General features: G+C 39.0%; 57 protein-coding genes and 4 pseudogenes. 46 read left to right on the forward strand and 15 right to left on the reverse strand.

Annotated elements, in window-relative coordinates; translation table 11 throughout:
- A partial coding sequence (wecB, locus tag B7E06_RS04665; RefSeq protein WP_082235901.1) for a non-hydrolyzing UDP-N-acetylglucosamine 2-epimerase occupies positions 1–557 on the reverse strand: 557 nt, incomplete at its 3' end.
- An 839-nt stretch (positions 558–1,396) separates the two neighbouring features.
- On the opposite strand from wecB, the gene B7E06_RS04670 reads away from it, so the two are divergent.
- The 4 genes and pseudogenes from B7E06_RS04670 to B7E06_RS22405 all read left to right on the forward strand — a co-directional run bounded on the left by B7E06_RS04670 (position 1,397) and on the right by B7E06_RS22405 (position 4,266).
- Complete coding sequence (locus B7E06_RS04670) at positions 1,397–2,644, forward strand: O-antigen ligase family protein (RefSeq protein ID WP_179133953.1); 1,248 nt, start codon at positions 1,397–1,399, stop codon at positions 2,642–2,644.
- A 509-nt stretch (positions 2,645–3,153) separates the two neighbouring features.
- Positions 3,154–3,285, forward strand: coding sequence for a hypothetical protein (locus B7E06_RS22210; RefSeq protein WP_281249033.1), 132 nt, complete (start codon positions 3,154–3,156; stop codon positions 3,283–3,285).
- A gap of 155 nt (positions 3,286–3,440) precedes the next feature.
- On the forward strand, positions 3,441–3,644 hold the full coding sequence (locus B7E06_RS22400; RefSeq protein ID WP_082232902.1) for a hypothetical protein: 204 nt from the start codon (positions 3,441–3,443) through the stop codon (positions 3,642–3,644).
- A pseudogene (locus B7E06_RS22405) lies at positions 3,610–4,266 on the forward strand (DUF6904 family protein). Before B7E06_RS22400 ends, B7E06_RS22405 begins: the two are co-directional and overlap by 35 nt.
- Positions 4,267–4,843: 577 nt before the next feature.
- Here B7E06_RS22405 and B7E06_RS04690 read toward each other — a convergent pair.
- A complete protein-coding gene (locus tag B7E06_RS04690) occupies positions 4,844–5,110 on the reverse strand; it encodes a helix-turn-helix domain-containing protein (RefSeq protein WP_179133955.1) in 267 nt (88 codons plus the stop codon).
- Between the two features lie 275 nt (positions 5,111–5,385).
- On the opposite strand from B7E06_RS04690, the gene B7E06_RS04695 reads away from it, so the two are divergent.
- From B7E06_RS04695 to B7E06_RS04705, 3 genes are all read left to right on the forward strand, one after another.
- A complete protein-coding gene (locus B7E06_RS04695; protein WP_082232906.1) occupies positions 5,386–6,012 on the forward strand; it encodes a cell wall hydrolase in 627 nt (208 codons plus the stop codon).
- Positions 6,013–6,085: 73 nt separating this feature from the next.
- A complete protein-coding gene (locus B7E06_RS04700) occupies positions 6,086–7,063 on the forward strand; it encodes a 2-hydroxyacid dehydrogenase (RefSeq protein WP_082232907.1) in 978 nt (325 codons plus the stop codon).
- A 189-nt stretch (positions 7,064–7,252) separates the two neighbouring features.
- A complete protein-coding gene (locus tag B7E06_RS04705) occupies positions 7,253–7,504 on the forward strand; it encodes a hypothetical protein (protein WP_082232908.1) in 252 nt (83 codons plus the stop codon).
- A gap of 217 nt (positions 7,505–7,721) precedes the next feature.
- Here B7E06_RS04705 and B7E06_RS04710 read toward each other — a convergent pair whose 3' ends face one another.
- Positions 7,722–8,180: a hypothetical protein gene (locus tag B7E06_RS04710; protein WP_179133956.1), complete on the reverse strand. Its 459-nt coding sequence runs from the start codon at positions 8,178–8,180 to the stop codon at positions 7,722–7,724.
- Between the two features lie 295 nt (positions 8,181–8,475).
- Here B7E06_RS04710 and B7E06_RS04720 point away from each other — a divergent pair, with 295 nt between their 5' ends.
- The 13 genes from B7E06_RS04720 to B7E06_RS04780 all read left to right on the forward strand — a co-directional run bounded on the left by B7E06_RS04720 (position 8,476) and on the right by B7E06_RS04780 (position 24,926).
- Complete coding sequence (locus B7E06_RS04720; RefSeq protein WP_082232911.1) at positions 8,476–9,198, forward strand: DnaD domain protein; 723 nt, start codon at positions 8,476–8,478, stop codon at positions 9,196–9,198.
- Positions 9,195–9,521, forward strand: a complete 327-nt coding sequence (locus B7E06_RS04725; protein WP_082232912.1) for a hypothetical protein — start codon at positions 9,195–9,197, stop codon at positions 9,519–9,521. The genes B7E06_RS04720 and B7E06_RS04725 overlap by 4 nt, the downstream gene beginning before the upstream one ends.
- Positions 9,518–10,786: a replicative DNA helicase gene (dnaB, locus tag B7E06_RS04730; protein WP_082232913.1), complete on the forward strand. Its 1,269-nt coding sequence runs from the start codon at positions 9,518–9,520 to the stop codon at positions 10,784–10,786. The genes B7E06_RS04725 and dnaB overlap by 4 nt, the downstream gene beginning before the upstream one ends.
- Positions 10,787–10,901: 115 nt before the next feature.
- Positions 10,902–12,152 (forward strand): GTPase, encoded by a 1,251-nt coding sequence (locus B7E06_RS04735; RefSeq protein WP_082232914.1) that lies wholly within the window; start codon positions 10,902–10,904, stop codon positions 12,150–12,152.
- A gap of 148 nt (positions 12,153–12,300) precedes the next feature.
- Entirely contained in the window at positions 12,301–12,996 is a 696-nt protein-coding gene (locus B7E06_RS04740; RefSeq protein ID WP_082232915.1) for a hypothetical protein, read from the forward strand.
- A 142-nt stretch (positions 12,997–13,138) separates the two neighbouring features.
- The gene (locus B7E06_RS04745; RefSeq protein ID WP_082232916.1) at positions 13,139–13,552 is read left to right on the forward strand and encodes a DUF4181 domain-containing protein; all 414 of its coding nucleotides are present in this window, start codon (positions 13,139–13,141) and stop codon (positions 13,550–13,552) included.
- A gap of 146 nt (positions 13,553–13,698) precedes the next feature.
- Positions 13,699–14,610 (forward strand): LCP family glycopolymer transferase, encoded by a 912-nt coding sequence (locus tag B7E06_RS04750; protein WP_245807671.1) that lies wholly within the window; start codon positions 13,699–13,701, stop codon positions 14,608–14,610.
- 112 nt (positions 14,611–14,722) lie between these two features.
- Entirely contained in the window at positions 14,723–16,081 is a 1,359-nt protein-coding gene (mgtE, locus tag B7E06_RS04755; RefSeq protein WP_082232917.1) for a magnesium transporter, read from the forward strand.
- A gap of 339 nt (positions 16,082–16,420) precedes the next feature.
- Entirely contained in the window at positions 16,421–16,792 is a 372-nt protein-coding gene (locus B7E06_RS04760) for an ArsR/SmtB family transcription factor (protein ID WP_082232918.1), read from the forward strand.
- A 24-nt stretch (positions 16,793–16,816) separates the two neighbouring features.
- Entirely contained in the window at positions 16,817–19,420 is a 2,604-nt protein-coding gene (locus tag B7E06_RS04765; protein ID WP_082232919.1) for a heavy metal translocating P-type ATPase, read from the forward strand.
- Between the two features lie 743 nt (positions 19,421–20,163).
- Positions 20,164–20,541 (forward strand): sporulation protein, encoded by a 378-nt coding sequence (locus B7E06_RS04770; RefSeq protein WP_082232920.1) that lies wholly within the window; start codon positions 20,164–20,166, stop codon positions 20,539–20,541.
- A gap of 811 nt (positions 20,542–21,352) precedes the next feature.
- Entirely contained in the window at positions 21,353–22,939 is a 1,587-nt protein-coding gene (locus B7E06_RS04775) for a solute:sodium symporter family transporter (RefSeq protein ID WP_082232921.1), read from the forward strand.
- Between the two features lie 31 nt (positions 22,940–22,970).
- A complete protein-coding gene (locus B7E06_RS04780; protein WP_082232922.1) occupies positions 22,971–24,926 on the forward strand; it encodes a beta-galactosidase in 1,956 nt (651 codons plus the stop codon).
- 450 nt (positions 24,927–25,376) lie between these two features.
- On the opposite strand, the gene B7E06_RS04785 is transcribed toward B7E06_RS04780, so the two are convergent.
- Positions 25,377–25,838: a CarD family transcriptional regulator gene (locus B7E06_RS04785; protein WP_082235903.1), complete on the reverse strand. Its 462-nt coding sequence runs from the start codon at positions 25,836–25,838 to the stop codon at positions 25,377–25,379.
- Positions 25,839–26,509: 671 nt separating this feature from the next.
- On the opposite strand from B7E06_RS04785, the gene B7E06_RS04790 reads away from it, so the two are divergent.
- The 4 genes from B7E06_RS04790 (at position 26,510) to B7E06_RS04805 (ending at position 29,965) form a co-directional block, all read left to right on the forward strand.
- Positions 26,510–28,078 (forward strand): GAF domain-containing sensor histidine kinase, encoded by a 1,569-nt coding sequence (locus tag B7E06_RS04790; protein WP_082232923.1) that lies wholly within the window; start codon positions 26,510–26,512, stop codon positions 28,076–28,078.
- Positions 28,079–28,096: 18 nt separating this feature from the next.
- On the forward strand, positions 28,097–28,738 hold the full coding sequence (locus B7E06_RS04795) for a response regulator (protein WP_082232924.1): 642 nt from the start codon (positions 28,097–28,099) through the stop codon (positions 28,736–28,738).
- Positions 28,739–28,971: 233 nt separating this feature from the next.
- Positions 28,972–29,214 carry a hypothetical protein gene (locus B7E06_RS04800; RefSeq protein WP_143414455.1) on the forward strand — a complete coding sequence of 81 codons (243 nt, stop codon included), beginning with the start codon at positions 28,972–28,974 and terminating at the stop codon, positions 29,212–29,214.
- 253 nt (positions 29,215–29,467) lie between these two features.
- Positions 29,468–29,965 (forward strand): linear amide C-N hydrolase, encoded by a 498-nt coding sequence (locus B7E06_RS04805; RefSeq protein WP_082232926.1) that lies wholly within the window; start codon positions 29,468–29,470, stop codon positions 29,963–29,965.
- Positions 29,966–30,095: 130 nt separating this feature from the next.
- Here the strand turns inward: B7E06_RS04805 and B7E06_RS22215 are convergent, their stop codons facing one another.
- Entirely contained in the window at positions 30,096–31,232 is a 1,137-nt protein-coding gene (locus tag B7E06_RS22215; RefSeq protein WP_082232927.1) for an NTTRR-F1 domain, read from the reverse strand.
- A 562-nt stretch (positions 31,233–31,794) separates the two neighbouring features.
- Between B7E06_RS22215 and B7E06_RS04815 the strand changes: the two genes are divergently transcribed.
- A complete protein-coding gene (locus B7E06_RS04815) occupies positions 31,795–32,112 on the forward strand; it encodes a hypothetical protein (protein ID WP_082232854.1) in 318 nt (105 codons plus the stop codon).
- 195 nt (positions 32,113–32,307) lie between these two features.
- Here B7E06_RS04815 and B7E06_RS04820 read toward each other — a convergent pair.
- Positions 32,308–32,880, reverse strand: a pseudogene (locus tag B7E06_RS04820) (homocysteine S-methyltransferase family protein); the annotation flags it as partial.
- A gap of 19 nt (positions 32,881–32,899) precedes the next feature.
- Here B7E06_RS04820 and B7E06_RS04825 point away from each other — a divergent pair.
- From B7E06_RS04825 to B7E06_RS04840, 4 genes and pseudogenes are all read left to right on the forward strand, one after another.
- Positions 32,900–33,187 (forward strand): annotated as a pseudogene (locus B7E06_RS04825) (GNAT family N-acetyltransferase); the annotation flags it as partial.
- A gap of 523 nt (positions 33,188–33,710) precedes the next feature.
- The gene (locus B7E06_RS04830) at positions 33,711–34,010 is read left to right on the forward strand and encodes a hypothetical protein (RefSeq protein ID WP_082232852.1); all 300 of its coding nucleotides are present in this window, start codon (positions 33,711–33,713) and stop codon (positions 34,008–34,010) included.
- A gap of 223 nt (positions 34,011–34,233) precedes the next feature.
- The gene (locus tag B7E06_RS04835) at positions 34,234–34,584 is read left to right on the forward strand and encodes a VOC family protein (RefSeq protein WP_082232853.1); all 351 of its coding nucleotides are present in this window, start codon (positions 34,234–34,236) and stop codon (positions 34,582–34,584) included.
- A 296-nt stretch (positions 34,585–34,880) separates the two neighbouring features.
- Positions 34,881–35,198 carry a hypothetical protein gene (locus tag B7E06_RS04840; RefSeq protein WP_082232854.1) on the forward strand — a complete coding sequence of 106 codons (318 nt, stop codon included), beginning with the start codon at positions 34,881–34,883 and terminating at the stop codon, positions 35,196–35,198.
- Between the two features lie 141 nt (positions 35,199–35,339).
- On the opposite strand, the gene B7E06_RS04845 is transcribed toward B7E06_RS04840, so the two are convergent.
- Together B7E06_RS04845 and B7E06_RS04850 are read right to left on the reverse strand one after the other, a co-directional pair.
- Positions 35,340–35,939: a hypothetical protein gene (locus tag B7E06_RS04845; protein ID WP_245807672.1), complete on the reverse strand. Its 600-nt coding sequence runs from the start codon at positions 35,937–35,939 to the stop codon at positions 35,340–35,342.
- Between the two features lies 1 nt (position 35,940).
- The gene (locus tag B7E06_RS04850; RefSeq protein ID WP_179133957.1) at positions 35,941–36,546 is read right to left on the reverse strand and encodes a TetR/AcrR family transcriptional regulator; all 606 of its coding nucleotides are present in this window, start codon (positions 36,544–36,546) and stop codon (positions 35,941–35,943) included.
- A gap of 181 nt (positions 36,547–36,727) precedes the next feature.
- On the opposite strand from B7E06_RS04850, the gene B7E06_RS04855 reads away from it, so the two are divergent.
- The 4 genes and pseudogenes from B7E06_RS04855 to B7E06_RS04870 all read left to right on the forward strand — a co-directional run bounded on the left by B7E06_RS04855 (position 36,728) and on the right by B7E06_RS04870 (position 38,955).
- A complete protein-coding gene (locus tag B7E06_RS04855) occupies positions 36,728–37,189 on the forward strand; it encodes a hypothetical protein (protein WP_082232929.1) in 462 nt (153 codons plus the stop codon).
- A 148-nt stretch (positions 37,190–37,337) separates the two neighbouring features.
- Positions 37,338–37,811: a hypothetical protein gene (locus B7E06_RS04860; protein WP_082232930.1), complete on the forward strand. Its 474-nt coding sequence runs from the start codon at positions 37,338–37,340 to the stop codon at positions 37,809–37,811.
- Between the two features lie 193 nt (positions 37,812–38,004).
- A pseudogene (locus B7E06_RS04865) lies at positions 38,005–38,679 on the forward strand (HAD family hydrolase); the annotation flags it as partial.
- A 72-nt stretch (positions 38,680–38,751) separates the two neighbouring features.
- Positions 38,752–38,955: a hypothetical protein gene (locus B7E06_RS04870; protein WP_082232932.1), complete on the forward strand. Its 204-nt coding sequence runs from the start codon at positions 38,752–38,754 to the stop codon at positions 38,953–38,955.
- Positions 38,956–39,339: 384 nt separating this feature from the next.
- Here the strand turns inward: B7E06_RS04870 and B7E06_RS04875 are convergent, their stop codons facing one another.
- From B7E06_RS04875 to B7E06_RS04890, 4 genes are all read right to left on the reverse strand, one after another.
- Positions 39,340–40,089, reverse strand: coding sequence for an ABC transporter permease (locus tag B7E06_RS04875; RefSeq protein WP_082232933.1), 750 nt, complete (start codon positions 40,087–40,089; stop codon positions 39,340–39,342).
- Positions 40,090–40,851, reverse strand: a complete 762-nt coding sequence (locus tag B7E06_RS04880) for an ABC transporter ATP-binding protein (RefSeq protein WP_082232934.1) — start codon at positions 40,849–40,851, stop codon at positions 40,090–40,092.
- A 346-nt stretch (positions 40,852–41,197) separates the two neighbouring features.
- Entirely contained in the window at positions 41,198–41,536 is a 339-nt protein-coding gene (locus B7E06_RS04885) for a DUF1048 domain-containing protein (protein ID WP_082232935.1), read from the reverse strand.
- A gap of 19 nt (positions 41,537–41,555) precedes the next feature.
- Positions 41,556–41,873, reverse strand: coding sequence for a PadR family transcriptional regulator (locus B7E06_RS04890; RefSeq protein WP_082232936.1), 318 nt, complete (start codon positions 41,871–41,873; stop codon positions 41,556–41,558).
- Between the two features lie 707 nt (positions 41,874–42,580).
- On the opposite strand from B7E06_RS04890, the gene B7E06_RS04895 reads away from it, so the two are divergent.
- Entirely contained in the window at positions 42,581–43,036 is a 456-nt protein-coding gene (locus tag B7E06_RS04895) for a GNAT family N-acetyltransferase (RefSeq protein WP_082232937.1), read from the forward strand.
- 224 nt (positions 43,037–43,260) lie between these two features.
- On the forward strand, positions 43,261–43,779 hold the full coding sequence (locus B7E06_RS04900) for a DinB family protein (RefSeq protein ID WP_082232938.1): 519 nt from the start codon (positions 43,261–43,263) through the stop codon (positions 43,777–43,779).
- 314 nt (positions 43,780–44,093) lie between these two features.
- Here the strand turns inward: B7E06_RS04900 and B7E06_RS04905 are convergent, their stop codons facing one another.
- Positions 44,094–45,017 carry an ArsR/SmtB family transcription factor gene (locus tag B7E06_RS04905; protein ID WP_179133959.1) on the reverse strand — a complete coding sequence of 308 codons (924 nt, stop codon included), beginning with the start codon at positions 45,015–45,017 and terminating at the stop codon, positions 44,094–44,096.
- Positions 45,018–45,326: 309 nt separating this feature from the next.
- Here B7E06_RS04905 and B7E06_RS04910 point away from each other — a divergent pair, with 309 nt between their 5' ends.
- The 5 genes from B7E06_RS04910 to B7E06_RS04930 all read left to right on the forward strand — a co-directional run bounded on the left by B7E06_RS04910 (position 45,327) and on the right by B7E06_RS04930 (position 50,818).
- A complete protein-coding gene (locus B7E06_RS04910; protein WP_179133960.1) occupies positions 45,327–46,286 on the forward strand; it encodes an ABC transporter substrate-binding protein in 960 nt (319 codons plus the stop codon).
- Positions 46,287–46,337: 51 nt separating this feature from the next.
- The gene (locus B7E06_RS04915) at positions 46,338–47,888 is read left to right on the forward strand and encodes a sugar ABC transporter ATP-binding protein (RefSeq protein ID WP_082232941.1); all 1,551 of its coding nucleotides are present in this window, start codon (positions 46,338–46,340) and stop codon (positions 47,886–47,888) included.
- The gene (locus B7E06_RS04920) at positions 47,881–48,840 is read left to right on the forward strand and encodes an ABC transporter permease (RefSeq protein ID WP_082232942.1); all 960 of its coding nucleotides are present in this window, start codon (positions 47,881–47,883) and stop codon (positions 48,838–48,840) included. Before B7E06_RS04915 ends, B7E06_RS04920 begins: the two co-directional genes overlap by 8 nt.
- A gap of 16 nt (positions 48,841–48,856) precedes the next feature.
- Entirely contained in the window at positions 48,857–49,852 is a 996-nt protein-coding gene (locus tag B7E06_RS04925; RefSeq protein ID WP_082232943.1) for an ABC transporter permease, read from the forward strand.
- Between the two features lie 129 nt (positions 49,853–49,981).
- The gene (locus tag B7E06_RS04930) at positions 49,982–50,818 is read left to right on the forward strand and encodes a phytanoyl-CoA dioxygenase family protein (RefSeq protein WP_218672914.1); all 837 of its coding nucleotides are present in this window, start codon (positions 49,982–49,984) and stop codon (positions 50,816–50,818) included.
- 194 nt (positions 50,819–51,012) lie between these two features.
- On the opposite strand, the gene B7E06_RS21745 is transcribed toward B7E06_RS04930, so the two are convergent.
- The gene (locus B7E06_RS21745; RefSeq protein WP_179133962.1) at positions 51,013–51,153 is read right to left on the reverse strand and encodes a hypothetical protein; all 141 of its coding nucleotides are present in this window, start codon (positions 51,151–51,153) and stop codon (positions 51,013–51,015) included.
- 866 nt (positions 51,154–52,019) lie between these two features.
- Between B7E06_RS21745 and B7E06_RS04935 the strand changes: the two genes are divergently transcribed.
- The 4 genes from B7E06_RS04935 to B7E06_RS04950 all read left to right on the forward strand — a co-directional run bounded on the left by B7E06_RS04935 (position 52,020) and on the right by B7E06_RS04950 (position 55,150).
- Entirely contained in the window at positions 52,020–52,604 is a 585-nt protein-coding gene (locus B7E06_RS04935; RefSeq protein ID WP_082232944.1) for a kinase, read from the forward strand.
- A 451-nt stretch (positions 52,605–53,055) separates the two neighbouring features.
- Positions 53,056–53,478 (forward strand): YciI family protein, encoded by a 423-nt coding sequence (locus tag B7E06_RS04940; protein ID WP_082232945.1) that lies wholly within the window; start codon positions 53,056–53,058, stop codon positions 53,476–53,478.
- Between the two features lie 6 nt (positions 53,479–53,484).
- Positions 53,485–54,738: an RNA polymerase sigma factor gene (locus B7E06_RS04945; RefSeq protein ID WP_082232946.1), complete on the forward strand. Its 1,254-nt coding sequence runs from the start codon at positions 53,485–53,487 to the stop codon at positions 54,736–54,738.
- Positions 54,739–54,769: 31 nt separating this feature from the next.
- Positions 54,770–55,150, forward strand: a complete 381-nt coding sequence (locus tag B7E06_RS04950) for a VOC family protein (RefSeq protein ID WP_082232947.1) — start codon at positions 54,770–54,772, stop codon at positions 55,148–55,150.
- 119 nt (positions 55,151–55,269) lie between these two features.
- On the opposite strand, the gene B7E06_RS04955 is transcribed toward B7E06_RS04950, so the two are convergent.
- Complete coding sequence (locus B7E06_RS04955; protein WP_082235906.1) at positions 55,270–55,944, reverse strand: Type 1 glutamine amidotransferase-like domain-containing protein; 675 nt, start codon at positions 55,942–55,944, stop codon at positions 55,270–55,272.
- Between the two features lie 440 nt (positions 55,945–56,384).
- Here B7E06_RS04955 and B7E06_RS04960 point away from each other — a divergent pair, with 440 nt between their 5' ends.
- Together B7E06_RS04960 and B7E06_RS04965 are read left to right on the forward strand one after the other, a co-directional pair.
- Positions 56,385–56,855, forward strand: a complete 471-nt coding sequence (locus tag B7E06_RS04960; protein ID WP_082232948.1) for a peptide-methionine (S)-S-oxide reductase — start codon at positions 56,385–56,387, stop codon at positions 56,853–56,855.
- 194 nt (positions 56,856–57,049) lie between these two features.
- Positions 57,050–57,352 (forward strand): hypothetical protein, encoded by a 303-nt coding sequence (locus tag B7E06_RS04965; protein WP_082232949.1) that lies wholly within the window; start codon positions 57,050–57,052, stop codon positions 57,350–57,352.
- The last annotated feature ends 319 nt before the right edge of the window (positions 57,353–57,671 follow it).

Here is a 57,671-nt window from a genome sequence, read left to right on the forward strand (position 1 = left end):
ACCGTTGTGTTTAAAGCATCAATCGCTGTATTACCCGTAACAAAAATATGGTCAGCCGGCTTATTTTCTTCAAGCAGATTATCGCGCGACTTATTCGTTGGAGCAAAATGAAGATCAGCCATAATTCCTGTGAGCTGGCGGTTCATTTCCTCAGGGTAAGGGGAATACTTATCCCATGTTCGCAGTCCTGCTTCAACGTGGCCAACTGGAATTTGATTATAGTAAGCAGCAAGCGATGCAGCAAAAGTCGTCGTAGTGTCTCCGTGAACTAAAACGATATCCGGCTTCGCTTCCTTCAAGACATCATCCAGCCCTTCAAGCGCACGGGTTGTTACCTGTGCGAGCGTCTGACGGTCTTTCATAATATTCAAATCAAAATCAGGTTTTATTTTAAAAATATCAAGCACCTGATCAAGCATCTCCCTATGCTGAGCGGTTACCGTTACGATAGGCTCAAACTGTTCCGTTCTCTTCTTTAATTCTAAAACGAGAGGAGCCATTTTAATCGCTTCCGGACGAGTGCCGAAAATAATCATAACCTTAAGCTTTTTTGACAATTAAATTCCTCCTATAATATGTAAGAATATAGTTTCCTTAAAATTAATATCTTTTATGTTAAGGATCTATACCTAATTTAATCATATATAGAATTCTAATAATACCTCTAGAAGTAATTGTTTGAAAAAATTTGAAAATCTTTTTAGTATAAAATGTAAAAAGATACTAATTATAATTGAAAATTTAAATGTTTGAATAGCTTACAAGATATGATGTATAAAAATTATATTTACGTAAATTAGAGTGTTTCATGATTGTATCTCATTTAAATTATCTGTTACAGTCATAAATTCAACGCCTCCTTTTTATTTGTCCTTTAATACATTCCTTTCTCAATACCTATACTATACCTTCTTAAGTGACTTAGGTGATACTTTGGGGGAAATTAAAATGCCTGCAAAAGTAAGCTTTTCCAAACATAATGTAACCTACTTTATGTCTTACCAGTCCCTGGTATAATATATAATGAAAACTATTCAGCCTTAAAAAGATGAAGTATTCCCAAATGTTAGAGGAGAATCATGAGAGGAATGACGTACTGATTTTTTCCAATGTCATTCTAAACATATGATGAAAACAATTATTATATAGAAGTATCCAGGTGATGCTTGAATTACATGGCATACAGTTTATGGGATATCGTTAATTTAAATATTCAATAGTATGGTTTAATAATGATTTAGTTGGAGTAGATTAAGATGGTCATTTTATGCTTACATTAAATCAATTGGATCAACTATATTTAGAAAGTTCAAAGGTTAAAAATAAAAAAATCTCCTATTGTTGGGAATGAATTGTTATAATGACATTCATAAACAAACACATGGGAGATTTTAAAATGAAGTTTATGAGAATGTTTTTGAGTGGTGAATTTCTATTCGCTGTTTATCTTTTTTCAAGCACGATCAAACTGGCTTTTAATGATATATTGCCTGCATTTGTGGATTTAACAGCGATCTTTTTATTATTGTCATTACTAGCAGGATTAAAGAAAAGTATATATGAAGGCATTCCTAAAAGAGTTATATTTCCTTCAGGATTATATGCTGCGATATGTTTAATTATGTTAGTTAGCATATTTTACTCAACGAGCGAAAACTATGCAATAACAAAAGTAATTGAATTTATTGTATTAACAGGATGGTCTTTTATAGGTGGTTTCTTTTTAGTAAGGGATCACCAATCTCTAAGACAATTCCTAAAGTATTTGTTATTTATCGCAGTTGGCGTATCTTTGTATGTTTTGTGGAGCTATTTCAACTCACCGAATTTAGACGTAGGTAGAGTTGGTGTTGCCGGGGGAAGTGTATTAGGGTTAGCAAAAATAACAGGTATGGGATCAATCATAATTTTACTTCTTTATTATTACGGTCGATCTTCTAAGAAAGAAAAGGTGTTCTCGGCCTTTGCTCTTGGAATAATGGGATTTGTACTACTATTAACAGGTTCACGTATGGCCCTGATTGCTTTAGGGTTTACGGTATTACTCGTGTTTATCCTATCGTTAGACTTCACACAAAAAGACATTAAGATTAAAAAAAGAGTATTAAAACTATTACCTTTAATTCCTCTAGCAGGAATTGCTGGATTTGTTTTGTACCGAAATGGAACAATTGATACTCTCCTTATTCGAATTGGTTATTTATTCAATCAGCAAAGCAACTCAAATTCAGTATCAGGTAGGTTGGAACGTTATCAAGTAGCTTGGGATATGTTTTCTAATTCCCCTCTTATGGGTAATGGAATCGGAAGTTTCGCCATAGAATATACAGGAATAGATCAGAGGAATTATCCGCATAACATATTTTTAGAATTTATGAGTGAAATGGGCACAGTTGGGTTTATTTTATTCTTAGTTTTGCTATTAAGCTCTTTTTTAGCAATATTTAGGATGGTATGGATTAGAAAAATAACCCCTGAAAAACTATGTGTGATATTATTGCTTGTCTTTCAACTTATCAACGTAAACACAACTGGTGATTTTAACGACAATCGTATTTTCTTTGCTCTTCTAGGTCTGACATTAACTATCAGCAGTATAAAAGTTCAAGGAAGCAACTTAGTTAAACAAGTTAAGGTAGCTTAGTAGGAAAGAAAATGCTTATGATTCGAGACTTTTAGGGAAATTAATACTTAGTATTGAAATACAATTTTGGAGTTTTTGAAGACTTCATGACTAAGAGAATGAACCTAAAGGAAGTGGATTTAACAAAACTATTAATCCCTAAAAAATTCCTGAATTTTGGGGTCAGACACTCATTACGTTAGAAGAATAAAGGATGACGTAGCGCCATTGACCGGTTGGTGTTATGTTCTTCTTATCAGTTATATATGTGTATATCAGCATATAGGCATTTATGGAATTCGTGATCTGCCCCTGTACGTTAAATTTGCTAAGGAACCATGTTTTGATAAGTATTAGAGCAAAGACCTCCGGTTTCAGATCTGTTGTCGTGAATAAAGTAAATTTGTATCGGGCAAATTAGCAGTTTAATGGACTACAGACAGGGGAAAATCAAAATTCCGTTTTTGAGGGCGGTGCTATCATTGCTTACACTAAATACACCGAAGGACAGCTTTTGAGGAGGTAAGGGGATGGCGAGAAAACCAAGGATTTGGTATCCGGGAGCTATGTACCACGTGATGGCACGCGGGAATCGAAGGGGAGATCTATTTTACTATCATGCAGATTTTGAGGAATATAAAAAACTGCTGGTTTGGTGCTAGAAAGAATTTCCTTTCCATCTTCATGCGTATTGTTTAATGACCAATCATGTCCACCTTTTATAAGAAACTCGGCATCTTTCCCCTGGAGAAAGTATGAAAGCTTTGCACACAAATATGCCATTTACTTTAATAAACGGCATAAGGTGAGTGGTCACTTGTTTCAAGGCAGGTACCATGCAACGTTAATTGACACGAACCAGTATTTCTTAGAAGCAAGCAAATATATTCATTTAAATCCTCTGGAAGCGAACATGGTAGCTTTAGCTGCTGCTTATCCCTACAGTAGTTATGCTGTCTACTTGGATCCTCACCCAGAGGGGGAGTGTGTATCTACAGAGAGGGGAGTTACTTGCTTATGATGGGGCAAGGCTTCGCGTACTGGGGATATGCTATGATCTCCGTCATGTTATGATGGGAAATCGTTCGATTAAGCGTGTGGGAAATGGGTTGGATCGAGAGAAAATGCGACACTTATCTATCGTTGCAAGTGAAGAAAATCTCTAATTATCAATTCAAGTTCTATGGCCGGAGCTATTATTTGTAACGATAGCTCTCAAAGACTTTATTAAGGAATATGCAGGCCAAAACGCCCGACAGACAAGCAGTTACTTAGAGCATCTTAAGAATATTTGGAGGGAGGAAATAGCTCACATTCGAATGTTTCAATCTCAAATAGCTAAAGCAATAGCTTCTATGGTTCCTGCTTCCTCCTATACACGTATGATGAACCTGCTGAATAAGAATGATTACTGGACAAAGGGCTACACCACTCAATATGTGGATGTGTTAAACAGCAAGTTTATAGATATGGATGCAGAAGAACGCGAAAAACAACTAACAATTATAGCGAAGCGGTTAACAGAAACTGGGGAGGAGTATAAGGAAGTAGAGGAAGTGGTGTTAGAAGCTGCACACAAATATCAATGCTCTCCAGAGGATATTCAGCTCAATGTGCATTACCCAGAAGAAATTGATTGGTAACCCATAGAGTTCTAACCCCAATATCAATTCAAATAATATTCTTTAAAGCACTCAATCATTTCTATATTTAAATCCATATCATAGGTTCCTTTTATTATATTCACCCAATCCCTTATGAGTAGCTGTTGCATCTCTCTATCAGGAATGGACATGATTTCATTTGTGTAATAAAGAAAGGTGAACTTACTCTCCTTATCATAAATATGTATGCTCCTCATACCTTTTTCGTCTAATTGAGTATGTAAGATCGTATATCGCATTAAATGATTCCTCCATTTGCTATTAAATTTTTTATCTGGGATTAAATTTGTACTTTTTGAAAGGATTATTTAAGGTGGGGTTTTTAAAACAAGGGATTTTGAATTTTTAGAAATGTAGGATTATGGTGATTAAGAGGATCATCAGTGTGTATAATCCTCTGCTAGGGTTTTTGGTAATTTTATAAAGTGGATAGAGGCGATCCTCTAGCTATTGGGGGATTTAAAAATGAATGGAATGGAGAGAAAGCGGCTTTTTATAGTTGCTTTTTTATTCAGCTCCTTTCATTTGGTATAAATTCTTAAGAGCCATTCTCTTCCTATTCCTTCTCATCTTTCGTTAGGTGTTCTTTTGAGGTTTGAAACTTCACACCTAATATTATACATTCCCCTCCTAGTGCGTCATTGAGGTTAAACATGTTGTCCATAGAAGGGAATTTATCCCCCGTTTCAATATTGCTTATGAAAGTAGGGGAGACCCTAATTGCTTCTGCGAGTTCTTCCTGAGTGAGGTTCATTTCTATCCGTCTGTTTCGAACGGCAGTCCCAAATAACTGTCTTCTTTTCTTCATCATATTTTTACTCATACCAGAATTTTCTTCTTCAACGGCAGAAAGTTCCATAAACTCAGGGTGAAGTTTTTACACTAGTTGGATATTTCCGCTGTTTTTTAAAAGAAACTTCAACAAGTGAGCTTTTTTTCGGTCTAGGGCTTAGGAAATAAACAAATGAATGATTGGATAACAGTTTCTCTTGTTATGACAATACTTTTAGACTTTTCCTCCTGTTTATCCATTAATCCGTTTTATGGCTGATCGACAGGGTACGTGGCCTATAGGCTTTTACATAAGGAGGAAGGTTTATGAAAAGATATTTGATCGTATTTACTATGCTATTATTTACTGCTTCATTTTCCCCAAAAGAAACATCGGCTCAATCTATTTTATCGAACGGAAGTCAGGGACAAGCGGTGACAGCTGCACAGGAACAGTTGACGAAACTGGGCTATTTGGATGTTGCACCGACTGGGTATTTTGGAACATTAACTGAAACAGCAGTCCAGCAGTTTCAACAAGACTTTAACTTATCTGCAGATGGAGTGCTGGGACCTCAAACATCCTATCGCCTTGTTGAAATGGAGAAAGTGGCACGTATTGTGAATGGAGAAGCACGTGGAGAGTCGTATGAAGGAAAAGTGGCTGTGGCAGCTGTTATTAAAAACCGTGTGAATTCTTCCGAGTTTCCTTCAACGATTGAGGGTGTGATTTATCAGACGAACGGGTTCACTCCTGTAGCAAACGGCCAGTATGGGTTGAGCCCAAACAGGGATGCTTACCAGGCAGTGAAGGATGCGTGGCGTGGCTGGGATCCAAGTAATGGATCCACATACTTTTACAATCCTCACACCTCGACTTCCCAATGGATATTTGACAATACCATCTCTCATAAAAGAATCGGCAGTCATCTCTTTGCACACTATGCGGAGTAGGGGGTTAATCTCTTGACCGATCGGTGAAGTGGAGTACAATAAAGCGTATACACTCGTGGAGGGAGAGGGCAAAATGAAGCCAAAAGTTTACATAGCAAAACCCGTCTCACAGGAAGTAGAGAACTATATCGCCGAACACTGTGATTACAAAATGTGGAGGGAAGAAAACAACATTCCAACAGATGTCCTGATGAAAGAAATTCAGGATGTTGATGGATTGATGATTCCTAAAGCGAAGGTCGATGAAAACTTTATAGAAAAGGCGTCTCACCTGAAGGTCATCAGCCATATTGCCGTCGGATATGAAACGTTAGACACAGATCTTATGGCTGAGCACAACATTATCGGCACGCATACGCCTTATGTACTTGATGACACTGTAGCGGATTTAATCTTTGGCTTAATGTTGAGTAGTGCTCGAAGAATCAGTCATCTCGATCGATATGTGAAAGATGGAAAATGGATCAAATTAGATGATCCTTACTTTTTATCAAAAGATGTTCATCATGCGACATTAGGGATTATCGGTATGGGACGAATCGGTGAACAGGTAGCCAAGCGGGCTGCCCTTGGATTTGATATGAACGTCCTGTATCATAACCGCAGCGCCCGTCCAGAGGCCGAAGAGAAATACGGCTTACAGAGAGAATCGATGGAAGGGCTTCTTGAGAAATCAGACTTTGTATTAGCGATGGTGCCGCTCACAGACGAGACTCGTCAGCTGATTGGAGAGAAGGAATTTAACTTAATGAAGCAAGACGCCATTTTCATTAATGCCGCCCGTGGACAGGTCGTCGATGAGCAGGCGCTTATCAAAGCCTTGCAGGAAGGATCCATCGGGGGAGCAGGCTTAGATGTGTTTGAAGAAGAACCGATGCCTTTAGATAACCCGCTGCTTCAATTGGACAATGTCGTCACAACGCCACATATCGGGTCCGCAACCGCCAAGGTGCGTGAAGCGATGGCAATGAAAGCGGCGGAGAACCTGGTAGCCGGGGTTACGGGTCGAAAGCCGGAGAATGTAGTGAAAGAGCTGCAGCATTTAGTTTAATAGAATAATGGAGAAGACAGCCTTTTTATAAGTGCTGTCTTTTTTCTGCTCACTAAAATTTACAATGAGGAAAAAATGATAAACGTTAAATTTACGTTTCTCCAATAGTTTCATAATCTCCTGCTGATACACTACGTAATAAGGAGAAAGAATCTCCTGAATCTATAGGGGTTAGAAGGAGGAAGGATTATGAAGAGTATAGGGAAACTATTTCTGATGTTTGCCGTATCCGTATTTTCCGAAAGACTCATTTGCTCGATCTGGCGTTTAAATGCACAGGAGTCCAAGACCATCCCTCCCCTCGACGCTGGCATAGTAGACGAAATTGCGCTGTCTGGCTGCTGGGACGAGAGGGAATTGCTTTACAGTGACAATGAAACGATAGCAGCCGGCAGATGGCATGATGGGGACACGAATGTTTTGACGCTACGCAAAATGTGAGGCAGCACTCCCTGTGGTTAATGATCAGTAAATGCTCGCTCGAAAATAGAGGCCTGCCAGGCAGTAAAAGTTGCCTGGCACGGCAGGGATCCGAGGATGTGGATTTGTTATGATAGCCTTTGACAGAGGGCTTTTTTTGTTGGAAAAGAATTTGGATTTGATGATAATTTACGAGTGAGGATTAATATCCTGTTTAGGAGACTCCCAGCCCTCGTTCTTATGGAAAAATCCCCAGCTTCACCAGTTTCCGAGAGATCCAGTCAATCGTTATAAAACCCCATAAATATAGTAATAAGGTATAAAAAAAGTTCCATTGATCCCCATACTCTAGCAGCTTCATTAAAGTTGTGACATATTCAACACCTGTCATACCGGCGGGAAAACATAGATACAGCAAAGCGGCATTTCTTTTCTGGTAGATCATTAAATAGGAAAACCACACGGCAGCAACCGTAATAATGCCTAAATCGACAAATAAGGAATGCAGAAGATATACTTCTGTTTTAGTATGGATAATCCATACACCAGCATGGATCCCAAGCTGATTAATGGTGAGAGCTATTAAAGCAGCAATGGGAGCGATCGTAAAGAAGATCTTCGGTGCGCATCGGTAAATATATATAGCGGTAATCCATGGAATAAGAAAACCTAGTACAATCATCTCCAGCAATGTCATCACCTCATTTTTAAACAGTATTTCTATTAAAAATGAGTAAATATACCTGGAAATAAACTGGTAATTGATAGAGTAGCTGTCGAATGCTTGGTATATATGGCTTTATAGCGATAAAAAAGTTCATTATAGTGTCCGTTTTTCTTGAAAATCAGTCAATTGGAAGCCCGAGAAAGTTCCACAGAAAAAAATTTTATAAAAAATTAAAATTTATGACACCTGAATGCTCCGATCTTTCGATTATAGATATGACGGAGTATTTTTTCATGCTCCAAAACAATTTAGGAGGCGTTACTGTATGAATTATATTAAGGAAATGAATGCATTTCATGATGAACTGGAGTTGAATGGTGTATCGTCATCAGCCCAGGTGCTTTGGTATTTGCTGATGCAGTTTAACAACAAGACAGGATGGAAGCAGGAATTTTCCGTGCCGACAGCTGCAATACTAGTAAAATCTGGATTGCCGGAGAGTACGTTTCTTCGTGCGCGACGAGAGCTGGAAGAGAAGGGGTATATCCATTTTCAAGGAGGCAGCCGTACGAAAACACCTGCATATGAAATGATTTCTCAGGTAAAGGAAAGTCAGGCGGCGGAAGAGCCGAAGGACAGGGTGAAGGAAGAAGCGATGGATGAAAATAAGGATAGCGCGGAGGATCTATTTAAAAGAAAAGAAAGGAAACGAAAAGAGAATGTAGGAGGGAGCCGTCAGCCGCATACCTTTTATGAACAAAACCTCGGAATGATCACTCCGTTTATGGCGGAGAAGATTACCGACTGGTGTGAACGGCTTAGTGATGAAGTGGTAATCGAATCGATGAGGATTGCAGTGGAGCACAACAAGCTGTTTTTCAGCTACTGTGAAGGGATCTTAAAACGCTGGGAGAACCAGCAGGTGAAGACACTCGCTGATGTGAAGCGGGTAGAAGCGAAACCTGAGCGTAAAAGCCGCAAAAAGGATGACCGGGCGATCAAGCTAAAAGCGATGGTTGATGAGTTTAGAAAGGAGCGCCGCATATGAAATATGAACAAGCTGTACAAGTGCTGGAGACGATTGAAGAGCTGTATGAAGGGAAGTTTATGATTACGAAACGAAAGCTGGCCGTTTTTGTACCAGAGCTTGAAAATATGGAGTTCGAACGTGTAATGGACAAGGTGTATCATTACGCCTCTAAGTTTCCCCTGCCGCCCACACTGTCTGATATTGCTGCATATCCTCCGAAGAAGGATGACTACCTGGAAAAGATGCGGCGCTGGGATGAGGAAGCGGCCAGAGTACCGAAAGAGACGAAGCGGCTTTTTCAAGAAAAGTTTGAAGAGCTGTTAAGGAAGGTGAGCCCATGATTTATAACGAGGAAGCTGAACAGTCCGTTATTGGAAGTCTGCTGCTTGAAGGAGATCTCGCAAAGGACATTACGTTACGAAGCGAGCACTTCTGTGACCATCGCCACCGCCTGATTTACGAAGCAATTCGCAAGATTGAAAGAGCCGGTGAGCCCGTAAATATCGTCACCGTCACGACCGAGCTTTATGAAAAAATTAACGGTGCCGGAGGTGTCAGCTACTTAACAGAGCTCGCCGCGTCCATCCCCACTACCTCAACCCTCAAGCACCATCAGCGCCTCGTCCTCGATGCCTACAGAAACCGCAAAACGAAAGAAGAAGCCACACACTATATCCAGAACCCAAGCGAAGAATCGCTGAATCAGCTGATGGCCCGGTTTGAAGAATACCTTGGTGAAGGGATGGTTTGTGAAGATGTATCCAACTACGAAGCCCTCCTTACCATCAGCCAGCAGATTTGCAATCCCCCAGAAGACCACATGACCGGCTTTCCGACAGGCTACCACGACATCGACCAGCTCACAGGCGGTACCCAAAAAAGCGACCTCATCATTGTCGCCGCCCGCCCCTCGATGGGCAAAACCGCCTTCGCTTTAAACCTCGCTTCTCACCACTGCAAAAACGGAGGCAGCACCCACCTCTTCAGCCTCGAGATGCACAGAGAAGCCCTGCTGAAGCGCCTCCTTTCCTGTGAAGGAGAAATCGATGCCCAGAAATGGCGCAGCCTCAATTTTTCCAATCGTGACTTCGAAAACTGCATGACCGCCGTCGGCGAAATTGCCGAATGGAACCTCCACATCCACGAAAGAACCCGTACCGTCTCGGATATTCGCGCAACGATTAGACAATCCATCCGCATGCATGGCGATAAACCTCTCATTATTATCGACTACCTGCAGCTGTTATCCGCAAGCGGCCGCTTCGAACGCCGCGACCTCGAAGTCGGCGCCATCACCCGCGAACTAAAACTGCTGGCGCTTGAGCTCGATATCCCCATCGTTTTACTCTCCCAGCTTTCCCGTGGCGTAGAGCAGCGTAAAGACAAACGTCCGCTGATGTCCGACTTGCGCGAGTCCGGCAATATTGAGCAGGACGCGGACGTGATCAGTTTTTTGTACCGCGACGATTACTATAAGCGGGATGGGGGAGAGAATTATGAAGTGGAATTGATTATTGGAAAGCAGCGAAATGGTCCGGTGGGGACGGTGAAGCTTGGGTTTGAGAAGGAGTATGGAAGGTTTGTTAGTCTAGGAAGTGTTAGATAAGGGTAATTAAAAAGAAGATTAAAAATTCCCAGCAAGGGACTTATTTTCTTTGAAAGGATGGCTAAAAATTTTGAGGAGAGAAAAAATATAAAGCATTACCCACAGGAGGTCTATTATGACGAAGGAAAATATAGAAAGTTATTCTCAAATGAATGATTTATTGGATTTTATTTTAAAAGAATTAGAAAAATCTAAGATTCCTAAAGGAACGAAAGCGAAAATAAAAGCAGAAATCATGGAATTGAAAAGCTTTTTACTAGATGCCCGGCCGGCAAGGATCGCTATTGTAGGTAGGAGAGGGGCAGGAAAATCAAGCTTAATTAATGCCATCTTTGGAGAAGAAAGAGCTGCCGTTGGCGACGTTAAACCGGAAACGGCCAAAGGGAAGTGGCATTCTTACACCTCAGATTCAGGAACATTAGAAATTTTAGATACCAGAGGATTAGGGGAAGGAGAAGCGTCCAGTCAGGATCACAGTGAACATACACCACTTGAAGAGCTGCAAAACTCCATTAAAGATAAATGTCCTGATGCTATTCTTTTCTTAACAAAAGCGAAAGAAGTGAGTTCGAGAATCGATGAAGATACACAAGAACTCTTAGCATTAAAAAATAGTATTAAGGATATTCATGAATACAACATTCCTATTATTGGAGTCGTGACTCAAGTTGATGAGTTATCACCCAAGTCTGTAGACCAACCTCCATTTAATAATGACGTGAAACAAAATAATATAAACGAAGCGATCACCGTACTTTCCACTAAATTAGAAGAAGCGGTTTCTACTCCTGTCAATGTCATACCCGTTTGCAGTTATTTTGAGATGGAAGAAAATCAAATCGTCTATGATATTCGCTGGAATATTGATGAGTTACTGAACTACCTCATCGAACAACTGCCAAACGAAGCCCAGGTGGTACTTGCCAAGTTAGCGAAGGTAAAAGCCGTCCAAAAAAAGTTATCAAGGAAAATAGGTAAACTAGTATCCAGCATGACGAGCGCGGTCGGTGCAAATCCAATCCCTATCGCAGATTTGCCGATCATTACAGGCTTACAGATGGCCATGATTAGTTCAATCGCCATTATCAGCGGAAGAAAACTAAAGAAGAAACAACTGATGGAGTTTCTAGGCGCATTAGGAGTTAATCTAGCTTCAGGCTTTGCCTTAAGGCAAGCAGCCCGAAAATTGGTGAAATTAATCCCTGGGGGAGGGAGCGTGATTTCTGGCGGGATTGCTTTTGCCGGAACTTACGCTTTAAGTGAAGCGGCTATTGCCTACTTTATTGATGAGAGTCCCCTAGAGAGTGTGAAAAGTATTTATAATGATACGTTTAAACGGAAGAGGAAGGAAACGGATGAAGAATAATTGTAGACTTAGTCTAGTTTCCTGAACCAGAGCTGAGGGGCGAAATTTTAACTTTTCGTCCTAGTCTTTTCCTCCTACATGCTGCATAACTTTTTTTATGGCATTACGAAAAAAGCGCATGTGTTCAAGCATAAAGGGGGCCCGGTGGATGAAATTCCTGAAGACAAAAAGAACGTATTACATCTTAGGGGGAATTGCAGGAAGTATTGCCGTTTTCTTTCTCTTTTTCTGGATAGGACATTCCAGTGCAACGGTCGTATTAAATGAAGAAAAAGCCGGTTATGAAGACCTTATCCAAAAGCTTGAACAGAAAAGCGGCGAGCTTAAAGACACAGAAGCCCACTTAAAGGAAGAAAAGCTGAACCTTTCTTATGTTATGGAAGAGTTAGATGAAGAAAAAGACAAACTGCAAGATAAGCGGGAAGAAGTGAAAGAAGCTCTTGCAGTTGTAGATGCGAAAGAGGACACACAGAAAGAACTGGACGCTCTCAAAAAGAAAGTAAAAGGAGCGAAGGAAGAAAAAGAAGCGCTGGATAAGGAAATTAAGGGGAAACAGGGTGAAATTGAATCACTGGAAGCTGCCATTAAGGAGAAAAAGGAAGAGCCTTTGGAATTCCCGGCTGGTCAGTTTTTTGTCGGTCATGATTTGCAAGGCGGCCGCTACAAAGCTGTTCCCATTGGAGAAGGCAGCAATTTTTTCGTGTATAACAGCGATGGCTATGCGGACGTAAATACGATTCTTAGCAATAGAAGCGACTTTGGAGTACCTGAGTATGTATTTGTGTGCGGGGAAGGGGATATCATTCAGTCGGAGGCTCCTTTTCGGTTAATTCCGGTGGAGTGAATTTTTTTGGAGAGCAAAGAAAACCTTGCTCTCTCTTTTTTATGTTGAAATATCTACATTATTGAAAATATGGCAAAAAACAGTAGACGAATTAAGTTTGGTATGAGAGAGTCGGGGCAAAGTCAATTTAAGGAGGAAGCCTATGAATCATAGTGTAATAGAGCCGGAGAACTGGATGTCTTTTCTTTTGGTACTTGTCATTAGCTTCTTTATTATCATAGGGAGTACCTACTTATTAAGGCGGAAGCTCGGAGCAGATGCGGGTCGCTTTTTTGCAAAACCTGTGAATGAAGTGCATAAGAAATGGGACTGGGCTCTTCGTATTTTATATATCATTATGATCATCGTCACAGGTTTTATAGGTTATCCTGACCCTATCTATTTTTTATGGGTGGTTATTGTTTATCTCATCAGTGAAAGCCTGCTTCAAGCTCTAATGGAGTGGAAATATGCGGAAAATCGAATGAATTACAAAATGACGCTAATAGAATTGGTGCTTTATCTTATTCTTTTATTAGGAGTAGTTATTTATTTGAGTTTCCAAGGTCTATTGTGATTGGTATTCCTACGGCCATGGATTTTTACAATTGAATACAGGAGATATGAATGATAGAAGGCATAAAGACTAGTATTTTTTCCTTACATATAGTAATTAAATGGAGAGAAATGTATAATGAAAAATTAGAGGAAGGAGGGAAAAATTTGAAAAAGAAATGGTGGATCATTCCATCCATTATCATTGGCGTACTTATGATAGGTGTGGGGATTTTTGCACTTAATCATTACAACCATGCCAAAACGACGGTCAATGACGAGATGAGTGAAGATATCACTTCAATAGACACCGTAATCGGTGAGAAAAAATTAAAGAACCAGGAATCTTTATCAATTCTACTTATGGGTGATGATGCCCGTGCTGATGAAGCCGGAAGATCTGATGCCTTAATGGTATTAACGCTTGATCCTGCCAATGATCGCAGTCAGCTGATCAGTATTCCGCGTGATACTCGTACCGAGATGGTGGGAGACAGTCCGCAGGCGGGAAAGATGGATAAGATTAACCATGCGTACGCCTTTGGAGGAACAGATATGGCGGTACAGACGGTACAAAATCTGCTTGATATCAACCTTGATTATTATGTGCGTATGAATATGGAAGGCATGCAGGATATGGTGGATGCGTTAGATGGGATTACGGTTCAGAATGACCTTGATTGGAAGGATAAAGGCTTCCATTACCACCAAGGCGAGCTCGCACTGGATGGCGCTCAGACGATGGGATTTGTCCGTATGAGGTATGAAGATCCAAATGGAGACTTCGGACGTACAGAAAGACAGCGAAAAGTGATCAAAGGAATTGTTGATAAAGGAGCTTCTGCTGGTTCTGTAACGAGAATTGGAGACATCCTTGATGTGCTCGGCAGCAATGTGAAAACGAATATGGATTTTAACACAATGCAAAAAATGTTCACGGACTACAGAGATACGAGAAAGTCGATGGATTCCTACCAATTACAAGGAACAGGGACGAAAATCGACGGCATTTATTACATGGAAGTCAGCGATGAAGAAGTCAATAAAGTGAATGATATGATTCAGGAATATCATTCTTAACTAGACGGAGGTCACCTCCCTGCTGTGGAGGTCATTATTTAATACTCGATGTTGACGATTCGTCAACAATAGAGGGTGGATAAAAAATAAAAGTGTATTGAGGGATAAGTATATGTCGAATACAATGACAGAGCATGAAACTACTTTGACAATGATACGTTTACTTTCCAAAAGGGAGAAACAGCACTTCCAGAACCTGGTTGATGAACTGCAGCCGTATGATCTGGCTTATCACTATGTATCGCTTCCTGAAGATTTGCAGGACCCATTCCGCCTATATTTACGGGAAGATCAAGCAGCGGCACTGATGAGAGAATTGGATCAAGACGAACAGCTGCATTTTATCCAAAACCTCGGGCTGGAGAAATCGTCGGCTGTCCTTAACTTAATGGAAAATGATGATGTTGCTTCCTTATTGGATAATCTTGAAGTAGATGAGCTCGAAAACATTTTATCTAAAATGAATAATGAGGAATCCGAAGCTGTTCAGCATTTGATGAATTATCCTCCTGAAACCGCTGGAAGAATTATGAACAACCGCTATGTTTGGATTCCTGAAACCTATACCGTTCGTGAGGCGGTGGATAAGCTTAAAGATTTTGCCAATCTGGCCGAATACTTAAATTATTTATACGTTATAGATGAAGAGAAGAGGCTCGCGGGTGTCGTATCCTACCGTGATCTTCTTTTAAGGGAAATGTCTGACAAGATCGAAGACATCATGAACAAACGAGTCATCACAACCGATGTCCTCACAGACCAGGAAGAAGTCGCTCAAATGATCAGAAAGTATGACTTCGTTTCCCTGCCTGTTGTTGAAAATAACCAGAAGCTCGTCGGAATCATTACGGTAGATGACATCCTTGAAGTCATGCACAGGGAAGCGAACGAAGATATTGAAAAACTGTCCGCTTCCGGTAAGGCGATCGATTTTAAAACGAAGCCGCACATTGCAGCAGCTCGACGGCTTCCCTGGCTTGTGCTGCTGTTGTTTATCGGACTGATTTCCGGAAGCATCATCAGCCGATTTGAAGAAACACTAGAATCCGTCGTAGCTCTCGCCTTTTTCATGCCAATGATCGCAGGTATGACAGGAAATACCGGCACACAATCACTCGCCGTCGTTGTGCGTGGCCTGATTAATGAAGAAGTCGATCTCAAACAGGCGCTCCAGCTGATTCTCCGTGAGCTATGGGTAGGAATCATGATTGGAGTCATCTGCGGCATCCTTATCTCTCTCATTGCTTATATATGGAGAGACAATATCATGCTAGGATTTGTCGTAGGCACCTCCCTTTGTATAACACTCATCATCGGAACAATTGCTGGGACAGTCATTCCTCTAATTCTGGATAAATTAAAAGTGGACCCGGCCGTGGCTTCAGGGCCGCTTATTACGACATTAAATGATATTATTTCTTTGTTTATTTATTTTGGACTGGCAAGTGTGTTTATTTCTAGATTAATGTGATGAATTTTAACCCGGATAACTCGGCGCTGAGGAGGTGTCAATGTTATCCGGGTTTATGTTGGTTTATAAGCAAAACGCTACTTTTAGATAGCCGCTTTAAAAATTATTCAATTATAGGACAGAATAATGGAAAACACGTTTTCAAAATATAATAGCCAGTTTTGTGTTCTAGAAGAGAACGAGGAGGAAGATTGTTATCTTATTATGGAGAAGAGACTTTAGAATGAAGTCTCTTTTATTGTACCTGTTCTCAATTAAAAAAATTAAGTTGACTTGGAAGTATATAGAGAATACACTATAAACACATATTCAAACAATCGTTAGAATGAAGGTGGAAAAATGAGTGAAAAGGTAATGAAGAAAGCACCTAAAGAGACTTGTGATAGCTTTTGTTACGATGAAGCACTTGTTCAACGAGTACAGCCGAAAATCGAGAAAGTGGAAGGTGTGGAGCTGATTTTTAAAGCATTATCCGATGCAACACGCATGAAAATTGCGTATGCTTTAACACTAGAGAAGGAACTATGTGTTTGTGATGTAGCTAATATTATTGGTTCAACCACGGCAACGGCTTCTCATCATTTAAGGTTATTACGCAATATGAAGTTAGCAAAATATCGCAAAGAAGGAAAACTCGTGTTTTATTCCTTGGCTGACGATCATGTTCATCAGTTAGTTTCCATTGCTTTATTACACTCTAAAGAAGGATGACTGCAATAGATAGGGGGCCTACCGATGAGTCGTATAGAAAAGGAAGTACAATCAAGTTGTTGCTCTAGTCATACGGAACAGAAATCCAATGAAACCCAAGAAAATAGTTCCTGCTGCTCTGAAAAAGGAAGGCAAGAAGTTTCTAATTCTTCTACATGTTGCGGAAATGATACAAACGAGAAAGAGGATTCAGCTATTTCCACATGCAGTGGAAATGATACAAACACCAAACAAGTACCTACAGAAAGCCCTTCCTCTTGTTGCAGTACGGGAGAAAGTAAAAATAAACCAATGGAAGCAGTGACTAGTCAGCCAGAAGGGCAAAAAACCGTCGAGTATAAGATTTATGGAATGGATTGTCCTTCATGTGCAGCAACTATTGAGAAGGGGTTACAAAAGACCAAAGGAATCCAATCGGTACGAGTTAATTATGGCACTGGGAAAATGACTGTGGGTGCAGACGACCGATCTGTACACGATGAAATACCTAAGCAGGTTCGCAAATTAGGCTTTGAAGCTGAGCCTTTGGACCAAAACAGTAATATACAAACGTATAAAATCGAGGGTATGGATTGTGGTTCCTGTGCAATGACGATTGAAAAGCATTTAAGTAAAAATCCGCATGTGCAAGAGGTTCAGGTTAATTTTTCGACAGGAAAAATGCAAATTGACCATACGACAAATCAAAATGAAATTATTAAAGAGGTCCAAAGAGCTGGATTTGATGCTTCCTTAGATTCAATCAGTAACCAGAGGAAAGGGACTTCTGATAAAAAGAAAAATGGAATCTCAACCACCACTATATCCGGTATATTCCTGGCTCTTGGTTTTATGGGCTCTTTTACCAGCGTAACGCCTGGGTTAATTACGATATTATATGCTGTATCTATCCTGGTTGGAGGATATAAGCCTGCGAAAAGCGCCTTTTACGCCATTAAAAGTGGTTCCTTAGATATGAATGTTCTCATGGCCTCTGCAGCTATTGGGGCCGCCCTCATTGGAGAATGGTTTGAAGGGGCAACCGTCGTATGGCTATTCGCCTTAGGGAATACTTTACAAAACAGCTCGATTGAGCGTACGAGAGAATCGATTCGAAGTCTCATTAATCTGACTCCATCAGAAGCCACGGTTAAGTCTGGGGATCAACTTGTTCGAAAACCAGTAGAAGAGGTAGGAGGCCATGATATTATGGTCATCAAACCTGGAGAGAAAATTCCTCTGGATGGAGAAGTTCTAACAGGTTCATCCAGTATCAACCAGGCTCCCATCACCGGAGAATCCTTACCCGTAGATAAACAGCAAGGCGATACGGTATATGCAGGTACAGTCAATGAAAGTGGATCTTTAGAAGTTAAGGTAACAAAATCAGTAGAAGATACAACGATTGCGAAAATCATTCACCTTGTGGAAGAAGCTCAGGAGAAAAAAGCCCCGACCCAAGCATTTGTGGATCGTTTTGCAAATGTCTACACTCCTATTGTCTTTACTCTTGCTCTACTGATCATGGTAGTTCCGCCTTTATTTGGGTTCGGTTCGTGGGGAGAATGGGTGTATAAGGGCCTTGCGCTATTGGTAGTGGCTTGTCCGTGTGCACTGGTTATTTCTACACCAGTGGCCATTGTATCTGCGATTGGAAATGCAGCTAGAAATGGGGTCCTTATCAAAGGGGGAACATTCTTAGAAAAGGCTGGAGCTATTCAAGCGATTGCTTTTGATAAGACAGGGACACTTACAGAAGGTAAACCAAAAGTAACAGAAGTCATTTCCCTTCAAAACAATCGAGAAGAGTTGGTTGGAATCACCCGAACCATTGAAGAACATTCCACTCACCCCATCGCTCAAGCCATCACCAGTTATGCTGTAGAGCGAAATATTGGTATGAAACAAGGGGAAGACTTCAAAGCCATTGCCGGTAAAGGAGCGCAGGCTACAATTAACGGTGTGGAATACTTTGCGGGAAATCCTAAGCTCTTCAAGGATATGGAAGTTCCTCTTCAAGATATAGAAGAACGCATCGAATCATTGCAAAGCCACGGAAACACGCTTGTAGTGGTAGGTACTCGGACTGAGATTCTGGGTCTCATTGCCGTGGCGGACACCATTCGTGACATTACGGTCCAATCCATTCAAAAGCTCAAGCAAGTTGGGATGGGTGAAATGATCATGTTGACAGGTGACAACGAAGGGACAGCGAAAAAAATTGCGGGCGAGACAGGTGTCGATCGCTACTTTGCTGAGTTATTGCCTGAAGATAAAGTGACCGCCGTTAAGAAATTACAGGATGAAGGAAAGAGCGTTGCCATGGTAGGGGATGGAATTAATGATGCTCCAGCCCTTGCGACTGCTGACCTTGGTATTGCCATGGGTGGTGCGGGAACAGATACAGCCATGGAAACTGCCGACATTGTTCTAATGGCCGATAACTTGGAAAAACTCCCGCATACGATTAGTTTGAGTCGTAGAGCCATGAAAATTATTAAACAGAACGTTTGGTTTTCGTTACTAACGAAACTGGCAGCGCTGCTCTTAATATTCCCAGGCTTTCTAACCTTATGGATGGCCGTGTTAAGTGACACCGGGGCTGCTCTAATAGTTATTCTTAACAGTATGAGATTGTTAAGGAAGTAATCAGCAAAGAAAGATACCCCTCTTTGAAGAGGTGGTATCTTTCTTTATCATTAATCAAAATAATTTAGTTAGAGGTGTGTAATGTTTCAGACAATAGTTACAAAAGAGGATCTTAAGAATTTAATGGGTGTGTACTTATGAGTGTTTCAAGCCAAGGAAGGTAAAAGCTTACGATTATATTGAAGACAACTTAAATGGTCGGAGAGGATCTTAGAGGGACACTTATGATTGCAGCAAATTAAAAACATAGCGACTTGTGAACGTTTGAATTCTTTTTGGAAATTGAAGGATGGAAGGAACATGAGATCCTTCTGGTAATCTACTGTATCAAGAGATTTGAGGATATATTCTTTTTCTGCAGCATAACTGTTGACGAGTATCGAGGCATACAGTAAGATAAGTTTACAGTTTATGAGGATAGACTGCGCTCAAGAAGAGCTTATAATTACTCCAAAGGGGAGTAGCTTACAGTTATGTCGACAATACGTGGTCTCTTGGCCACCGGCTAAACTGGCAACTTAATGTTGTTTGCGAGACCTTTGCCATTTCAGGTAAAGGGATGAAAATAAACATGTTGAAAGACCTTTACCTGTTATCGGTAAAGGTCTTTTTTTAAAATCTATCATAGGAGGAAGATTAATCTTCAAGATGTAGACAAAAAGTTTAGTTAAAAAAAGGTAAGGGCATAACATTATATAAATGCTTTATTTAAATATTTTAGGAGGGCAATTAAACTGAAAAAAATGTTGTTAGATTTTTTAAGAATAGGGCGGCCGAAAATCGATCTCATTCTTGATTCCCAGAACCCAACAGGAGTTAAAGGGACGTTTTCTCTTTATGGTGGCTGGACAGAACACCGCATTCAGCGCCTTGAATGTGATCTCATTAAAGTTTCCAGAGGAGGAAAATTAGAGTTTGTAGCTCCCGTGGTTACCAGACTGATGGCGCAAAGAATTCAACCCAAGGAATATATTGAGGTCCCTTTCAACTACCAGCTGCCAACAGAACTTCCGCCTCTGCAAAAAGGGGAAGTTTATAAACTTCAAACAAGACTCATTGTAGATAAAAATATGAAATGCACAGATACAGATGAATTGGCTGCTGTTCATCCACTTTTTTAATTAGGAAAAGGCTTAATTTAATTGGAGATGAATCCCTTTTTGTTTTGCTACTGTTCTTATGAGAAATATCCTATTATTCGCAGGCCTATGTATGGATAAGTGCAGGGGACAAAGTCAGAGTTTAGAAATATGCTTAAGGTAATATTTTAAAGGAAGATATTACCATTCATAGATAAAAGCTTTTCTTTAGACAAGGTCAAAGAAGCGTAAGTATATTTTGGAAGGAAATTAGGAGCAAATCTTAAACAAAAGGATTTGCTCCTTTTCCTTTTGTTTACAGGGAGAAGCGGAGAAGAAGTCAATTCGAGATAACTTCAGTAACTAACAATAAGTGTAAAAAGCATTCCTATATATTGAATGAATCAACTTAAAATTAACATAAGAAGTAAAGTTCCAATGCCTAAAGTTCATACTCCATTAAATTGATTTTCTGAAAAATGATTTCCTTTTATAATCCAACGGGACCTGAGATTAATCCGATAGTCATGAATATTGCTCCCAAGAACACCACTTAAAGTCACCTTTTCTTAAACGTAAATATACCTCGAAAAGAATAGAACAAGAGAACAAATAGAGTTCAGAGTCTCATAAATTGAAAAAAGCTTTTCAAAGAATATTTCTTATGTTAAGTTATCAAATAGTTAATTAAATTAATTTATAAATGGTTGTAAGCGACTTCAATTTTTTGAATCATGGCAAAACAAAACCGTAAGAGTACATAAGGTTTAGGCATCATTCGTTTTCCAGGTGAGCCCCAAGGTTTCTATAGGAGAAGAAAGTTTACATTCCAGTTAAGAAGGAGAGAGAATATATGAATCTATTTGCGATCGTGTCTTTTTTATTTTTTACTTGTTTAGTTGCTTTAATCTCGTATTATGTTACGAGAAAAGAAGACTTAAATTCGCAGGATGGTTATTTCTTAGGTGGAAGAAGCTTAGGGGCATGGACGATTGCAGGGTCTTTAATGCTAACCAACTTGTCAACAGAACAATTAATTGGATTAAACGCCCAAGGTTATTCGGACACCATTGCTGTCATGGGGTGGGAAGTAGGCTCTGCGATTGCTTTAGTCATTGTGGCCTTTTACCTTTTACCAAGATACTTAAAAGGTGGAATCACAACTATTCCTGACTTTCTGGAAGATCGTTATGATTTTGGCACAAAGCAAATTGTAACCATTTTATTTTTATTTGGTTATGTATTTAATCTGTTACCACCAATTTTATATTCTGGAGCCGTTGCCATTAATGGATTATTCAACATCCCGGAAACTCTAGGCATAGGCAGACTTCCAGCTTTATATCTAACGGTATTAACGATAGGGATTGTTGGCTCTATTTACGCCATTTTCGGTGGTTTGAAAGCGGTTGCCGTTTCGGATTCGATTAATGGTGTTGGGCTTTTAATTGGCGGCTTGATGATTCCGATTATTGGTTTATTCGTGCTTGGTGATGGGTCGATTAGTGCTGGCTTCTCCACGATCCTGCAAGATTCACCGGAGAAGATGAATTCCATTGGTGATTCTGAAAGCCCTGTGCCATTTAGCACAATGTTTACAGGGATGCTGCTTGTTAATCTGTTTTATTGGGGTACGGCCCAGCATATTATGCAGCGTGCGATTTCAGCAAAAAGCTTGAAAGAAGGGCAAAAAGGAGTGTTGATTGCTGCCTTCTTAAAGTTGCTGGGTCCGGTTTTTCTTATTTTACCTGGAATTATCGCTTTCAATATGTTTGGTCCTGATTTAGAACCAACAGATGCTTATCCAAGACTTGTTCATGAGATCTTGCCAACGCCTTTCGTAGGATTTTTTGCCGCTGTATTATTTGGTGCTATTCTTTCTTCCTTTAACTCAGCATTAAACTCATCCGTAACATTAATCGCTTTAAATATATACAAGCCCTATATAAATCCTAAGGCAACAGATAAAGAAGTGGTTCGTAAAGGTAAATATTTCGGTACGGCCATTGCTTTATTCGCTATCTGTATTGCTCCATTAATCGATTTGGTACCCCAAGGTTTTTTCCAATACCTGCAGATGGTCAATGGATTTTATAACGTGCCGATCTTAACGATTATGATTGTTGGTTATTTAACAAAACGAGTGCCAGCTATTGCAGCGAAAGTATCACTGTTTGTCTTTATCTCTACTTACGCAGCAACTCAACTCGTATGGGATACGGGGGTGCATTTCCTTCATATCCTAGCTATTCTATTCGTCATATGTTCAACACTTATGTTATTAATAGGAAAACTTTATCCAAGAAATGAAGATTTCTATCTGGAAGAAAAATCAAAAGTAGATATGCAGCCATGGAAGCTCGTATATCCAGTTGGAATTGCAGCAACCGTCGCCATGATTATTATCTATACACTCCTATCACCGGTAGGAATTTTATAAGGACATTACTATAAAAGCGGGAGGTTTAAAAATGAGCTATTTTGGAGTCGATTATTATCCAGAGCATTGGTCTGCCAGTCAAATGGAAGAAGATCTCAGCGGTATTAAAAATCTAGGAGCGAATATGATTCGTATTGGCGAATTCGCTTGGCATCTCATGGAACCGAAAGAAGGAGAATTTGATTTCTCATTTTTCGATACCGTGATTGAACGGGCGAAAGCCTATCATCTTAAGGTTATGTTTGGGACGCCTACCGCAACCTTTCCTGCCTGGCTGGCTAAAAAGTATCCGTCTATTCTATCAGAAGATGAGTATGGGACTTTAAGAGAGTTTGGCGGGAGACGTCAATATTGCTTCAATTCAGATGTCTATCGTCAATACAGTGCTCGTATTACTCGTGAGTTAGTGAAGCATTATGCAAATGAAGAAGCGATTGTCGTATGGCAAGTCGATAATGAGTTTGGGCATGAAGGCAGTGACGACTGTTACTGCGGGCCATGCAGAGAAGCATTCCAAACATTTTTAAGAGGAAAATATAACGATATTCAAGAACTTAATGAACGATGGGGGACGATTTTCTGGGGGCAAAGCTACAACGACTTTAACGAAATCCCTGCTCCTGCACCCACGATTACCACACATAACCCTAGTTTGAAGTTAGATTGGGCGCGTTTTCGTTCGTATTCACTCAACAGCTTTGCACATGAGATGACGGAAATTGTCCGCGAGGAAAAAGGGGCTCATCAAGAAATAACGACAAATACAACGGGAGACTTTTTTAATAAGTGGTTTGATCATGAGGAAAATTTACAGCCGATGGACTTTGTGTCCTATGATAACTACCCTGTATGGGGAGGGCTAGAGCAGCCGATTCCTCCAGCAGAAATAGCGATGGCCCTTGACTTTAATAGAGGATTAAAAGATCAAAATTTCTGGATTGTAGAGGAATTAATTGGCGCACAAGGCCATGATGTCATCGGCTATCTTCCTCGACCAAACCAAGCAAAACTATGGTCTTATCAGGCATTTGCCCATGGCTGTTCGAATATGCTTTATTTTCGCTGGCGCGGGATGACGAGAGGGGCGGAGCAATTCTGCTATGGCGTGGTAGACCATGACAACCAATATGGCCGTAAGTATCGTGAAGCACAGGAAGTTTTTCAAACGATGAGCAATTTCGAGCCATTATTAGAAGCACCAATTGAAGCGGATGTTGCCGTCCTTTATGATTACGATAATATTTGGGCGTGGCGTTCTCAAATCCAAACTAAAGATTTTGATTTTAAACAAGAGTTCATGCGTCTCTATCAGCCTTTCTATGATGTAAATACAAAACTTGATGTCATACCTGCAGATCGCGATTTCTCAAAATATAAAGTGGTAGTAGTTCCAGCCATGCAAGTGTTAGATGAAGATTTAGCCAACCGTTTAAAAGAATTTGCAAAAGCGGGTGGAACCGTAATCTTCTCATTCCGAGCGGGCTTAAAGGATAAGGATAATACCATTTACTTCGGTCAGCCTTTACCAGGCCCGGTTGCAGATCTGGCGGGAATACGAGTGGAAGAAATCGAGTCGTTAACAGCAGAACACCGTCTCTCTGTAAAAGGAGAACATGAGCTGGCTGAAGAAGAAAGTCATATGGCTATATGGCGAGATCTTATCGTTCCCGAGGGTGCGGAAGTCCTCTATCGATATAGTGACTATTTTTATAAAGAATATGCTGCCGTTACAAGAAACTCATATGGACGCGGAGAAGCTTATTATATCGGAGGAGGATTAGACGTAGAAGGCCTTCGAAAGATCGTGAAGAATATTGTGACTAAACATCATATAGGATTTGAAGAGTCAACGCGAGGCGTAGAAGTCTATAGTAGAAAAGTAAAGGGAGAAGAGTACCAATTTATTATGAACCATACAGATGAAGAAGTTTCATATGATGGTATAGTACTTTTTCCATATGAAACTCTTTTAGTAGAAGTTAAGTAACAGAATAAAATGTTCATCTTTATAAAAAGGCGATTATTAAATATAATTGCCTTTTTTCTTTATTCAGTAAGAAATTATTGAACCAAGAGCCGATAGTTAAGGATTTACAGCTTAATGAAGGAAGTGGGGCTTTAATTTCAGGAGATTTATGGACCAACTTAAGGAGAGCATACCTGCATGGCCAGGTCAGCCATGTTTTCTTATAATAAGAGGGAAAGGGAATGTTTACGAGGCGGGCAATGTAGGAAGTAGGAGAAGGGTTTCATGAATGCTTTTTAAAAAATCGTTTTTTGTTATAACCATGTAGTGTGAAACGATGAGAAGATAATGAATTCACATCAAAAAGCTGCGGCGATTTTACAACCATTGCAGCTTAATAACGTAAAACACTATCATTGCTAAGGATCATATCCCCAAAAGGTTCTGGAATTTTCCAGACTATCATTAACTTTAACTGAAGATTTTTATTTGCTGTTCAGTAATCCCTTTAATTAATTTCAGTTCACTAATCAAAATTTCATGTGCACTATCGAACATTCTCTTTTCGCTTGTGTTCAGCGCTTTGTCTTTCCTCATACGTTTTAAATCACGTACAACTTCAGCACTTTCTTGTATATTACCTGTTTTTATTTTTTCCGTGTTCACTTTAAATCTTTGTTTCCACGGCAGTGCTCTGTCTGTTTCTTCATTCTGAAAAATGTGGATGATGTGTTTTAACGCCTTTATGTCAGTAATTGGACGTATACTTGAACTCAATATTTTCCCTGTAGGAATCATCACTTGCATATTACTTATTACCATTTTTATGACATAATACTCTTGTTTTTTTCCTGAGATTTCCTTTTCTTCTATGGTTTGAATGATTCCTACTCCGTGCATTGGATATATAATGTTATCGCCAATTAGAAACAAAAAATCCACCTCCGTATGTGTCTACCTCCTTAAGCTTAACACATATAAAGATTTTTATAAACTTTTAATAATAACATAATGAAATAATAACAATCAACTATTTTTTATTAAGGAATAAAAGACGATCATTTCTTTTTCGTGGAATTTTTAGAGTTATTTAGAAGATTTACAAACAAAGTGAGATATCGATGAAAAACGAACGTATGTTTTCAACCTAAAGTAGGAACCATTTTCATACCTTCCCCTGATCCTTAATTTTTCCAGTTAGAGTAATCTAAAGTTAACCTAAATGCTCAATTGAAAATCATCAATTGAGGACGAATCGTACATTGGAGGAGTTAAGGATGAGAATTAACTTTTTGATATTTGTGATATCATTTGAAAAAAAACTACCTGAAGAAATAGATCGCTCTGCTGAGCGTGCCCGATTAATCAGTGATCGCATTAACGAAGTAAAATCGAAATACAATCAATTGTAAGGAAAACACGGGGCTGCTGATTTATTTGATCAAGGTATGCTGTTATGGTATTACGGCATAAATGATGCCTCATTAATAAATCAAAGACGTCAATCCGTATATATAGGATGTACACTTAAAGTCTACCAGCAATGTACCAAAGCAAAAAAAATAAACGTGAAATGTTTGATTATAAATGAGGTGTGAAATGAAGTGCAGACTTATGGAAATAGAGATGACTTAAAGACACTTAAAGTAATTGCGGAGACATTAAATAGATCGAACGATCTCCATGAAATGCTAGATACTGTTTTACAGAAACTGCTTGATTTAACAGAGTTAGAGGCTGGCTGGATTTTTTTAAGCGATAAGAAGTCCCACTTCACACTGGTGGCTGACTATGGCCTTCCGCCAGCTTTAACCAGGGATAATAAAATGCCTATGTGTCAGGGAGACTGCTATTGTCTAAATAGTTATTGGAATAGAAAATTAGATGGGCCGATTAATATCATCGAATGCAGGAGGTTGAATCGAGCGATTAAGTTCGAGTTGGGGGATACGAATGGAATTTCTCATCATGCGACTATCCCCCTATCCGCTGGAGGAGAAAGTTTTGGACTTTTAAATGTAGCTTCTCCAAATAAAGAGATTTTCACTGAAGACGAGCTCACATTGCTCCAATCCTTAGCCTTTCAAATAGGTACAGCTGTAAAGCGCACCCGTCTTTATCAGGAACAACAAAAGCGTGCAGATCATTACATAAAATTAAACGAAGTAGTTCGTACTCTATGGGGAGCTTTAGATATTGATCAGCTCTCAGAGCAGGTAAGCAAACAGGGAAAAACGTTTAACTGGTCAACCGTTGGATTTTTCACCATACATGGTGAGGAGATTCGCGCGAAGGCTTTACTTCCCGTTCAAGGGACACTGATGGATAAGGAACTTTTTCTTATTCAAGAGGCTATTGAAAAGGAAAAGCCGAGGATAGAGCGCAACACACAGACAAATTCTCCTGAAAGTATAGCCTTACCTGTGATGATTAAGGATGAAAAGATAGGGGCTTTATATTTTTCCGAGCCGTTGTCTTCTGATATAAGTGAGGTTGACCTAGAAATTTTACAAGCTTTAAACGTTCATATAGCTTTAATTTACGAAAGCCTGCGGCTGAAGGAAAAGTATCACGATTGGCTCATTTTTGAAGAAAGAAAGAGATTAGCAAGGGATTTACATGACTCAGTGAACCAGCAGCTTTTTTCATTATCTTTAACGGCTAGAGGAGCCAAAGAGGTTAGCCCTAAAGATGATCCTTACTTAATTGAACTGCTCGAAGAAATAATGGAAACATCTCAAAAATCTATGGAAGATATGAGATCACTCATATGGCAGCTGCGGCCCATAGGCTTGGAAGAAGGATTAATTTCTGCATTGAAAAAATATGCTTCCTCCTTAGGGTTAACTCTTTCCTTAGATTTAAGCAGTATACCAAATTGGTCGCAACGTTTTGAAGAAACCATATTTCGAATCAGCCAGGAAGCTATGAATAACGTTAAGAAACACGCAAATGTTCAAAGAATGGTCATTCAAATCAAAGAAAATGACCAGGGGATATGCGTTACTTTTCAGGATCAGGGAAGTGGGTTTCGTCAAGACAAGGTGAATCCTAACGTTTCCCTCGGCTTAATTAGTATGAAGGAAAGAATTAAAAATATAAATGGAGAACTTGATATTTATAGCAAACCAGGAGAAGGAACTAAGATTAAGATATGGGTCCCTAATGTGTAATAGGAAAGAGTGAGGTTAATGACGATTAAGGTATTACTGGTTGATGACCATCTCATTGTATTAAGAGGGTTGAAAATTTTCTTAAATACACAGAAGAGCATTGAAGTCGTAGGAGAAGCGAACAATGGAGCTGAAGCTCTGTCCATGGTGGAAGAAAAAAAGCCTGATGTGATTCTAATGGACCTGATGATGCCTGTGATGGATGGTGTGGAGGCAACTAAGGAAATTACAAAAAGGTTTCCTGAAATACGTGTTCTTGTTTTGACAAGCTATTCCGATCAAGATCATGTAATACCAGCTCTTCAAGCAGGGGCTGCAGGTTACCAGTTAAAGGACATTGACCCAGATAGGCTTGTAAACACGATTATTGCAGCCTATCAAGGTGAAAAACACCTCCATCCAATAGCCACACAGCATTTACTCTCTGGTATGCAAAGAGATCCACTCGAACATCCTCGCTTTAAACTTACGAAGCGTGAAAAAGATGTGCTTTATCAAATTACATTAGGTAAAAGTAATAAACGAATTTCTCAAGATCTATATATCTCAGAAAAAACGGTTAAAACTCATGTCAGCAATATTTTAAGTAAGCTTGAAGTTCTTGATCGCACTCAAGCAGCGATTTGGGCTATGAAAGAAGAAGTGTTTAAGGACTTGTAATAAAATCTGCTGACCGGGAAGTCAGAAGAAGCGCTTAATGAACACCGATTTTTTTTAAGAACTTATAAATCAAGTCATCCAGTTTAGGGGGCAGACCTGCAGCGAAAAGGTTTGCTCCTTTTACTTATTTTTAGTGGCGGGAAACCGAGATGATTAGCATTTTGAAACTATACTCCTTCTCTCTCGTACATAAGGTAAACGAAGGTATAAACATCTTTGAAAGGGGTTTTATGGTGAGTGGGGAAAAAGATGATAGAAAAAAAGACGAAGTATTTCAATATTTAATAGCATCAACTTCACTAATTTCTTGGCTATTTTACTTTTTATTTTATTCTCATCTTTATACTATAGAAGAAATTAAATCGGGAATAACTTTTATTAGTTTGGCTGCTCCTTTTTATGCACTATGTACATTTATTTATTACAAAAGACTTTATAAAGCCGAAATCGATACTAAAATTAAAAAAATCTCTTAGGTTGGCTAGCGAAGAACAAAAGGGGACAGACTGGCATGATTAAATCTGCTTGGCAGCTGTGTAGAAAAAGCCACTTCTTATCGATAGATGTACTATCAAAAATCAGCTGATGAGATGACGCCTTTTCAGTGATAAAAATTAAAGCATCTTCACTCTCGATTAAACTTTTAGGCGAATGTACAAGCCGTAATGAAACGGCTTCATACTCTATTAGAATAAGAGTAGATTCTCTTGAAAACTAAGGAGTGAAAATATGTGTACAAATTTTTCTATACCACGTAAATCAGGGGATGAGGCGCAGGTTTCCGCCCGGACGTACGACTGGTGCATAACTCTTCCTCAGACCCAGCCAGTTGTTAACTTCGTCCCCCGAGGCCAGTCATTTCCTGAAATTGATCTACCGGGTGAAATAAAGTGGAAAACCAAATATGGATTTATTGGAGCGGGAGACAAGAAAGAGGGATACCCGGTAGCTTACTATGATGGCTTAAACGAGGCAGGATTATCTGCTGCAGGCCTATGGCTATCTTGTTCAGAGTATCAAAAGCCCAGGAAGGGAAAATGTCATCTTTATAATGTAAATGTAGTGAGCTACGTATTAGGGAATTTTAAAACCATTCAAGAAGTGAAGGAGGGGCTATCTAAATTAAGAATTTTAAGCGTTGACGAGATCTATCCGATTATTTATTTCTTGGAGGTGAGAGTTTTTTGGGGTTCATTTTTTGTTGCAATTTCTTTGGGCCTTCGATGAATCCATTATTATTAGATGTTATATTAAAACAGAAAGATTTTAGATGAATCGATGAAGAGATCCGTTTGCAAGCTCTTAATGAAAAGAAAAATGTATCAGAGGTGGCCAAGGAAAAGCCACAAACTTCTTATTAGGGGTTCACGCTTATTCCACTAGGAAAAGAACCCACTGGGATGGTAGCAACGACAGTATTTGTATTTCCACTAATGACGGAAACATTGTCACTGTCAGAGTTTGCAACATAAATCCCATTCGTTAAAGGATTCACGCATATTCCAATAGGGCTATCTCCCACTGAGATGGAATCAATGACAGTATCTGTATTTCCATTAAGGACGGAAACATTGTCACTGTCAGAGTTTGCAACATAAATCCCATTTGTTAAAGGATTCACGTCTATTCCAATAGGGCCATCCCCCACTGATATGGAATCAATGACAGTATTTGTATTTCCATTAAGGACGAAAACATTGTCAGTGAAATAATCTGCTGTTACATAAATGCGGTTCGTGGTAGGATTTACGCCTACTTGGGAAAGACCATCATCCACAAATAATTCTCTGATGATGCTATTGGTAAATCCGTCGATGACGGATACAGTGTTACTGACTTCGTTTACTACATATATTCGATTATTAACGGAAATCGGGGTAGAAGGGCCAGCAGGTCCTGTGGCTCCGGGTGGTCCTGTTTCTCCCTTGGGACCAGTCGGTCCAATTGATCCCGTTGCTCCTGTGGGTCCTATGGTTCCGGTAATTCCTGTTGGTCCCGTCGCTCCTCGGGGTCCAGTTGGTCCTATAGCTTCCACCGTCAGTAAGGCCACATCATCCACATAGACGTTAGATCCTCCCGATCGAGGAAGTTTTTGAATCAATAAAACCCCGCTGGCTGTGCCGGCTGGTGCAGGAGAAGAAGTCCCATAAACTTCTAACCACTCTCCGACTGCCGAAAGTCTATCCCCCGGTATATTGATTGTTAACCCTGTGGCCAAGGGATTGAAATTTTCATTATAGTACGTCAAAGTGATTAATAGTTGAGGGCTGGGATTACCGTTGGTTCTTGCCAAGGAAGCAAGAAACTCAAAGTTTTCCCCTTCACTTACGGAAAAAACTTGATAAAGTATAGCTGTGCTACTTGGAGGGGATAAAAGGGCGCTAGAAGTGCCTGTATGACTTGAAGTTGAAGTGGCAGAGGCATTTAAAGTTATCCAAGGAGCAAGTATTCCTGTTTCAAATCCTCCATTACTGATTCGGTTAATAATGGTCATATTAGTCACCTCCTTTTCATCTTCTCTTATTTTATGCTTGGTTCCCTGTAAAGGAGTGGATGGTACCCCAGAAAGCTGAAAACCAGTAAGCTGGAAAAAGGTAACTTAAATTTTAGGTGAATCGATAGATGAGGAGAGCTGTCTACAATCTCTGAAAGGGAAAAAAGAAGGTATCAGAAGTTGAAAAGAGTTTGTAAAAGAAGTACTGTGGATTTCTTTATATTCTCTAAAATAAAAATACAAACGTAGGCGTTTATATTTGTAAAGAAAAGCAATAGTATGGGTGATAAAACTGTGAGTTACCAAATATATATCAACTTTCTTCCATTTAAGGGGGCGATTGTTCAATACGAGCAATCGCTTTTTCGCTAACAGGAATGAGACTCAGTTTCGAGATAATAGAATGTATGAAACTAAATTGAATCGATTTCGTATGGCTATTAGGAAGCTTTATTACATAAGCATAGCAAATTGAATTAATTAAACTGACGGCGCAGGATAGTTCAACAAGAGAGCAGCTTTTCGTTAAAAGGCAAGGTTGTCGAATAGGGGTGAGGTAGAGATGAAATTGGTAAGCAGGATTCAAGAAAAATACAGAAAAAGTAATAAGTTATTTTTAGCTTTAAAAGTTCTATTAAGCGCTTTTACAATTTTCTTTGCTGTTAGGGTTTTATTCCTATCTATTTCGGGATTAGTGAGTTCGGATACTTCAACTGATTTTCCGAATTTATTACTTTTTGGTATGCTTTTTTCTTTAGGATTATCTAATGCTGTCGAACTAGTTGAAAAGTTCGTTACCAAGAAAAAAGAATATTTTACACTATTACTTATAACTACATTCTTCCTTCTTGGTGTCTCCGTATTTGTGTTGTGGGTATGAAATCGCAACACAAAATTAAGTAAGTTTTTAAACAAACAGATGCGTCAGTTTGAGATATACTCGAGAATATCTCGAAATCAAGTCTTACAGTAAAGGGGGCGAATCTTGGATAAAAAGATTTGGAACCGTCGCTGGGGAAATAAAGAATAAAGCTTTGAAAAACGCCTGACCGTATTTTTGGACAGGCGTTTTAACTTATGCTTTTGTCTTATAAGATGTGATGTGATCCTGCAGCGTGTCGTCACTGCCGAACAAGAAGTGTTTCTCCATATTCGGGGAATAGGTGGAGTTTACAGCTGTACGGCCGACGGTTTCTGCCACTTCACGAAGCATAGCCGGAGAAGCTCCACAGCAGAGTCCCAAATAGTTTACACCAATACTGTGGGCTTCTTTGGCCCACTCAGCAAGCTCATACCTGTTCGTGTATAGCGGATCCAGGGACGTTGGGAACGTTGTTTCCGTTGGAAGTGTACAAGCACAGCTGCCGTCCGGCAGGTTGAAGAAGGTAGGGTGTTCTTCTGTTGTGCGGTAAGGAATGGGAAGGGCACCTACATAACCGTCCACCGTATTACGTATTTTCTCTATATATGGTTGCATCGTTGCTGGTCCGCGGAAGCAGTTCATCCCCACAACAAGAGCGCCTTTTTCTTTTAATAAGCGGCAGGCTTCTTCTACTTCGTAGCCATCTCGCAGAATATTTTCTCCCATCAGGCCAAATGTGATTACGGCAGGAAGCTCTTGTTTTTGGATTTCTTCGAGNCTTAAGAGCTGAGAAGGAGAGGAAAAAATGTTTCCGACATTAGAAACAGAAAGGTTGGTACTTAGAGAAATATCGAAGGATGATGCAGAAGGTATATTTGCTTGTTTTTCAAATGAAAATGTAACACGGTATTATGGACAAGATAATTTGGAAAATATAGAACAAGCAGAGGCATTTGTATATTTCTTTGCAAATAGTTACAAGGAGAAAAGAGGAATACGCTGGGGGATTGAGATAAAAGGAACTCAAGGGATAATCGGCACTATTGGATTCAATGCTTGGTCCCCTAAACATAAACGAGCAGAGATAGGTTATGCTTCTTTTGTTCGGGTAAAATAAATGTAAAATTGGGCTCGTGAAAAAAAGCTCTCCCCATAGTTTGAGCCAATTTTTGTATTTGTCTGCTATCCTTCTTCAAATGAAAGGTTGAAGTATCATAGATTTCCGCCCCTTTTATGAATGATACTGTTCATTTAACCTCGGAAAACAACCAGCACCTTGTATGAATAACAAGTGTTTTTGTATATTACCCTTTTTTTGTATGTTTCCCTAGGCTAGTTACAAACAATTGCTATGGCTTTTCTTCCCGATCTCCAGCATACTACCTTGATTCATTTTCTACCGGCTTCATTTAAAATCTAAGTTAATTCCAAACTAATTTCTCCACTTGTCGAACTTTTACTTTCATTTTAATATATAATCCATATTACCTTCAGAGTGTAAATGCAAACGCCCACTCTTAAATTGAGGCGGTAAGAAAAGATAAAAATTAGGAATATATCTCGAATTCAAGTCTTGCGTAAACGGGGGCTTTAATAAAAGAGGTGGGAGATTAGAAATGAGGACCTTATTAGAACTTTTGCGTGTAATACTTATTTTTGTCCTACTTGGTGGCTTAGGTGGGGCGATTATAGGAAACATTTATACAATCAATGAACCAACAGAAACTTATTCGTGGCTCGGTGCATTAGCAATATTAGTTTTATACTTTGTATTATATAGAAACAAATTACAATTTTTGGGTTGGTATAACGGAAAGGGAAGAAAGAAATTGCCTAAAACAGTTTCCGTTACACTTCTTTTTGCTTCTATATTACTAATTATAGCACCATTTATTATGGGCTCATTATTAAACTAACGGGGCGATTGTTCAATATGAGCAATCGCTTTTTTTCTAACGGGCAGGATTGTGGAAGACTCAGTTTCGAGATATTGATCTAAATTATTGGATGATTACCTTGTATCTTTTTTGCTGATTTTTTGAAGGTTTCTGGAGCAGTAATCCTGAAGTTATTCTATATAAAGGCAAGTTTGTAGGTTAACTTGAATACTAAACTTCAAAATACCATGGAGGTGTAGAATTGATAGTTAAGAGAATTGTTGCAAATATTGAAACGCAGGACACTTCCGAAGCAAAACACTTCTACGAGGAAATATTAGGACTTAATCAACTAATGGACCTTGATTTTATTGCAACCTATGGATCTAATGAGAAAATGACCACTCAAATCAGTTTTTTATCTGAGGGAGGATCTGGCACACCAGTACCTGATTTGTCAGTTGAAGTTGATAACCTAGACGAAGTGCTTACTCGTATAAAAGATAATGGAATTCCAATTGTCTATGGACCAACTACAGAACCGTGGGGAGTTCGGCGTTTTTATGTTAGAGATCCTTTCGGAAAATTAGTCAATATTTTAACTCATTTATAAATTAATCAGGCATATTTGAGATTTTACCCAATGAGGTTAAGGTATAAGTATTTGTGTTCTTTAATACAGAATAGGGGGCGATTGTTCAATACGAGCAATCGCTTTTTCGCTAACAGGAATGAGACTCAGATAATAGAATGTATGAAACTAAATTGAATTGATTTCGTATGGCTATTAGGAAGCTTTATTACATAATCATAGCAAATTGAATTAATTAAACTGACGGTGCAGGATAGTTCAACAAGAGAGCAGCTTTTCGTTAAAAGGCAAGGTTGTCGAATAGGGGTGAGGTAGATATGAAATTGGTAAGCAGGATTCAAGAAAAATACAGAAAAAGTAATAAGTTATTTTTAGCTTTAAAAGTTCTATTAAGCGCTTTTACAATTTTCTTTGCTGTTAGGGTTTTATTCCTATCTATTTCGGGATTAGTGAGTTCGGATACTTCAACTGATTTTCCGAATTTATTACTTTTTGGTATGCTTTTTTCTTTAGGATTATCTAATGCTGTCGAACTAGTTGAAAAGTTCGTTACCAAGAAAAAAGAATATTTTACACTATTACTTATAACTACATTCTTCCTTCTTGGTGTCTCCGTATTTGTGTTGTGGGTATGAAATCGCAACACAAAATTAAGTAAGTTTTTAAACAAACAGATGCGTCAGTTTGAGATATACTCGAGAATATCTCGAAATCAAGTGTTCTTGTATCGGGAGCAATTCTAAAACAAAGAGGCTCTTTGTATGAGCCTCTTTGTTTTATTCAATCAGGTTTCCGTCATTTAACTCACTAACTTGAAAAGCTTCAACTTTATTGTCGTATCTTCCTAAGAAAGCAACTTTTCCTTCAATAACTCTCATGAAGGTAAAGACGATATTATGCCCTTTTTCTTGCCCTTTTTCATCATACCAAGTACCTTGCTGTTCGAGAACTATATTGTGCCCTTTTGCAAAGCGTCTTAGGGTATGAAGGTGAAGGTTGGCGCGCTCTATCCAATCAGTTAAATGGTGACTTCCACTAATAGAACCTTTCGGTCCCATTATCTCGATGTCTGAATGAGTTAAATTGAGTAAGCCGGGTATATCTTTATTATTTGAGTTTTCGACCCAACCTTCTGCGGTTTTTATTGTACTAAGAAGAAGAGATTTATTTGAATTATGGTGTATAAAAGCTGTAGATCTCTCGTTAAGCTCTTCATCACTAAGTCCAAATATATTAATTAATAGGTTTTTAGCCTCAACTTTATTTGATTCGTCAAGAAACAAAAAGGACTGTATCAAAGATTCCCTTAAGCTATAGTACTCATTTTCAGAAAACACTTCTCCAAATTCTTTAGTTCTCAATTCGCTATAGTTCATCTCAAAATTCTCCTTTATTATTAATCGCTCCCATAAAAAATGTAACAGACTGATTTACAAATTCTTTAGAACTCATGGTCCCTGAGGATACTAGGGTCTTATAAATCAAAGGATCAAATAACTGCATTAGTTGAAGGGCTAAAAAATTTGAGGAAGCTTTCGTTTGAAAGGTTTTGCTTTTAGTTCCTTCTTCTATAACACGTTCAAAGATTTTGATAATCTTTTCCTGAATTAATTTAAGTTCTGAGTTATGGTCTTCACTAAATATAGCTCCCATATCTGGGAAACTTGATAAAACAAAATGGAAAAAGTCACTACAAAATCCCTTCTCAATGAAGGAGGAAACTTTTTTGCTTTCAGTAAGGGTACTTGTATCTATTTGCTCCATAGTAGTTAAGAAGTTGTCTATTTTAGGCTTTACAATGGAAAAGGTTAGCTGCTCTTTAGATCGGTAGTGAGAATAAAGAGTCCCTTTCGCAATATCTAGCTTCTCAGATATATCACTCATTTTCACTTGATGGTAACCATGGTCTTTTATTAGTTTTTCAGCTGCTTCTAGAATTAGTCTATTTCTATTGTTGAACTTTTTAACCATTCTTTCAGACATGAAAACCCTCCTTTTTGACTTATGAGTCAAAAATGACTTTAAAGTCATTTTAGAATTATAATTATGTTGTGTCAACACATTCTTGATCACGGAAGAAAGAATGATACTAGTGTTGTAAAAAGAAAAGTAAAAAACGGTTTATCTCGAATTAGAGTCTTCAACTAAAGGGAGCGAATCTAGAATGAATGGGGGGATTAGGTTGGGACGTGTTCCTAAGGTAAGGGAAATATTACTTGACGAGGAAATAGATGAACAAGAGTTTGTTGAAAGAATCAATGATATATATAAGGGAGATTGTTATATATATGCGATTATTCCTGAGTGGTGGGAAGACGAACTGATAAATGGTCCGTCAATTGATTTTATTATAGTAAATAAGATAAAGTTCCCTTTATTACGGATCTTTCCTAGAACCATTGGATTTGTAGGTTATGTACAGGATAGTAAAAAACAATATGTTTACGATTTTTACTTACGGTCTACAACAATTGATTTTTTAGTTTTTTCAAAGTTTGATGTATCTCATCATTTAAATAATATTAACAAGAAAAATATTGATCTCTATAAAATATTTGAATCAAACGAAATCCCTCATATAACAATTGGTCCCGATGGTCAATGGCTAAATATAGTTGAGTATTGACTTTATCACATTGAAGACCGGCTAATCTAATATTAGATGGTCGCTCTTTACTTTGTTTGATATTTGATTTAAGTTACATACGAAAATAATAGTGCAATCTTTATGAAAAAAATGGTATAGATACCTATTTAGATCGGGGTAGTAAAGGATGTTTTCTAAAATTAAATATGTGCTTTTTAAAAAGAAAGATGCAAAAGATAATGATCCTTATATTGCGGTTTCACAAATTGATATTAACAGAAACATGAAGGAGAAAATAAGGGATTTAGAGGAGCTCGCGGAAGAATTATGTTCAGCTTTAACAAAGAAATATGAAAGGGAATTCGAACATCATCAAATGAAGAATCTTATGATTTGGGTTGTAAGAGACATTGATGGTGATGAGTTTGGTGAATTAACTCATGAAAGTTGTTTAGAAAAAGAATATCGTTCACAAATAGCGATTGATTACGACGGTGAAAAATTCGATGATGAGTTTTATGCAGCTACCGTAAATCTTTGGTATTATTTCTCTGGTTCCAATAAAGGGACTGGTACCCTGTTTGATTTAAAAAACAATGATTTAAAGATTGAGGTTGAGAAAGAGTTAAGAGGTTTGTTGACCCATCATTCCACCTTTTAAACCAAGATCTCAAGATTACCCCATAAAATAAGAAAAGGTTAATTTCCTTGATATCGAGTCTTCAGGTTTAGGGAGCGATTGTCCAATATAGACGATAGCTATTTCACTAACGTGGCAGGATAATCAACAAGAGATTGTTATTTAGTTACGATATTCCAAGGATAAAAATGGTATGCGTATAAGTATGTTTTAAAAGGGAGAGAAGATAATGGCACAATCACTAATCTTTGATATGGATGGAACACTTTTTCAAACAGATAAGATACTGGAATTATCGCTGGATGATGCTTTTAGCCGTTTACAGTCGTTAAATAAATGGGATAAGGAAACGCCTATTGATAAATACCGTGAAATTATGGGGGTACCTTTACCAAAGGTATGGGAGACTCTGTTACCTAATCATTCCGTTGAGGAAAGAGAACAAACAGATGCTTATTTTCTAGAAAGACTAATTGAAAATATAAGCAATGGTAAAGGTGCTTTATATCCTAACGTAAAGGAAGTCTTTAGTTATTTAAAAGAGAATGAATGTTCAATATACATAGCAAGCAATGGTTTAACGGAGTATTTAAAAGCGATTATCAGTTATTATCATTTGGATGAATGGGTTACGGAAACATTCAGTATCCAACAAATTGAATCGTTGAATAAATCGGATTTAGTCCAAAGCATTATAAAAAAATGCGGCATCACTAATGGAGCAGTAGTTGGAGACCGACTTTCAGATATAAATGCAGCCAAAGATAATGGTTTAGTTTCAATTGGATGCAACTTTGACTTTGCACGAGAAGATGAACTTTCTCAAGCTGATATGGTCATTGACGATTTGACAGAGCTACAAACAATATTATCTAAATTACCCAAATAGCTATTAAACTATTTCTTTATTCAATATCTGAACATGTTCTTTAAAGATGAAAAAATTATGAGGAGTGTCTTGATGGGATTTTATTATTTATTCTTACTCGTTATCGGAATTGTATTAATTGTAATTGGAGCACTTAAAAATGATGTGCCTCGTTCAGTTAAAATAGTAATTTTTCTGTTTGTAATTGGTATTGGGTTTATAGTAATGGCGTTAGCATTATTATTGCTTCCCGGTAGCTCTGACGTTATTGCTGAACTTTTGAAATGGGATGAATAAGCTTCAAATTTGCTGAAAGTTCTATAAAACCAAACAGAACTTCCAACTTTGCGGTAGTCTATCAACATTAAACTTTAACAGAGCCATTATTTAAAAAAAGATAAAGGTTTATAAAAATATACAATCAGTATCCAGTTAGGTTGAATTCTCATAAATTAACGTTGTGCTAAAGTAAAAGAAAAGTAAAGATATCTCGAATCCGAGTTTTCAAGTAATGGGGGCTTTAGCTTAATAACTGAATCAGAAAATCGGTTCCTAAACTTTATAAAGGAACCGATTTTTCTATGTTCCAGTTTACTTAACGTTGTATATCCGCATTTTCCTGACGCTATCCCAATACTTGCTTCTTAGCAACATGACAATTATGAGAATGAACTATTGCCCCTACCCTAACTGGCGTTTAAAGACTTCACCGGCTATGATATAAGCGATGACCATGATGCCAATACACCAGGCAAGCGCAATCCAGATTCCGTGGCCTACCGGTCCTTCATACAATAGAGCACGAATTGAGTTCACGATTGAAGTCACAGGCTGGTTCTCTGCAAAAACACGAACAACTTTAGGCATGGTTTCGGTGGGAACAAAAGCTGAACTGATAAAAGGTAGAAAAATTAGCGGATACGAATAGGCAGTCGCCCCTTCCATGGAGCTTGCTGTTAATCCGGGAATGACTGCAAGCCAAGTCAGCGCTAACGTAAATACGCCAAGTATTCCAATTACCGCTAGCCAATCTAGTACATTAGCACTGGAACGGAAGCCCATCAGAAGTGCAACTAAAATAACCACCACGACTGTAAGGGCGTTGGAAACAAGCGAGGTCCACACATGGGCCCACAATACCGACGACCTCTTAATCGGCATGGTAACGAAACGCGCCATCAGTCCATTTTTTACATCCGTAAACAGCCGCAAGGAAGTGTACGCGACTCCGGATGCGATCGTGATTAATAATATTCCCGGCAATAAGTAATTCACATAATTATCTGTGCCAGTTTCAATAGCCCCTCCAAATACATAGACAAACAACAGCATCATCAAAATCGGTGTAATCGCTACGGTAATAATCGTATCTGGACTGCGCATGATATTTCGCATTAAACGCACTAACAGTACCCCTGTTCTACTTTGCATTTACATTTCCTCCTTTTTCCCAGTAATCGAAAGGAAAATTTCCTCTAATGTTGGCTGCTTTTCGATGTATTCCACTTTCTTTGGCGGGTACATCTCTTTGAACTCGGAAAGAGTACCAGTCGTTAAAATTTTTCCTCCATGTAAAATTCCAATACGATCCGCCAATTGTTCAGCTTCTTCCAGGTACTGGGTCGTCAGCAAGATGGTTGTGCCCCCGCCGGCAAGCTCCTTAATTGTATTCCATACTTCAATCCGGGCTTCGGGATCGAGTCCCGTAGTTGGTTCGTCAAGAAAGATAACCTCAGGCGTTCCAATCAGGCTCATGGCAATGTCCAGCCTACGCTTCATCCCACCTGAATACTTTTCGGCACGTCGGTTGGCCGCATCACTCAAGCGGAACCTTGCAAGCAGATTGTCGGCCACTTTAGCGGAATTAGATACCCCACGTAACCTGGCAATCATTATCATGTTTTCCCTTCCAGTAAGCATCCCGTCTAGAGCTGCGAACTGACCTGTCAAACTTATGGTCTCGCGAACACGATCCGGTTGACGTTGAACATCATAACCACAAACACTAGCCTTGCCTCCACTAGGTTTTATTAATGTTGAGAGGATGTTAACCACCGTTGTCTTACCTGCACCATTGGAGCCTAGCAATGCGAAAATTTCGCCCCGCCTTATCTCCATATCCACGCCTTTTAAAACTTTCTGGTCTTTAAAGGACTTTTCTAAACTTTTTAAAGAAATCACTGCATTCGCCATTATTTTTCTCCTCCTTATAATAAGCACATGCTAACCCAGAATTAGAAAGCATTGAATTTCACCTTTCTCAATTAATAAACTGCTCGATCATTTGCAGCTAGATTGACTTACCTACACTAATAAGTGATACTAATATTCTGTATAACTTACTACTGAGCGAAAAGAAAACTGAATAGTGTAGGTGACCATTCTTCTTACCCAGCTATTCAGTCAGTAATATCCTATTGATTTTTCTATCCATAATCCCTTCATAATCAAAAGTCAGTGAGTTAAAAGTACAGAATAAACTCGTCACATATTTTCAGTTTGGTACGGTCATTGGAAGCCAGTGCTCCAAAATACTTTGTTAATCACGACCAATTGTATCATTCAGTTTCGTGCGATATTTATCTTTCCAGGTCTTTTCATCCCTCAGAAGATCGTCACAGAACGTGGCTACATCTTCACCCGTGAGGTCAGTAACTTTTTTCCCTTCCGCTGCACCTTGTTCAAACAGGTCAAGAATACCGTTAAAGATTCTACTGCTCGCTTCCCAGTCAGACAGACCGCCCGTGGACCACATATATTTTTGAATCGCTTTGTAAGCATTATGATATTCACTAGGGAGTGCTTTCGCACGTGCCTCCATGGCCCTCCATTCACGCTTGTCATCTAAACTTCCGATAATTTTATCAAGAATATTCATAGTACTTCTCCTTTTCCATTTAGTATTTTAGTTCATTAATCGTACTTGAGACAAATTCCCACTTTTGCCAAAAGATTTTAAGATGCTCTTGCCCTGCTGGATTAAGGGTGTAAAATTTCCTCGGCGGTCCCATAGTGGACGGCTTTTTCTCAATATTCACCAGATTGTTTTTCTCTAGCCGCATGGTAATTGTATAAACTGTACCTTCAACTACATCAGTGAAGCCAAGCTCTCGCAGTTGTTGTGTGATTTCATAGCCATAGGTTTCTCCACGACTAATAATTTCAAGTACACAGCCCTCAAGTACTCCCTTCATCATTTCTCTGAAGTTACTCATTTTTACCTCCATTTTTATCTAGACGTGATTTAGTACTCTGTATTACAAATATTTAGTATTACTTACTACTGGTATATAGTATTACATAATAGCGGGAATTGTGTCAAGCGTAAATTCTTTTTACGCCTTTCACCTTTAGTTAATAAATGGTGGGGAGGGACAGCACTTAAATCTTCATCCGTAGATCAGCGGCCATTCCTGGTAAAAAAAGCAGACTGGTTGTACCCCAGCCAGGCTAAGTAACACCTTGTGGAAGGACTGGTGAGTGGATCGGTGAAGTGAGCATTCATGATCAGAGGCACCTTTTATGAATATTAGTTATAGCTCACATATTAAAGCAACTGGATTTTACCAGCTGCTTTTTATTGTGTGACCGGGGGATTCTTTACTATAGGCGACTCTGAACTATATAAACAGGGGCAATTGCTCTAAAAAGAATGAAAACAGTGATTGGAAACTGGTAAGAAGTTACATAGAAGCAGGAGTACCTAGTGAAAATTTGAACAAAATACAATTCAACTAACTTGAATGTATCTCAAAATCAAGGATTATATATTTGGAGGGCGATTCTCAAACAAATAGAGGAACCGCTTCTTTTTTATGTATTAACCAGGATTCCGGAAGACTCCGTTTGAAAATATCATATGGAATATTAAGTTAAAATTTAGAATAATAGGTATTATGAAAGTAATTAGGAGGAAAAGAATTTGGAAATTAAAACGAATCGCTTATTGATGATCCCTTGTACTCCAGAAAGCTACAAAACTTTTTCTGGGACATATAAAATGGGGCCTCATATTGAAATGCATTTAGATGAATTAAAGAATAATATTGAATTAAAAGGTTGGGGTGTTTGGTTTGTTATTAACCAAGATCCCAACTCTGTCATAGGAGATGCTGGTTTTAAAGGGAAACCGAATGACCAAAAAGTTGTAGAAATAGGATATGGAATTAACCCTGATGCTCAAAACAATGGTTTTGCCACAGAGGCTGTAAATGGTATTAAGGATTGGGCTTTTGCTTCAGGAAAAGTAAATAAAATTGTGGCTGAATGTTCTTTAGAAAACATCGCATCCATAAGAGTGCTAGAAAAGTTAGGGATGAGGCGAACTTTCTCTAAAGAAGGTTTTATATACTGGGAACTACCACACAAAGTTTTGTAACAAAGGGATCGACTTCTTCCATTATAAAAAGCCGCCAATCATCTTTCAGAAACGGGAGGTGTCTGCTTCTGTATCTGGTAAATCATCAACAACCGGGGTAAAAGAAACCGGAAATAGGAGCTGCGATTTATCCTATAGCTTTTTATTGAAATTATTGGAAAACAAAAGGATATCGTTCATAATTAGATATGAATTAAATTACATATGAAAGGGAGAATTTTTGAATGGAAGAGCTTGAATTACAGTTGTATAACTATAATGAATGGGCAAACCAACAAATTTTTAACCGACTAAAAGAGCTTCCAAAAGAGGTGTATCGTCAAGAAATTAAAAGTGTATTCTCCTCGATATCAAATGTATTAGCTCATGTTTATCTATCTGATCTTGGATGGATAGAGGTTTTTAATGGTAAAAGTATGAACGATGCCTTGGAGTTGGCTTCTCAGCAAAAAAGAGAAACAGAGTCAAAAGGAATAGATGAAATGGAAGACATGTTTTTAAAATTATCAGAGAGATACAAGGTGTTCCTAAGTCAAAAGGGGAATGTAGACAAACCTATGGAAATTGAGAATCCTTCAGGTGGTTTAATGAAAACGAGTGTGTCAGAGCTAGTGACACATGTCGTAAATCATGGGACATATCATCGCGGGAATATGACCGCGATGTTAAGACAAATGGGTCATGTGTCCGTAGGGACTGATTATGGTCTTTATTTATTTTTAAGTCAAAGAGAGAATAAATAAGAACATCATCAAGTGGTTTAACACAACGAGAGTATACTACTTATTCAATTAAAAGCGGCATGTCCTTAATACAAAATTCAAAAGTTGGAAATCAGTAAGAAGGACCTTAAGAAGCTAGTGTTTGCTATGTTTCATAGAGTGGTTCTACTATTCTGTTTTTTTTTTTGGCTATACAGCCATTCAAAAGTAAAATAAATAATCACTGCCCATGTTTGATTTGTGCTATCCATTGTTCACTTCTTTCTAAAGTAGAATTTAAAAAGCCACACCTTTTAACCCAACGGTTAAAGGTGTGGCTTTTTATCTTTTCAATTTCAGGAATAGTCTACTTTTAGTTTAATATCCTGCGGATGATCTCCAAATTCCTTTCCAAATAAATTTATCCCTCCCTTATGAAGCGCATCTTCTTTAATACCAATCTTAAAGCTCAAGAAGTTTTCTTTTTCCAATCCAAGATCCTCAATCGTGACATCGGAAAGGTGGAAGACATCAATAGTCGTTTTTTTTCTAGAAACTTTCCACGTTTTTAAGGTGCCGTATTGAGTATAATCCGTTTCTGCCCAGAGCTTCGAGTTCAATATACCTGGACGGTCTCCAAAGTCGCCTGGGCTGGTCCATGTGCCAATATCTACCCCATTTAGCCATACGGTAATATCGGATGGCCAATTAGAGTCAAAGTGTGGGGCTTCTGAACAGATTTCCATTGAAACTTCCACGGCTTCTATTGTCTTATCATGGGGGATAACAAGCGGCAGCTTATATTCGAAGTAACCCTTTCTCGTCCATATTATCTGGGCGTTTGTACGTTTTGGACTGAAGAAATGGCCTGGTTGATCTTCTGGAATGAGTTTTCCTTCGTGATTGGCCATTCCACAAGTTGGAGCTACCTCGTAATCTACATATTGTCCGATAGGGATCTCCACATCAAAGCTCTCGTATTCATTTAAGTATTCTTTCGGATCATTTAATTGGATATGAATGTCGTTAAAATTCCTTGTGCAAATCCTCATAGACCCTCTTTTGGCAGGGCGGAGTTCAGTCAGTACTAATCCAGATTCCTCCAGCACTTTTATATGGGAGGCAGCGGTTGAAACTGGAATATGCAGACTTTCCGCCAGTTGATGTATATTTGCGTTTTTTGTACTTAATAGGTTTATAATTTCTAATCTTACTTTTGATGATAAGGCATGAGCGACTTTCCGCAGCTCTTCGGGCTTCTTTATCGATAATTCAAACAAGATGAAACCTCCTGGTATCATTTAATACAGATAATTCGTATTAAAAGACGATTTAATCTAGTATTATTCTATTTTACTCAATTGTCTGTATTTTTAAAAGTTTTTTATATAGAGGCTGTTCAGGCGTCGCGACAATTGTTAATTACATAAAATCTGTATAAATACAAAATATAATAAAAAATATTTTGACAATTCAGAAATGGAAGCGTATTCTTTTACTTACAGAAACAAAATTCGTATTAGCCGCCTTTCCTATAAGGTGAAGTTCACATGTGGAATAACCAGCATGAATTAAATTGGAGGGTTGAAATGACACGTTATCGCATTTGTTTATTTTTAATAGTGGTAACCCTATGTTTAGCGGGGTGCAGCAATTCGAGTGGTGCAAAAGACGATTCTGAAGTGGTGGTCGGTTTTTCTCAAATGGAAAACAATAACCCATGGCGGATTGCGGAAACAGAAAGTATTCGGGAGGAAGCTGAAAAACGAGGGTATAAGGTGGTCTACACAGATGCACAGGGAGACACGGCGAGACAGCTTTCAGCGATAGAAGATATGATCGCTCAAGGTGTCGATTACATCATTTTAGCTCCACGTGAATACAAAGGTCTTGGACCGGCTCTTGAATCGGCAAAAAAAGCAGATGTGCCCGTTATTTTCGTTGATAGATTGGCCGAGGGAACGGCAGGAGAAGATTACGAAACGTTCATTGGATCTGATTTTATCAAGCAGGGCGAGCGTGCGGCTGAGTGGTTGGTAGAAGAATTAAACGGTGAGGGTAATATCGTAGAACTTTCAGGAACGACAGGGGCGTCAGTTGCTATCGATCGAGCAGAAGGATTCAGAAACTATCTTCAAGAGCATGCTCCTGAGATGGAGATCATAGCTTCTCAGACGGGTGATTTTGCTCGTTCGGAAGGACAAAGCGTGATGGAGAGCATGCTTCAATCCAATGGAGACAATATCGATGCGGTCTATACGCATAACGATGAAATGGCGATTGGAGCCATCAATGCTATTAAGTCTGCAGGTTACACACCTAATGAGGATATTACCGTCGTTTCTGTGGATGGGACGAAAGATGCGCTGCAATCGATCATTGATGGAGAGTTGGGAGCCACGGTAGAAAGCTCGCCTTTTTTTGGACCTGTTGTATTTGATGTCATTGAAAAGCTGGAAGCAGGAGAGAGTGTGGATACAGAAATTATCATTGAGGACCGCTTTTTCGATGAAAACAATGCGGAGGAATTTTTGGATGAGGCTTATTAGAATTCCAGCCGAAGAGATGGGCAATAGCCAACAAAGAGGGGAGAGGAAGTAATGCCGGAGCAATCGCTTCTAACCATGGATAAGATTACCAAAGAGTTCCCGGGCGTCAAGGCACTAAACGACGTATCTTTCGAGATTAAATCCGGAGAAATTCATGCTCTTATGGGGGAAAACGGTGCAGGGAAATCCACTCTTATTAAATTATTAACCGGGGTGTATCAAAAGAATAGCGGCACTATTTATTTCAACAATCAGGAGGTTAATTTTAAGACTCCGATTGAAGCTCAGCAGGGCGGGATCAGCACCATTTATCAAGAGGTTTCTCTCATCCCTAATTTAAACGTCACCGAGAATGTGATGCTGGGCAGAGAACCAAAGACCAAATGGGGAAATATTGATTGGAAAAAAGCTCATAAAGAAGCCGGTAAGATCTTACAGTCTATAGGCGTCGAAGTTGATGTGAAAAAGTCTGTAAATGAATTCAGCACAGCGGTTCAGCAAATGGTGTCTATCGCACGCTCCGTATCCATGAAAGCTAAGCTGGTCATTATGGATGAGCCGACTTCATCTCTTGATGATCAGGAAGTGAAAGTATTATATCGGGTGATGAACCAGCTTCGTTCGGAAGGAATCGCTATTATTTTTGTAAGTCACCGCCTGGATGAAATCTATCAGATGTGTGACAGAATCACTGTTTTAAGAGACGGAAGCTACATAGGGACATGGAAAACAGAGGAATTGAACCAGCAGAAGCTGATTGCCCAAATGATTGGAAAAAGTGAAGGGGAAGTCATGGCTCTTTCCAACACCAGGCAGGCACAAGACAAACGAAGTGGACAAACCGTCATTCAATTAGAAGGTGTAAAGAAAGGCAAAAAAGTTCATAACGTGCACTTCTCCCTCCATCAGGGAGAAGTCCTCGGGTTGGCCGGACTGCTGGGATCAGGCAGATCAGAAGTAGCTAAAATTATTGCGGGAATTAACAAGAAGGAAGAAGGGACTCTTCATTTAAATGGAAAGGAAGTAGATTTGAATAATACAAAGCAGGCCATTCAAAAAGGGATTGCGATCTTAACGGAAAACCGTAAAACAGAAGGGATTATTCCGAACATGTCGGTGCGTGAAAACATTACCTTAGCCTGTCTTCCGAAAATATCAATGTTTAGTTTTGTATCAAAAAAGAAACAAGACAAAATTGTAGAAGATTATATCGACAGGCTGGGCATTAAAACCCCTCACGCAGAGCAAAAAATAAAAAATTTGAGCGGAGGTAATCAACAGAAAGTGCTGTTAGCCAGGTGGCTGGCGCTTAACCCGCAGCTGTTAATTTTAGATGAGCCAACACGCGGGATTGATATAGGGGCTAAAGCCGAAATTCATTCTTTAATGAATGAATTATCCGCCAATGGACTGAGCTTAATTATGATTTCTTCTGAGTTTGATGAACTGATTCAAAACACAGACCGAATTGTTGTCTTAAGAGATGGCATCAAGGTGGGGGAACTGGATGGTGAGCAAAGGACGCAGGACAACATTATGTCTATTATTGCCAATGAAAGTGATGCCTGCGATAAAAAGGAGGCTTCATTGACGAATGGCTAATCCCAATGCAGTAGTAAGTGAGCCTAAGGCCAAAAAAAGTATAAACTTTCCGCTTACTCAAGTGCTTTTACCTTCCGTAATTGGACTGCTCGCTTTATTTAATATCATAGTGACGGAAAATTTCTTTGAGCTTCAATCCCTATGGAACCTGTTGATTCTGATTTCAACAACTGCTTTAGTGGCGATCGGTATGACCCTTGTAATAGCTACAGGGGGAATAGATTTATCGGTAGGGGCGGTTATGGCAGTAGCAGCTGTTACTTCTACCTTTTTTCTAGGGTCTAACATCTTTGTGCTTATCGTAGGTACACTGTTAGTCTGCTTGTTGTTTGGTTTATTTAACGGGGCCGTTATTTCCTATATAGGCGTTCAGCCTATCATTATTACACTTGCGATGATGATTGCAGGAAGAGGGATCGCACAGGTTATGACCGATGGCTACCTGATTTCCTTCTCGAATCCTTCATATGAATTCATTGGGAAAGGGACAATGGCGGGAATTCCGCTGCCCGTCATTATTTTAATTGCAGCAGCAGTAGTTATTTATTTATTAGTAAAATATTCTACATTTGGACGGTATGTAGAAGCGATTGGAGACAATGAAGAAGCTGCCAATCTATCGGGCATTCATGTAAAGCGGATCAAACTTATGGTTTACTGCCTTGCCGCCGTGTTAGCAGGAGTAGCCGGCTTAATTGAAACATCGAGATTAGCAGCAGCTGATGCTACACGAATCGGAGAACTCATCGAATTAGATGCTATTGCCGCCGTAGTAGTAGGTGGAACATTAATGACGGGAGGAAAGCCTTATATTTGGGGGACAGTAATGGGTGCGCTGCTGATGGGTTTAATTACAATTACTTTTGTTATGAATAACATTCCCCATGCTTACTCCCTTGTGATTAAAGCTTTTATTATAATCGGTGCAATTTTAATTCAAAGAAAAAAATAAAAGGGAGGTGGATGACGTGAAAGCTGCAGTAAATAAAATGACAGCTGCATTTCCTTTTAAGTTGAATGTAAGCTTTATTCAGCAGCAGGGTGCCTTAATTGCTTTAATCTTACTCATTATTTTTGCGAGTGTGAATTACGATAACTTTCTAACCTCCCAAAATATTATCAATGTCCTAAAGCAGAACAGCATGATTGGCATTGTAGCGGTAGGAATGACATTTGTTATTTTAACCCGTGGAATCGATTTATCCGTGGGCAGTTTAATAGCGCTTGGAGGGGTTCTATCAGCGTATTTAACTTCTTTAAACCTTGTTTTAGCTATAGTTGTTCCAATTCTTGCTACCGCTGTTTTGGGGATGGTGAATGGTCTGATCATTGCGAAAGGAAATTTAGAACCATTTATCGTAACTCTTGCCATGATGATAGGAGTCAGGGGAATTGTGTATATCACGACAGGAGAACAATCCGTCATCGTATCGCAAGAGACTGAATCCATTTTTAATTATATTGGAAATGGATTGCTGCTAGGTATTCCATTTCCCGTCTGGCTTTTTATAGGATTGGTGGTTCTTTCCTGGTATGTCCTCCACTATACGCGCTTTGGCCGACAAACCTATGCAGTTGGCGGGAATGAAAGTGGAAGTCAACTCATGGGAATCAAGGTAACGAAAATAAAAGTTTTGGCCTACGTAGTAAGCGGAGGTTTGTCTGGACTAGCGGGAATCGTTCTGGCGGGGAGATTGGGTGGAGTCGCCCAGCCTGTAGCCGGGAATATGTGGGAGCTTGATGCAATCGCCGCTGTCGTCATTGGAGGAACACTACTTATTGGCGGACGAGGAGGAGTAGTAGGTACCTTTATAGGCGTTATGCTTCTCGGAATTGTCTTAAATGTGATTAACCTGGACGGCACACTCGATTCCTGGTGGCAGCCGGTCATCCGAGGCTTGTTCCTCGTAGCCATAGTTGTCATTCAAGCTAAAGTAATGAACACAAATAAGTTGAAAACATAAAGGTCAGCTGTTTAGAAAACTTCTTTTAAGGGGGTGCTCAATGAGTAAGTCTATGCACCAATACTTATCTTTATAAGAGTTGGACGACGATGAATCTATGAAACTACTAATAAATAGGAGGTCATTCAATTGACAAATCAAACCCAAGAAGCAAAAAAATATGATATTGGTGAAATTCAAGGAGCATTGTACGGACCCGGGATTATGGGATTAAAAGGAGCTTTCAGTAGAGAATTTGCTGCAAAACTTGGTGAAGAAATCAATGAGCTGTATGCCGAAGCCCTTCAAAGAGAAGGTGGTGCCGTAGGGCGTGGACCTAAACGCCATTACGTTGAAATTCACCCAGAAGATATCAGCGGCTTTGTAGAATTAGTCACCCATCCATGGCTGCAGACTGTATGTGAATCGGTACTCGGGCCGGACTACAAAATTGTAGAAATTGGTTTCGATGTTCCTAACCCTGGCGCTGTCAACCAGCCGTGGCATCGTGACTTCCCTGCTCCAGATGATACAACAAGAGGTAGACGTTTAAATTCCCTGGCCTTTAACATGACAACCGTTGATGTTGAAGAAGACATGGGTCCATTTGAAATCGCCCCTGGGACTCAATGGGATGATGGCAGTGAGTTTGAACATGAAATGTTTCCTCCAAAAGAGAATTATGAACGATATGAGGCCAAAGCCCAGCAAAAGATGCCGAAAATGGGGGATATCGCCGTGAGATCAGCACTGACCATTCATAGAGGTACGACTAACCATTCGGATAAATCACGACCTGTTTTAGTACTGGGTGTAGATGCCCCTACTGCCAATAACCATGAAAGACATGATCTGCAGGTTACGAAAGAATTTTACAAGACCCTTCCTGAAGATTTAAAACGACACTTGCATTGCAGGCTCGTAGACGAGCTTGAAGTGATTGTGCAAGGGCACTCTATTGAAGGACTGATGATGGGTGAGGCATAAATATTAGGTGAAAAAGGCTGCCTTTTTATAAAAGGCAGCTTTTTTAAAAGAACAGGTAGATTGCTAAAAGCAGTGACTAACCTATGGAAATGGCAAGATTAGAATAGGGTTTCAACTAAAGTGTTAAAAGGTGGGATTTATAGAGGTGCAAGTAAGATTGTAGGTTTGTTTGTGTCTAAGCTTTCAACTAGCAGTTAAATGGAATCCAGTGCTTCTTCTAGGTTATAAATATTGCTCTCAATTACTTCTTGTTTTTCACGCTCTAACGTACGGTTTAATAATTCAAACAGCCTAGTCCTATCTTTTTCGAAGCAAAGTTTTTCTGGGTTTTGCATGATGAGTCTCCTTATAATTGTGACTTGGGAATGGATTCCCACAATGGTAAAATGATAAACATTTATTAGGTACCTACCAGAACTAATTTTCCAAATTTCTTATTAAAATATCCTCTAGTACACAGCAAGAAGAGCGGAAATTGAGAAAAAATAAAAAGCCGGAGCTGGGGGCTCCGGTAAGAAGTTTCTGTATGGTTAGAACTAGCTTAAGAAAGCACTTGAAATGGGGATATTTTTAACTATTGCTAGCCCTATACTATGTAATTCACTTATGTTAAATATTCTAAACAATTTAATAGGCGATTTGGTTAAGAAGTCGTCATTCTTCCTGCAGTGCATAATTGGGATGTTTTTATTATGGAGAGATGTGTTATCCCAATGTTCTTCATAATAATAACAGCACACACATCTACTTTTGAGTCACTCCCCTAATTGAATATTAAGCGTTGTATCCTCATAGTTCCGTTATCCTGAAAAAAACAATATGTATTTATAGTTATTTTACAAATAATCTCCTCTTAAATTAATGGAATGAACAAAAATAAAAATTTAGGATGGTTTACCACTACCCAATTATAGGCTAATTTGGTTTTGGAATATAGTATTCTTGCTAATAACTCAGCTGATTTCTTGTTACTCAATACTTTATCTTTATTCGTTATCGAATCTACTAATGGATTTGACTTTCCGTTAATAATGCGAACTATTTTATACAATACTTTTCTGCCTCACGTAACCTTATTATAGAAATATCGACAATATATTCGGTTCATTATAGTGTACTATAGTGAACTAAACAACAAGTTTCTTCAACAAATACACTATTAACAATGATGTTCATAATAATTTATGAGCTGTAGGGGATGATGGATTTGAAAGATATAATGAATAAACTTCCAAAAGTTGAAGATGGTCAGAGGGTGGTTCTTGGGATTGACGGTTTAAGTCGTTCCGGTAAAACAACATTTGCTAGAAAAATAGAGCAATATTTCAAAGGGAAAACTTCGGTTTGTATTTTTCATATAGACAACTATATTGTAGAAAGAAAAAGAAGGTATAACACTAATTACGAGGAGTGGTATGAGTATTACCATTTACAATGGGATGTCGAGTGGTTAGAAGAAAATTTCTTTAAAAAACTTAAGGGATTAAAAGAACTTCATCTCCTTACATATCATTACCATTCAGATACCTGCAAAGTAGAGTTAGTTAACATACCTGATACCTGTCTCATTATCATTGAAGGAGTATTTCTTCAAAGAAAAGAGTGGAGAAATTACTTTGACTTTATAGTTTTTTTGGATTGTGAAAGAGAAAAAAGGTTTAATCGAGAAAGTATGGAAACCCGAAAGAACGTTGAAAAATTTAAAAAGAGATATTGGAGAGCAGAAGATTATTATATGAAATCAATATTTCCAAAGGAACAAGCTGATTTAATTATTTTGAATTAATTTTGAAAACACACATTAAGGGATGGGGATCCTAAAGAGAATTGAAGAAGAAATCCTTCCTGAAAAACAACTTAATCATCATACATAAGGGGTTCGATAACAGTTATTGAATGGTAGAAAAGTCCTCGTATTCAATTCTTGGGGCGATGCTTAATCAAAGTGATCGTCTTAATTTTTTGATATAGAATTTGTGGGAACAAAGGCCAATCTATTTAAAAGCAGGTATATGATAAGGGGGACAAGAAAAAAATATAAGAATGATCTTTCTTTTTCCATATACCGCGATAACAATAGACCAACGAGTAATTAGATTTAAAAAAGTTTCATAATTGTTTTAAGAAAAATATATTTGTTTTGTCGAAATCAGCATTCTTCATTCGTTATGTAAATGAGAACGGAAATAATAGAGGAGGAAATATCCTTCCCTAAAGATCAAAGGAGGAATAAACAGATGAGATTTGTGATCCTTGTTAAAGCTTCTAAAGATTCTGAAGCAGGTGTTCACCCCAGTCAGGAGCTTATCGATGCCATGATGAAGTATAACGAAGAACTGGCCAATGCGGGAGTTCTAATTGCAGGGGAAGGTCTTCACCCTAGTTCCGCAGGCTTTCGTATCTCTTACCCTGAACCTGGAAAGAAACCAAAAGTGATGGACGGTCCTTTTACGGAATCTAAAGAATTGATTGCGGGTTTTACGCTTATTGAGGTTCACTCAAAAGAAGAGGCTTTCGAATGGGCCTTACGAATGCCGGACCCTCACGGATTTGGTGAAGGGGAAATTGAGGTCCGCCAAGTGTTCGAAGCTCAGGAATTAACGAATGATGCTCAAACTTTGTCAAAGGTTTCGGAACTGCGTAAAAGAACGGAGAGGTGACAACACGTGGGATCCGTCGATGTGCATCGTACTATAAATACGATTTGGAAAATCGAGTCAGCTAAAGTTATTGCGAGAGTTGCTCGTATCACCCGGGACATCGGGCTTGCAGAGGATTTTGCTCATGATGCCTTAGTTCAAGCACTCGAGATCTGGGAGAAATCAGGGATCCCTGAAAACCCGGGCGGATGGTTAATGACAACTGCCAAGCGAAAAGCCATTGATTATTTGCGAAGAGATAAATTAAGTGAGAGAAAGCATAAAGAGCTTGGCCTCATCAATGATTCCTATTATAAGTGTGAGTATGATGATGTGGATGAGCATGATATTAAGGATGATCTGCTTAGGCTCCTTTTTATTACATGTGATCCTATTTTACCTCCGAAGTCGCGAGTTGCGCTAACTCTTCGTTTGCTTGGAGGGTTGACGACTGAAGAAATTGCCAAGGCTTATCTCACCCCCACACCAACCATAGCCCAGCGCATAGTTAGGGCTAAAAGAATACTTCGGGAAGCCCGCATTTCTTTTGTGGATTATGAAGAAAGTGAGCTTAAAAATCGGTTATCCTCCGTGCTAGAAGTACTATATTTAATGTTTAATGAAGGATATACAGCCACGTCTGGCGGAGAATGGTTCCGCCCTACGCTTTGTCAGGAATCGTTGCGGCTTGGAAGAATACTTGCTGAACTCGTTCCTAAAGAACCTGAAGTTCATGGCCTCGTGGCTCTTATGGAGATTCAGTCCTCCCGGCTAAAAGCAAGGGTAAATCCAAAAGGAGAACCGATCCTTCTTTTAGATCAAAACCGAGCACTTTGGGATTACTTGCTCATTCGAAGGGGATTAGCAGCTATTGAACGAGCGGAAGGGCTTGGGGTTCCACTGGGACCCTACTCGTTACAGGCTAAGATTGCTGCATGTCATGCTGTAGCCCCTTCGGGAGCAGAAACGGATTGGGTGCGAATCTCAGCTTTATATGACGCCCTTGCTCAATTAACTCCATCCCCGATTATTGAGTTGAATCGTGCGGTTGCTCTATCTATGGCATTTAGTCCTGAAGTTGGACTCGAAATTGTCGATGAGTTGCAGGAGGAACCTACTTTGAAGGATTATCACCTCCTGCCAAGTGTAAGAGGAGACCTTCTTTTTAAACTTAACCGAAAGCAAGAAGCACATGTCGAATTCAAACGTGCGGCATCGCTTACTAGTAATGAACGAGAGCGTGAAATGCTTTTAAAAAGAGCTTCAGAATGCACCACGTAAGATAAGTCTTAATAATTAGGAGGATAAATGTATGATTAATAAAGTGGGACAGATTATGTTGTATGTAAATAACCAGGACGAAGCTGTTAAATTTTGGACCGGTAAAGTAGGCTTTAGCTTAATTTCCTCTGAAGAGAATGAGCAAGGAATGAAGTGGATTGAAATTGCGCCAACAAAAAACTGTGAAACCACCCTTATTTTACACAACAAGAAAGTAGTAGCTGAAATGGATCCTGAGCTTAATCTCGATACTCCTTCCTTAATGTTTTTCACCAATGATTTAGAGAAATTACATGACGATTTATCAAATCAGAACATCACGGTTGGAGAAATTGTAGATATGCCTGCCGGAAAAGTGTTTAACTTTGCCGACAACGAACAGAATTACTTTGCTGTTATGGAATCTAAATAAAAATAGTTGATGAAACCGTCCAGGAAAATACGGATGATTAAGAAAATTTCCATATAAAAAAGCCTGATTTCTCCGTATTTAATGTGAAGAAATTAGGCTTTTTTCATGGGCTGATCCTCTCAATGATAAGGGGTGAACAGCTTCCATTGCCCCTGGGAAATAACTTCAACGTTATCATGGGACACTTTGATGGCTGTCTGATCGTCAATCGCATACCCTGGCCCTGACAAGCCGGCGGCCCACTTTTCTGCATTAGCCAAAGTATTGTCTGGTAACATTTCGTGACCCAGGTGTGGAAACATAGCAAAATCTACGAGACCTAGTGTTTGATCGTCTCCTTTAGGTGGACGCCAGCCTACGAAATCTTCACCGATATTTGGAGCCATCACCATGCTCCCGGCGCTCATTCCTACATAGACAACATCCAGTGATGGCAAGAGGTCCGCCAGTCCGGATTGCCTCATCCAGTGGTACAGGTAGAGAGCGTCACCGCCCGAGACGAGCAGGACGTCCGTCTCCCGAACAAGCGGCACCCAGCGTTCTTCGTCAATGCTTGGCAGCGCTGTGAGCTCAAGCACGCCGACCGATTTCCAGCCCAGGTTCACCATGGGATTCTCGGAATTTCCCGTGATGAATTCCCAGGCTTTGACGCCGGGACCGACCCAGGGGTGTCCGTACATCGCGGTAGGAATGCACAGAGCGTTAGAGTCGGCGATCGGTTTTTCAAGCATGTCAACGAGCGCATTGTGTATAGACGAGTTATTGACACCAGCGGAAGTTAGCAGAAGTTTCATTCCACCCGTTTTCGAGGACTTGGAATCCTCCAATTCATTATGCGCCATATGTTTTCCTCCTCAGTTTTTAAAGTAAACTACTAGGATGATTACGCATTTCGTTCGTTGATTCGCTAAAAGGCATATCCTGCCTGCAATGATCATCTCCTCATTTCACTCGATTTTTTCTGTCTGTGACTTTACTATAATTCAACTCTTAAAGAAAAGGGAGCAATTATCCAAGATATTATAGAAGATTCATGAATTGGGAATAGAAAGTGGGCAGCCCCTGCTTAAACAGCTTCATCAAATGAAAGATAGATAAGTATAATGAAGGAAAACCGGAGAGACTATAGAAACTCTATGATAGAGCGGATTTAAAATATGAATATTAATTTTCTGCAGAGTTAGGGTAGATTGAAATGGGGTACGCAATTTTTAAAACAAAGAGGAGAGTTCCTATGGAAGTCGTATATTTGGCTGGTGGATGTTTATGGGGAGTACAAGCTTTTATAAAAACTTTACCGGGAGTTACGTTTACAGAAGCGGGAAGAGCTAATGGAACCACTTCTACACTAGAGGGTGATTATGATGGCTACACCGAATGTGTAAAAACAGAATTTGATCCGACGATTGTGACGATCAGAGAATTAATGGGATATTTATTTGAGATTATTGATCCCTACAGTTTGAATAAACAAGGACAGGATGTTGGCGAGAAATACAGAACAGGAGTATACAGTGAAAAGCCTGAACACTTAAATGAGGCGAAGGCGTTTCTTACGGAGAGAAATGATTATGATCGTATAGTTGTTGAAGTCTTACCTCTTACAAACTACGTGAGAAGTGCAGAAGAACATCAAGATAGGTTAGCAAAATATCCAAATGATTATTGTCATATTCCCGACGAAATATTAAGTAGATATAAGTGAGGAGAAAATTAAAGAATAAGGAGCTATTAGCTGAAGACCAATCAATGGTCTTCAGCTTTTTCTTTAAATAGTAGCCATTTATATTGAGGGTTTGAATTTGAGAGTACTTTAAAAAATATTTCTGAAGGATTAATCTCTTATTTTATTGAAATAAAGTAATAAGTTAATATAACAAAACAGTAAGGGGTTAATCAATGACATTTAAAAAGAAGTTAAATGAAATTGTTGATTTTCAAGCATCTATGGACGATGGATATGAAGATATTATTGAATTATCGAAGAGATGCAGGTTTACTAACTGCTCTCATACGAAAGAACCTAACTGTGCTGTGAAAAAAGCAATTGATGAAGGGATTCTTTCGAAAGAAAAATTCATTTTATATTATAGAGAGAAAAATGAAGCATTATATGTATCCAATCAAAGTAATAAAACTAAAGCTGTCGAGTATATGAAAAAAAGGGATCTTTATCGTGATCCGCCTATAAAATTCGAATAATGCAGAATATCAACCAATTTATAACTGTTATCCCGGATGACGAAGATAGAAGATTGGTTCTTTAAAAATGATAAGGCTATATTAAGTAAAGCAGAAGATTATTTAAACATTTTAATAAGTATTAAGGTACAAGTATTTGGGAAAAGGGGGCGATTATTCTAAAGAATAGTCGTCTTTTGCGTCTTAAGAATCGGGAAGAATTGGGGGATAAATCTATAGCCAAGTTCACATCTTTATGAAGAGAGTTTTGTTATAAAATTGATTTAAATACATATGATTTCTTTAATTGTCATAAATGAATGAATTGAAGAATACTCAA

This window comes from Halobacillus massiliensis (genome assembly GCF_900166625.1).
GTDB classification, from domain to species: Bacteria; Bacillota; Bacilli; order Bacillales; family Halobacillaceae; genus Halobacillus_A; species Halobacillus_A massiliensis.

Bases quoted from the DNA above. Each gene is read 5' to 3' on its own strand.
- B7E06_RS21745 (WP_179133962.1), bottom strand. From the start codon at position 51,153: ATGCAAAACCCAGAAAAACTTTGCTTCGAAAAAGATAGGACTAGGCTG.
- dnaB (WP_082232913.1), top strand. From the start codon at position 9,518: ATGATTTATAACGAGGAAGCTGAACAGTCCGTTATTGGAAGTCTGCTG.
- B7E06_RS04720 (WP_082232911.1), top strand. From the start codon at position 8,476: ATGAATTATATTAAGGAAATGAATGCATTTCATGATGAACTGGAGTTG.
- B7E06_RS04845 (WP_245807672.1), bottom strand. From the start codon at position 35,939: ATGAACTATAGCGAATTGAGAACTAAAGAATTTGGAGAAGTGTTTTCT.
- B7E06_RS04965 (WP_082232949.1), top strand. From the start codon at position 57,050: ATGACATTTAAAAAGAAGTTAAATGAAATTGTTGATTTTCAAGCATCT.
- B7E06_RS04805 (WP_082232926.1), top strand. From the start codon at position 29,468: ATGTGTACAAATTTTTCTATACCACGTAAATCAGGGGATGAGGCGCAG.
- B7E06_RS04870 (WP_082232932.1), top strand. From the start codon at position 38,752: ATGGGATTTTATTATTTATTCTTACTCGTTATCGGAATTGTATTAATT.
- B7E06_RS04860 (WP_082232930.1), top strand. From the start codon at position 37,338: ATGTTTTCTAAAATTAAATATGTGCTTTTTAAAAAGAAAGATGCAAAA.
- B7E06_RS22215 (WP_082232927.1), bottom strand. From the start codon at position 31,232: ATGACCATTATTAACCGAATCAGTAATGGAGGATTTGAAACAGGAATA.
- B7E06_RS04775 (WP_082232921.1), top strand. From the start codon at position 21,353: ATGAATCTATTTGCGATCGTGTCTTTTTTATTTTTTACTTGTTTAGTT.
- B7E06_RS04940 (WP_082232945.1), top strand. From the start codon at position 53,056: ATGAGATTTGTGATCCTTGTTAAAGCTTCTAAAGATTCTGAAGCAGGT.
- B7E06_RS04830 (WP_082232852.1), top strand. From the start codon at position 33,711: ATGAGGACCTTATTAGAACTTTTGCGTGTAATACTTATTTTTGTCCTA.
- B7E06_RS04935 (WP_082232944.1), top strand. From the start codon at position 52,020: ATGGATTTGAAAGATATAATGAATAAACTTCCAAAAGTTGAAGATGGT.
- B7E06_RS04890 (WP_082232936.1), bottom strand. From the start codon at position 41,873: ATGAGTAACTTCAGAGAAATGATGAAGGGAGTACTTGAGGGCTGTGTA.
- B7E06_RS04815 (WP_082232854.1), top strand. From the start codon at position 31,795: ATGAAATTGGTAAGCAGGATTCAAGAAAAATACAGAAAAAGTAATAAG.
- B7E06_RS04885 (WP_082232935.1), bottom strand. From the start codon at position 41,536: ATGAATATTCTTGATAAAATTATCGGAAGTTTAGATGACAAGCGTGAA.
- B7E06_RS04705 (WP_082232908.1), top strand. From the start codon at position 7,253: ATGAAGAGTATAGGGAAACTATTTCTGATGTTTGCCGTATCCGTATTT.
- B7E06_RS04765 (WP_082232919.1), top strand. From the start codon at position 16,817: ATGAGTCGTATAGAAAAGGAAGTACAATCAAGTTGTTGCTCTAGTCAT.
- B7E06_RS22210 (WP_281249033.1), top strand. From the start codon at position 3,154: ATGGCGAGAAAACCAAGGATTTGGTATCCGGGAGCTATGTACCACGTG.
- B7E06_RS04880 (WP_082232934.1), bottom strand. From the start codon at position 40,851: ATGGCGAATGCAGTGATTTCTTTAAAAAGTTTAGAAAAGTCCTTTAAA.
- B7E06_RS04875 (WP_082232933.1), bottom strand. From the start codon at position 40,089: ATGCAAAGTAGAACAGGGGTACTGTTAGTGCGTTTAATGCGAAATATC.
- mgtE (WP_082232917.1), top strand. From the start codon at position 14,723: ATGTCGAATACAATGACAGAGCATGAAACTACTTTGACAATGATACGT.
- B7E06_RS04780 (WP_082232922.1), top strand. From the start codon at position 22,971: ATGAGCTATTTTGGAGTCGATTATTATCCAGAGCATTGGTCTGCCAGT.
- B7E06_RS04850 (WP_179133957.1), bottom strand. From the start codon at position 36,546: ATGTCTGAAAGAATGGTTAAAAAGTTCAACAATAGAAATAGACTAATT.
- B7E06_RS04910 (WP_179133960.1), top strand. From the start codon at position 45,327: ATGACACGTTATCGCATTTGTTTATTTTTAATAGTGGTAACCCTATGT.
- B7E06_RS04740 (WP_082232915.1), top strand. From the start codon at position 12,301: ATGAAATTCCTGAAGACAAAAAGAACGTATTACATCTTAGGGGGAATT.
- B7E06_RS04710 (WP_179133956.1), bottom strand. From the start codon at position 8,180: ATGACATTGCTGGAGATGATTGTACTAGGTTTTCTTATTCCATGGATT.
- B7E06_RS04690 (WP_179133955.1), bottom strand. From the start codon at position 5,110: ATGAGTAAAAATATGATGAAGAAAAGAAGACAGTTATTTGGGACTGCC.
- B7E06_RS04670 (WP_179133953.1), top strand. From the start codon at position 1,397: ATGAAGTTTATGAGAATGTTTTTGAGTGGTGAATTTCTATTCGCTGTT.
- B7E06_RS04735 (WP_082232914.1), top strand. From the start codon at position 10,902: ATGACGAAGGAAAATATAGAAAGTTATTCTCAAATGAATGATTTATTG.
- B7E06_RS04760 (WP_082232918.1), top strand. From the start codon at position 16,421: ATGAGTGAAAAGGTAATGAAGAAAGCACCTAAAGAGACTTGTGATAGC.
- B7E06_RS04960 (WP_082232948.1), top strand. From the start codon at position 56,385: ATGGAAGTCGTATATTTGGCTGGTGGATGTTTATGGGGAGTACAAGCT.
- B7E06_RS04855 (WP_082232929.1), top strand. From the start codon at position 36,728: ATGAATGGGGGGATTAGGTTGGGACGTGTTCCTAAGGTAAGGGAAATA.
- B7E06_RS04900 (WP_082232938.1), top strand. From the start codon at position 43,261: ATGGAAGAGCTTGAATTACAGTTGTATAACTATAATGAATGGGCAAAC.
- B7E06_RS04920 (WP_082232942.1), top strand. From the start codon at position 47,881: ATGGCTAATCCCAATGCAGTAGTAAGTGAGCCTAAGGCCAAAAAAAGT.
- B7E06_RS04745 (WP_082232916.1), top strand. From the start codon at position 13,139: ATGAATCATAGTGTAATAGAGCCGGAGAACTGGATGTCTTTTCTTTTG.
- B7E06_RS04915 (WP_082232941.1), top strand. From the start codon at position 46,338: ATGCCGGAGCAATCGCTTCTAACCATGGATAAGATTACCAAAGAGTTC.
- B7E06_RS04955 (WP_082235906.1), bottom strand. From the start codon at position 55,944: ATGAAACTTCTGCTAACTTCCGCTGGTGTCAATAACTCGTCTATACAC.
- B7E06_RS04700 (WP_082232907.1), top strand. From the start codon at position 6,086: ATGAAGCCAAAAGTTTACATAGCAAAACCCGTCTCACAGGAAGTAGAG.
- B7E06_RS04725 (WP_082232912.1), top strand. From the start codon at position 9,195: ATGAAATATGAACAAGCTGTACAAGTGCTGGAGACGATTGAAGAGCTG.
- B7E06_RS04795 (WP_082232924.1), top strand. From the start codon at position 28,097: ATGACGATTAAGGTATTACTGGTTGATGACCATCTCATTGTATTAAGA.
- B7E06_RS04695 (WP_082232906.1), top strand. From the start codon at position 5,386: ATGAAAAGATATTTGATCGTATTTACTATGCTATTATTTACTGCTTCA.
- B7E06_RS04770 (WP_082232920.1), top strand. From the start codon at position 20,164: ATGTTGTTAGATTTTTTAAGAATAGGGCGGCCGAAAATCGATCTCATT.
- B7E06_RS04950 (WP_082232947.1), top strand. From the start codon at position 54,770: ATGATTAATAAAGTGGGACAGATTATGTTGTATGTAAATAACCAGGAC.
- B7E06_RS04840 (WP_082232854.1), top strand. From the start codon at position 34,881: ATGAAATTGGTAAGCAGGATTCAAGAAAAATACAGAAAAAGTAATAAG.